We start from the raw sequence: 56695 nt of genomic DNA, 5'->3' as shown, positions 1-56695 counted from the left end.
CCCGTGTGGGCAGCTGGGCTTCGATCGAGGCCAGATCGACCCGATCGATCTGGGCGGCTTGCAGGTAGGTGTGGGCCAGTTGCTGCCACAGCCCGCTGCGCAGGAAATACCGGAACAACTCGGTGTCCAGGTGCTGTTCACGGCACATGCGGGCCATGATGTTCAGGGTTTCGCTCAGAGGCTTGGGCGTCTTGTAAGGGCGGTCGGCCGCTGTCAGGGCCTCGAACACGTCGGCCAGGGCCATCACCCGCTCGGGCAGGCCGAGTTGGTCGGCCTTCAGTCGGCGCGGGTAGCCCTGGCCATCGAGCCGTTCGTGGTGGGTTGCAGCCAGTTCGGGTACCCGGCTCAGGGCCTGGGGCCAGGGCAGGGCCTTGAGCATGGTGTAGGTCTGAACGATGTGCTCGTTGATGCGGAAGCGATCCTCTTCCGTCAGGGTCCCGCGGCGCACGGACAGGTTGTGTAGCTCCCCCATGTTTTGCTTGTACAGGGGCAGCGGCATGTCAAAGCCGTAAACATTGCCCGGGGCGCCTTTTTCCACCGGGGGGCGTCGCTCACCCCAGGGGATGCAGTGTTCGGGCCGATCGGCCAGCAAGGGTTCGGGGGTGGGCAAAGGCAGGGCCTGGGGGCGGGCTTTTTGCAGGCGGTCCAGCTCCTCAACCGACAAACCCAGGCGGTCGTCGAAGTGGCGCTGCCAGGTCTGGGCCCCCAGCGCCTGCAGGCGGGCCACGGCATCGTCGCTCAGGGCTTCGCTGCCCAGATTGCAGGCGGCGACAAAGGCAAAGTCTTCTTGCAGGCGCTGCTGGCGTGCGGCCAGGGTGGCATGGGCCATGTCCGTGTCCTGACCTTGGGCCAGGGCCTGCCAGCAGCTGATCTCGGCGTCGCGCCACAGCAGCTCGAAACGCAGCCGTACTTCATGGATCCGGTTGCCGATCAGCTCCAGCTTGGTGGCCTTGTCGACGATGTGCTCCGGGCTGGTGACCTTGCCGCAGTCGTGCAGCCAGGCCCCCAACTGGAAGGCATAGCGCTCTTGTTCGTTCAGGCCGTACCCGGCGTAGGGGCCGCGGGTGTCGGCCTGCAACTGGTCCATCATCTGGATGGCGAATTCGGGCACACGTTCACAGTGCCCACCGGTGTAGGGGCTTTTGGCATCGATGGCGTCGGCCATCAGCCGGATCACGGCGTCGAGCAGCTTTTTCTGGGCGTCGATCAGCTGACGGGTTTCGATGGAAACGGCCAGCATGCCCGACAGCTGTTGGGCAAAGTGCTGGAAAGCCCGGTCTTCGTGGCCGTCGTCACCTTGGTGCAGCAGCACCAGCAGGCCCTGGCGATCGCCTTGGCGCCCCTGCAGCAGCAACTCGCTGCGTTGCTCGCCGGCCGCGCCGGGGGCGGCTGTACCAGGCCCGGCCAGGCGGGGCTCGAAGCCGGCTGCGGCCGGGCCGTGGGTGGCCGCCCGTTGCATGCAGCCCGCGGCCTCGTCCCACAGGTACACCGCGCCGGCATGGCTGCGGGTGGCTTGCACCAGTTGCTGCAGCACCTGGTCAAGCATGTGTTCGACCTCGGGCTCGGTGGCCATCTGGTGGCTGAGTTTGAGAAAGCTCTCGATGGTCTGGCTCATGCCCTGCATCGCCACAGCGAGCTCGTTGACCTCCTTGATGGCCGACCGGCGCGGCGTGACCTGCGTGAAGTGAAAGCGTTCCACAGAGCGGGCCTTGTCGGTCAGGCCTTCAATGCCGCGACCGATTCGCGCCGCCATGGGCCAGCTCAGGGCCAGCATGGCAATCACCAGCAGCACCACCATGAACACGATGCGGCGGCGCTTGGCCGTCAGATCGCCCAGCAGTTCCTCCACCGGCAGGGTCACCAGCAGGCGCATGCCCTGGTCGGACCACATTTCAAAAGGCAGCACCACGCCCAGCAGCTCGTGGCCCTGAACCTTCAGCAAGCGGGCCTGGCCCAGGCCCGAGGGCGGGCTGGCTTGGGTGGCCTGTTCAAGCAGGGCGTTCAGCCCCGCCTCGCCCAGCTCCTGCACCCGCCGAAAACGTGGCGCGCCCTGGCTCGACTGGCTGGCGTGTGGGTGGTCCGGGTCGGCCAGCACCTCCTGGCGCGCGTTCACCAGGGCGATCCGCGCATGCGGCGTCACGCGCAGATCGGCCAGCGAGCGGCTCAACTGGTCCAGCACCACATCGAGGCCGATCACGGCCTGCCCCGAGTGGCTCAGCTGGCTCAGGGTGACCCCCAGCTCTTGGGTGGTGAAGTAGGCATACGGCTCGGACAAGGAGGGCTGACCGGTGGTCTGGGCCTCCTGGTACCAGGGGCGCGTGCGGGGGTCGAAACGGTAGTCGGGCATGGCCCTGCGCTCCAGTAGTTGGCGGGCCGTGTCGAAGAACAGGTATTCGCCTTGCCAGCGCCCCTGCCGGTCGCGGGCGCGTGACTGGGCCATGAAGTTCGATTTGGGCGGTGCGGCAAACAGCTTGCGCTGCGCCGGCTGATCCAGCGGGCGCACCAGCAGAAAGCCGCCATCCTCATAGCCCACGTAGACCGAAGACAGCAGCGGGTTGGCCACCAGTTCCTCCGACAGCACATGGATGCGCTCGAGCCGTGCCTCCAGCGTGCGGGCGGTGGTGATGGGGTCGAAGGTCAGTTGGCGCAGAGTGGACTTGGCCGGCTCCAGCAGGCCCTTGGCCCGCTCGCCCACCAGCTTGCCGGCGTCGGTGGCCATGCGGGTCGCGGTGTCGATGGCGTTGGCTCGGGCACCGGCCCACCCTGTGGCAATCACCACCACGGCCACCAGCAGCATGGAGAACACCACCACAGTGGCAATCGAGACCCGCAGCGACAAGCCCCGACCCGGTTCGGTCTGCCCCGACGGGCCGTGCTCGCTGGCGCTGGATGTCATGCCGTGTCCCTGTGCGTGGTGTGGGTCAATCGACGCGTATCGACACCAGTTGCCAGATCGAGCGGTCGCGGAACTGCTCCAGCAACGCGCCTTGCGCCACATCGAAGGGGTAGACCACGAACAGGGGGCCCTTGGTGCGCGCCGGAATGGCCTGGCCATTCATCTTCAGGGCCAGCACCACGTCCCAGTGCGCCAGATCCTCCGTCGGGATCTCCACCTTGTAGTCGTTCACGGCCACCAGGGTCAGGCGGGTGCCGCGGGCGTCGGCGGCTTGCAGCACCTCGCGCAGCAGCGGGCCTTCGAACGAGACCGGGCGCGGGTCCCAAGGCGTCTTGACGCTGAAGCGGCGCTGCGCCAGCGCCGTCAGCATGGCCAGGTCGAACACGGCCTGCGCGCCTTGATTGGGCAGGCCCACCCGGCCCGACAGGGTCAGCACCACCGGGGCCCGGCAGGCTCTGGCAGTTGGCCGGCGGCGGCACCGCGGCCCAGCAGGGCCGGCACCAGGGGCAAGGCGAGTCGAAGCAAGGTGCTGCGTCGGCCCTGGGGCCGCATGGACTTGGCTGCCATTTCAATCCCATTGGTCACAAATTGTTATTTCCGGACATTATGGCGGTCTGTTTGCCGATGCGTGTGGTGACCGGTCCCGGTGTCTGCCGCACGCGTCACTGGCCTTGCCGTGACGCGGCGCGGCCTGGTGGCGTGAGCCCGGCGCCGTGACCGAGTCTGGGTTTCCGGTTGTTCTTGACGGATGTCAGGAAAGCGGAGGGAGTCTTGTGACAAAGTGTCAGCAAAAGCAGGGATTCACCTGCAGCCTGTGACCCACCTTCACCCTCACCCTCGTCCCATCCGATCCAGCATGAGCTTTGTCAATTCCTCCCTGTGGCGGCCCGGTGCCGCTTTGATGCGCGGCCTGCGTTTCCCGGCCAAGATGACCCTCATTTCGGCCGCCTTCCTGCTGCCGGTGGCCTGGCTGCTGCTGGCCTATGGCAGCGCCAAGAACGCCGAACTTGAATTCGTGGCCACCGAGCGGGAGGGCGTGCATTACAGCCAGGCGCTGGCCCCCGTGGTGGATGCCGCCAGCGTGTGGCGCTACCGGGCCCGCAGCGCGGCAGCGGGGCAGGCCGGAGGCGAACTGGCCCAGGCCCAGGCGCAGTACCAGCAGGCCTTGCAGAAACTGGAGGCCCTGGACGCCGAGCTGGGTGTGCGACTGGGCAGCACGGCGGCCCTGCGCCAGGTGTTGCAGGCCAGCCAGGCGGCCAGCCAGGCCAACACCACGCCAGAAGACGTGTTTGCCGCCATGAACAAGTTGGCCGCCGCCCTCAGCCAATTGCAGGACCGTGTCACCGACGGCTCGGGGCTGGCGCTGGACTCCGACCTGGCCTCGTTCCACCTCGTGGGCGCCACGCTGATGCAGCCGCCGGGCCTGCTGCGTGACACGGCCGAGCTGCGTGGCCTGGGCCGGGCGGCCCTGGCTGGCGGCCAGCTCAAGCCCGACGTGGCCGCAAGGTTGTATGCCTTGCTGGGTGTGCTGGCCCACGAGCGCCAGTTGCTGACCGACAACCTTGACAAGGTGCGCGCCGCGGCCCCCGCCGCCGGCAGCCGCCTGAAGACCGATGCCGCGGCCCTGCTGCTGCGTCTGGAGGGCGCCGCGCACAGCAGCTTCCCACCCGGGCAGGTTGATGTGAAGGGCGATGCCGAGGCCTTTCGCGTACTGGCCACCGAGGCCTTGCAGGCCCAGTCGGACCAGGTGAAGCAGAACCTGGCGGTGCTTGACGACATGCTGGCCGAGCGCCAGGAGGCGCTGCGCCTGCACGTAGGCCTGACGGCAGCGTTGACGGTGCTGAGCCTGTTGGTGGCGCTTTACTTTTTCATGGGCTTTTACCGCTCGATGACCGGGGGCTTCAAGCTGCTGCGCAAGTTCCTGCTGAGCATTTCGATGGGCGATTTGCGCACCCGCGTCGACACCAAGGGGCATGACGAGGTGTCCGACCTCATGCGTGAACTGGGCAATATGCAGACCTCGCTCACCGACACCGTGCGCCAGGTGCAGGAGGCCAGCGACCAGGTGGTGCAGGCCAGCACCGAGATTGCCCAGGGCACGGCCGACCTGTCGGCCCGCACCGAGCAGGCGGCTGCCGCGCTGGAGCAGTCGTCGGCCGCCCTCGAACAGACCACCTCGACCATCCAGATGACGGCCGAATCTGTGCGCCGGGCCTCCGAGATCGCCCAGGAGAACGCCAGCACGGCCGAGCATGGTGGGCGGGTCATGGGCTCGGTGGTGCAGACCATGGAACGCATCCAGGCCTCGTCGCAAAAGATCAGCGACATCATCGGTGTGATTGATGGCATTGCCTTCCAGACCAACATCCTGGCGCTGAACGCGGCCGTGGAAGCGGCCCGTGCCGGCGAGCAGGGCCGTGGCTTTGCCGTGGTGGCGGGCGAGGTGCGCAGTCTGGCTCAGCGCAGTGCCGTGGCCGCCAAAGAGATCAAGACCCTGATCGCGGGCAGCACCGAAGAGGTCAGCTCGGGCTCGGCCGTGGTGCGCCAGGCCGGCCAGACCATGCAGGAGATCGTGGCGAGTGCCGAGAACGTGAAGTCGCTGCTCGACGAGGTGGCCAATGGCGCGCGTGAACAAAGCCTGGGCGTGAGCCAGATCGGCGCCGCCGTGCAGGAGCTGGACCGCAACACCCAGGCCAACGCCGCGCTGGTCGAGGAAACCGCCGCCGCCGCTGGTTCACAACGCCGGGTGGCCGTGACCATGGCTGCCACGGTGGATGAGTTCCGGCTGCCGGGGCATCGGGCCGCAGCATTGGTCGAAGGCGTGGATGTGGACGCCATCATCGACGCCCACCGCCAATGGAAGGTCAAGCTGCGCCAGGCCATTGAAGACCGCAGCCAGGTCGATACCGCCACGCTGTCGCGCGATGACTGTTGCGCGCTGGGCAAGTGGATTTATGGCGATGGCCAGCGCCTGGCCGAGCGCCCCACCTTCAGCACCCTGGTGGGGCGGCATGCCCACTTCCACCGCGTGGCAGGTCAGGTGGGCGACCTGATCAACCAGCGTCGCATGCGCGAGGCCGAAGATGCCCTGGCACCGGGCACCGCGTTTGCACAGGCGACCAGCGAAGTGGTCAGCACCCTCTCATCGGCCAAACGCCTGGGTTTCTGAGCGGGCAGGCTCTCAGCGTCTCAGCGTCTCAGCGTCTCAGCGCGCGCGGGTGAACAGCCGGGCCGTGCTGGCCACGGCGCCCAGCGCGGCCGTGCCGCAACCCACCGCCAGCGCTGTCTTGGCACCCTGCGTGCCCCCCAGGGCAAAGCACAGCGCCACGCCGGCCGCCCCGCTGGCCTGGCCGGTCAGGCGCGCCAGCGCGATCATGCCGCTGGCCCCACTGGCGCGCTCGGGCGGGGCACTCGACATCAGGGCGCGCAGATTGGGCGACTGGAAGAAGCCGAACCCGGCGCCACACAGGCACAGGCGAAGCACCAGGTCCAGCGTACCGGGCTGATCGGGCAACAGCGCCAGCGACAGCATGCCCGCACTCAACACGGCCAGCCCGATGCCTCCCAGCAACCCCGGCGGGTGGCGGTCTGACAGGCGCCCGGCCCAGGGGGCGGCCGCGGCCACCACCACCGGCCAGGCCGACATCAGAAAGCCGGTGTCCACCGGATTGCGGTGCAGCACCTGCTCCAGAAAGAAGGGCAGCGAGACAAAGGCCAGGCCCTGGGTGGCAAAGGCGCTCAGCGCCGTCAGCACCGACAGGGCAAACAGGGGCCGGCGCATCAGGTCCACCGGCAGCATGGGCGCCGGGTGCCCGGCCTGGCGCCACAGCAGCAACGCCCCGGCCACCACTGTCACGCTGGCCGGAATGGCCACCAGGGCCCAGGGCTCTTGCTGGGCCGCCGCGCCCAGGGCACCGATCAGGGTGGAGAAGGTGAGGGCGGTGAACACCGCCGTCAGCGGGTCGAAGCCATGGTCACGCGGCGGGCTGTGGGGCAGCGTGTGCCAGCCAAACCCCAGGGCCAGCAAGCCCAGCGGCACATTGATGGCGAACAGCCAGGGCCAGTCGGCCACGCTCAGCACCAGCGACGCCACTGTGGGCCCGACCGCAAAGAACACCCCCACCACCAGCGCGTTCATGCCCACGCCGCGCCCCAGGCGCGAGGCCGGGTACAGCAGCCGGATCAGCGCGATGTTGACGCTCATGATGGCTGCGGCCCCCATGCCCTGCAGGCCCCGGGCCAGCGCCAGCAGCGGCAGCGTGGGCGCCAGCGCACAGGCCAGCGAGGCCAGGGTGAAAAAGGCCAGCCCGCCCATGAACACGCGCCGGGGCCCGATCCGGTCGCCCAGCGCCGCAAACGGCAGCAGCAGGGCCACCGTGGCCAGTTGGTAGGCATTCACCACCCAGATCGAGGCCGCCGGCGGTGCATTCAGGTCGTGGGCAATCGCGGGCAGCGCGGTGTTGGCGATGGCGGTGTCCAGTGTGCCCAGCCCTACGCCCATGAGGATGGCCGCCAGGGCCAGCAGCGCGCTGCGGTCCAGCCCGTGGTCGGGGTCTTCAGGTGGGGTTGGTGAGTGGGCTTGCCCGGGGCGGGCGCTGGACGATGCTGGCGGTGCGGACATGTCGCCGACTATATCGGCGCAGGCCAAAACGTGCTGGCGAGGCCACGCCAGGTCGCCGACGCCGACTCAGCGCGCGAGCGAAGGCTGCTGCACCACCAACTCGCCGCTGCGCCCCGGGATGGTCCCCAGCCCCACGGGGCAGCGTGGCAGGCGGGCCGGCTGCAGGTAGGCGGCGCACTCGCCCAGGGTGGCAAAGCGGTAGCCCTGGTCGCGCCAGCCGCGCAACAGGCGTTCGAACACCGGGGCCAGTTTTTGGCCTTCGAGTTCGGCGTGCAGGGTGTAGACATGCAGCGGCGCCACCTCGCGGGTGCGCGCCAGCAGGGCCTCGTGCACGTTGTCCACGGTCCAGCCGTCCAGGCCCAGCAGCTCGTCGAGCGTGGGCAGGGTGGTGGGCAACTGCACCGGGCCGATCACCTCGCCCTGGGCATCGCAGGGCCAGTAGGGCTGGGTGCCGCGGCCGTCGGAGGCCACGCTGAAGCCCAGCTCTTTTTGCAGCCGGTAGGCCGCCTCGTTCATCTGCCAGCCGGCAGCCCCATGCACGCTGGGGCGGGCGCCGAAGATCTCGCTGTAACGCTCCACGGCCCGGGTGAGCTCGCGCCGTGTCCAGGCCTCGCTGGCGCCGGCCACGTGGTCTTGCCAGCGCACGTGGTCCCAGGTGTGCACGCCGGTCTCGAAGCCAGCGCGGGCGATGGCGCGCAGGCCTTCGGCCTCGCGTCGGCCGATGTCGGGGCCGGGCAGCAGCACCCCGTACATCAAAGTCTTGAGGCCGTAGTGCTCGATCACCGAGGTGCGCGCCACCTTGCCGAAAAAGCCCGGCCGGAACACGCGCTTGAGCGCGCGACCCGTGTGGTCGGGCCCCAGGCTGAACAAAAAGGTAGCCGGCGCGTCCAGCCGCTCCAGCAGCTTGGCCAGCGCCGGCACGCCCTCGCGCGTGCCGCGCCAAGTGTCCACATCGATCTTCAGTGCAATCACGCCCATGGCTTCAGCTCAGTCACTCAGCAGATTTCTCAAGGTAGAAGGTCGCATGCCGGCCTGCAAAAAGCCGGCGATGTCTGAACCCCCAAAGCACTCAACATTCAAAAGGCCGCGGAGCAGGCCAGGCCAGCGGACACCGTGGAGCGGGCGTTGCCCGGCCACGGGTGTCGTCCCCCGGTCGGGGGAAGGCGCGAAGCGACTCAGGGGGGGAGCCATCAATTGATCAAGCCGCGGGCGCTGTCCAACTGGTCTTTGTAATGTTCAAAAAGGCGGGCCAAGGCCTGCTGCATGGTCACCTCAGGCTTCCAGCCCAGGTCGGCCTGGGTGTTGGCGATCTTGGGCACGCGGCGTTCCACGTCCTGGTAGCCCTTGCCGTAGTACTCGGCCGAGGTGGTCTCCAGCACGGTGACCTGGGCCGCGTGGTCGCGGTACTCGGGGATGCTGGCGGCCAGGGCCATCATCTCGCCCACCAGCTCGCGCACCGACAGGTCGTTGCTCGGGTTGCCGATGTTGTAGATGTTGCGGGTGGCGCAGCCGTCCTGGTTGGCCAGGATCAGCATCAGCGCGCGGATGCCGTCGTCGATGTCAGTGAAGCAGCGGCGCTGGGCCCCGCCGTCCACCAGCTTGATCGGCTCGCCGCGCACGATGTGGCCCAGGAACTGGGTGATCACGCGGCTGGAGCCTTCCTTGGCGGTGTGCAGGTTGTCCAGGCCCGGGCCGATCCAGTTGAAGGGGCGGAACAGGGTGTAGTCCAGGCCGTGCTGCTGGCCGTAGGCGTGGATCACGCGGTCGAGCAGCTGCTTGGAGCAGGCGTAGATCCAGCGCGGCTTGTTGATCGGGCCGTAGACCAGGGGCGAGGCCTCGGGATCGAACTCGTCGTCGCCGCACATGCCGTACACCTCGCTGGTGCTCGGGAACACGATGCGTTTCTTGTACTTGACGCAGTGGCGCACGATCTCGAGGTTGGCCTCAAAGTCGAGCTCGAACACGCGCAGCGGGTCGCTCACATAGGTGGCCGGGGTGGCGATGGCCACCAGGGGCAGCACCACGTCGCACTTGCGCACGTGGTACTCGATCCACTCTTTGTTGATGGTGATGTCACCTTCAAAGAAGTGGAAGCGGGGGTGGTCCATCCAGGGCTGCACGCGCTCGGACTGCATGTCCATGCCGTAGATGTGCCAGTCGGTGGTTTCGATGATGTGGCGCGTCAGGTGGTGGCCGATGAAGCCGTTGACGCCAAGGATGAGGACGTTTTTCAAGATTTTTTCCTGTCAATGCCGGGATTTTCGCTCAGTCGCGAGGCGTCAGCGCCTGCCCGGGGTAAAGCGATTGAAAACGGGCTGCGTCCAGCGCGCTGCCATCGAGCCGCGCGGCCAGCACTGGCAGCAGCACGCCGTCGGCGCCGCGCAGCAGCAGGCGACCGTCCTGCACCAGCAGGGCCAGCCTGTTCTCTGCGGGGGGCGTGCACCCCTCTTGATCCGCCGGGCCCGGCGGACCGAGCCACAGGGTGCGGTCGATCTGGAGGCGCCCGCCTGCCGTGTCGAAGAAGGCGCCGGGGTAGTCGGGCGGGGCCACGCCGCGCACCCGGTTGTGCGCCTGCCAGGCCGTGGCTGTGGCCGGAATGCGCCCGTCTTCAGGCGTGCGGCGGCCGAAGTACTGGCCGGCGATGTGTTGCTGCGGCTGCAGCACGGCGGTGCCGGCCAACAAGCCGGGCAGGCAGCGGGCCAGCACCAGTTCGGCGGCCAGTGTGACCTTGTCGAACACCTCGCGGGCGGTGTCGTTGCTCAGGATGGGCACGGCCTGCTGGTCGACGATGGCCCCGTGGTCGGGCTTGGCGTTCATCACATGCAGGGTGGCGCCGATCTCGCGTTCGCCGCGCACCACGGCCCAGTTCACCGGGGCCCGGCCTCGGTAGCGCGGCAGCAGCGAACCGTGCAGGTTGTAGGCGCCGCGCCGGGGCACTTCGAGCAGCGCCTGAGGCAGCATGTAGCGGTAATAGAACGAGAACAGGTGGTCGGGAGCCAGGGCCTGCAACTGGCTGAGCAGCTCGGGGCTGTCGGCCGTCTCGGGCGTGATGCAGGGCAGGCCATGTTCGGCCGCCACCTGGGCCACGCTGCCAAACCAGATGGTTTCGTTCGGGTTGTCGGCATGGGTGACCACCAGCCGGATCTGCACCCCGGCGTCGATCAGCACCTTGAGCAGGCGCACGCCCACGTTGTGGTAGGCGAAGACGACGGCACTGGGTGCGCTCATCGCTTCTGCTCCAGGATGGCGCTAATCACGTAGCGCGGGCGTTGCCGCACCTCGCTGTAGATGCGGCCCACGTACTCGCCGATCAGGCCGATGCCGAACAGGGCCAGGCCGATCAGGAAGAAGGCGATCGCGAACAGGGTGAACAGGCCGCCTTCCTCGGGGCCGATCACGATGCGTCGCCCGATCAGCAGCAGCACCAGCAGCCCGGCGCCGGCCGAGATGGCCATGCCCATCAGCGAGAACCATTGCAGCGGCACCACCGAGAAGCTGGTCACCAGGTCGAAGTTGAGCCGGATCAGGCTGTACAGCGAGTATTTCGATTCACCGGCAAAGCGCTCCTCGTGGCCCACCACCACCTCGGCCGGGTTGCGTGAGAACTGGTAGGCCAGCGCCGGGATGAAGGTGTTCATCTCGCCGCACTGGTTGATCAGCGACACGATGTTGCGGCTGTAGGCGCGCAGCATGCAGCCCTGGTCGGTGATGTCGATGCGGGTGAGCTTGGCGCGCAGGCGGTTCATGGCCTTGCTGGCCCACTTGCGCCAGGCCACATCATGGCGCTGGCGGCGGATTGAGCCCACGTAGTCGTGGCCTTCATCCATCTTGGCCAGCAGGGTGGCGATGTCTTCGGGCGGGTTCTGCAGGTCGGCATCCAGGGTCACGATGCGCTCGCCGCGGCAGTGCGCAAAGCCGGCCAGGATGGCGCGGTGCTGGCCGAAATTGCCGTTGAACAGGATTACCCGGGTCACGTCGGGGCGCCGGTCGAACTGCTCGGCCAGGATGCCCGGCGAGCGGTCGCGGCTGCCGTCGTTGACGAACACCACCTCGTAGCGCACGCCCAGTTGATCGAGTGCGGGGTAGAGGCGCGCAAACAGCTGGGCCAGGCCGTCTTCTTCGTTGTAGACCGGAATGACCACGCTCAGCACCGGATCGTCCGGGTGGCGGTCGGCGTGCGGGGGGGAGGCAAGAGTGGTGTTCAAAAGCGGCTCACCAAAAAATCAGGACAAGGCCAGGCGCACGGCTGCGCACACGCGGTCGACATCGCTGTCGGCCATGGCCGGGAACAAGGGCAGGGTCACGGTGCGGCGGCCCACGTCTTCAGCGTGCGGGAACTGGCCTTCAAAGTGGCCCATTTTGCGGTACAGCGTGAACAGGTGCATGGCCGGGTAGTGCACCCCGATGCCGATGCCCTGCTCGCGCATGCGGGCGATGAAATCGGCCCGGGCCAGGCCCACGGGCAGCAGCGGCTGGAACATGTGCCAGTTGCTCTGCTTGAAATCGGCCAGCGGCAAATCAAAGCCCAGATCGCGCGGGAACAGCTCAAAGTAGCGCTGGGCCAGCGCGATGCGGCGCTGGTTGAAGCCGTCGAGTTGCTTGAGCTGGCCCAGCCCGATGGCCGCGGCCACGTCGGTCAGGTTGCATTTGCCCCCCAGCTCTTCCACATCGGCGCTGCCGTCGGGGAAGCGCACCACGCCTTGCAGGCGCAGGCGCTCGAAACGTCGGGCCTCGTCTTCGTTGTTCATCACCAGGCAGCCGCCTTCGGCCGTGGTCATGTTCTTGTTGGCATGGAAGCTGAACGACACCAGGTCGCCCTTCAGGCCGATCTCTTCGCCGGCCCAGTTCGCGCCCATGGACTGGGCCGCGTCCTCGATCACGCGCAGGCCATGGCGCTGGGCGATGTCATACAGGCGCTGTCGGTCTACCGGCAGGCCGGCCAGGTCCACCGGCAGCAGGGCTTTGGTCCGCGGGGTGATGGCGGCTTCCACCAGGTCCAGGTCGAAGTTGCGGGTGGCGGGGTCGATGTCCACCAGCACGGGGCGGGCCCCCACCTGCAGGATCACGTTGCCGGTGGCCACCCAGGTCAGGGCGGTGGTGATCACCTCGTCGCCGGGGCCCACGCCGGCCAGCCGCAGGCCCAGCTCCAGGGTGGCGGTGGCCGAGCTGGCCAGGCGCACCGGGCGGCCACCAAAGCGGGCCGACAGCGCGGCCTCCAGGGCCTGGCAGCGCGGGCCGGTGGTCAGCCAACCTGAGCGCAGCACGGCGCCCACATCTTCAATGGTGGCTTCGTCGATCGAGGGGCGGGTGAAAGGCAGAAAGGCTTGCAAGAGGGGCTCCAAGAGGCGGGTTCAGCTGCGGGCGATGATAGCGACGCCCAACAAGATGATGGCCATGCCGCCCCAGCGCTGGGCCGAGATCACCTCGCCCAGCAGGGCCGAGGCCAGCAGCGCATTGACCACATAGCCGATCGACAGCATGGGGTAGGCCATGCTCACATCGACGCGCGACAGGGCCACGATCCACAGCACCACGCTCAGCACATAGCAGAACAGGCCGCCGATCACCCCGGGGTGGAAGGCCAAGGTGAGTGCCACGTTGCGCAGGCCCTCGAAGCCCTGGATCGGCCCGACCGCGCTGGCGCCCGATTTGAGCAGCAGCTGGGCGCCCGCGTTCAGCAGCACGCCGGCCAGGACAAACAGGAAGTCGGTGATTTTCATGGGGGTGTGGGGCAGCAAAAGGGGGATGTGAGGGCTCAGGGCTTGGCCAGCAGCACGCGGCGGTCGTCACGCAGCACCACCCGGGCCTGCAGGCCCAGGGCGGTGAGTTCTTTCAGCGTATCGCCTTCGAGGTAGGCCACGCCACGCGGCTCGGCCTGCCAGCGGGCCACGAACTCGGGCAGGCTGGCGATCCAGCGCTGGGGCTCGTGCTGCTCGCCAAAGCTGAACTCGTCGCGGTAGTCCACCAGGGTGACCGGGCGGCGCAGGTAAAAGGGCAGGGTCTGGTCGTAGCTGCGCACGGCGTACACCGGCACGGCGGGGTCGAAGGCCTCGGGCACCGCCTGCACCAGCTCCGCGCTGCTTTTCTGCAAACCGTAGCCGTTGTGCGCCTGCAGGCCGATCAGCACGCAGGCACAGTGGCTGATGGCCACCACCCCCACGGCCAGCAGTCGGCGGTGGCGGCGCAGCAGCCACCAGGCCAGGCCACAGGCGCTCAGAAACAGGGCGCTGGCCAGGCCGATGCCGTTGAGCAGGGTGTGCGCCACGATCGGGTCGCTGTCGCTGCCCGCGATGCGCTCGGCCAGCAGCCAGGCCAGGCCGCCGCCCAGCCACAGCAGGGCCGGCAGCCCCAGGTGCCAGGCCAGGGCCCGCTGGCTGGCGCGCTCGATGGCCGGGGCCAGCAGCAGCACCAGGGCCGGGAACATGGGCAGGATGTACGAGGGCAGCTTGGAGCTGGAGATGCTGAAGAACAGCAGCACAAAGCCCGCCCACAAGAGCAGAAAGCTCGGCGCAAAGTCGCTGCGGCGCACCCGGGTCAGCCAGGGCAGGGCGCTGGTCCAGGGCAGAAAACCCAGCAGCAGAAAGGGCAAAAAGTACCAGACCGGGCCCGAGCGGTTGTGGTCGGGCTTGAGGTAGCGGTCAAAGTGCTCGTGCACAAAAAAGAACCAGGCAAAGTCGGGGTTGCGCGCCGACACCGCCCAGAACCAGGGCACGGTGATCAGGGCGAACAGCAGCAGGCCCGGGCCCCAGCGCATGGCCCGCCAGATGCGGAAATCGAGCCGCCACAGGCTGTGCAACACCAGCACCGCGCCCGGGATCAGCAGGCCCACCAGGCCCTTGCTGAGCACCGCCAGCGCCAGGCCGGCCCAGGCCGCCAGCATCCAGCCGCTGCGCGGCCGCCCCTCGGCCTGCGCCTGCTGGCCCAGCAGAAAGCCGCACAGCGCCAACGTCAGGGCCGCACACAGGCCGGCATCAAGCGACAAAAAATGGCTGTTCAGCACCAGCCAGGTGGTGCCCGCGCCGGTCAGCAGCGCAATGCGGCCGGTGCGCTCGCCCCACAGCCGGCTGGCGGTGTGGCCCACCAGGCCCAGGGTCAGCAGCCCGGCCAGGCCGGACCACAGCCGGGCGCTGAAGTCGCTCACCCCCAGCACGGCCATGGCCAGCGCCCCACCCCAGTACTGCAGGGGCGGCTTTTCAAAATACAGCAGGCCGTTCAGGCGCGGGGTGATCCAGTCGCCGCTGTGCAGCATGCCCAGCGACAGGGTGGCGTAGCGGCCCTCGTCGGGGGTGATCAGGGCCCGGGTGCCCAGGGGCAGCAGCCACAACAGGGCCAGCGCGAACAGGCCCAGCCAGGTCCAGAGCCCGGCGCGGCCGCGCTGCAGCCCGGAGCCGGGGGAGGGCCTGCCGGCCGGGGCTTGAGGTTTCAAAGGGGGCATGGGCCGGCGTGTGGACGGGTGGCCAGCGCGCAGGCGACCGATGGCTGTGGGGTCATCGCAACCGACTTCACGCGCACGCTGGTGTGTATTGGGGGTTAAGAAGCCAGGGCCGGCCCAGAGGGCCGGTCGGGCCACGCCTTGGGGTAGTCCCAAGGCGGCTGATTATAGGAGGCCCTGCCCAGGCCTCAGGGGCTGCCCGTGGCCGCCAACAGCGGCGCCGGTGTCACAGCCGTGGGCTGCTGGAAGGGGTTGCCCTGGATCAGCACGATGGTGGCCGTGGGGGCCGCCGCCAGGGCAAACAGCACGGTGGCCGTGGCCACCACCCGGGGCCGGTCGATGTGCACCACCGCCACCGACAACAGCGTGACAAAGCCCAGAAACGCCATGCCCAGCCATTTCAGCGGGTTGATGTGGGTCTGGCTGAGGGCAATGCGCAGGTCACGCTGGCCCGCCAGCAGCCGCGCCTCGCGCAGCATCTGGGCCTGCACGCCGGCGCCGGCGGCTTGCTCCACCGCCCGGCTGGCCAGCAGGTGCAGCAAGGCCTCGCCCTGGGCCTGCACGGCCGGGCTCTGCTCGCGCCGAGCCAGCTCAGGCCACTCGGCCGCGCTGGCACGGGCATAGGCCAGCACCGTTTCGTCGAGCGCCTGGTGCAGCGGCGCAGGCAGGTCGTGGCCCAGCACGCGCAAGGTGCGCAGGGCGTCAGCCTCCTGGTAGACGGCCGACATGGCCTTGTCGTGGGCGCTCCAGGTGTCGTTGGCCAAAAAGGCCAGCGTCAGGCCGAACAGCACGCCAATGATGTTGATGAACGGCGGCGCCACCCCCTGCAGACCCTGCAGCCAGCCGGCCCAGCGCGAGCGCAGCAGCGCCCATTGAATGAACAGCACCGCCGCCAGCGTGCCCAGCACGGCAAAGGCAGCGTAGGCATAGTGGTCGTAGGCCAGCCAGGAGGTCGGGTTCATCGTGGGCTCAGGGGTGGGGGAAAATTCACCCATGGTGCCACGCCCCGTGCGGCGCGCCAGGGGGCTGGATCAAGAAGCCGTGAGGTCAGGCCTGGGCGGCTGCCAGCCGCGCCAGGAAGGCCTCGGGCACCAGGGTCACCTTCTTGTCGACCCGGCCCACAAACACCACCCCGATCTTGCCGCGGGCCACCTCGCGGCCCGAGTCGCGCTCGGTCATGCGGAACACCAGGTCGAAGCCATAGCGGTTGAAGTCTTCGGGCAGCATCTCGACCTGCATGGTTTCGCCGTGAAAACCCTCGGATTTGTACTGGGCCACGATGTCGCCCACCACGATGCTCAGCCCCTCCACCCCCGACTCGCGGTAGCCCAGCCATTTGAAAAAGCGCACGCGTGCCTCGGACACCAGGGTCAGCAACTGTGCGTTGTCGAGGTGACCGCCCTGATTGACGTGGCTGATGTAGATTTGGATGTCGGTCGAGAAAAGGAAGCGCTCGGGCAGCGTGAACTGGATGCGGGGCATGTCGGGGGGCAGGGGGTGTATGGATTCGGGTTGATATTGTGCCCTTGGGCTGCTGTCACCTGGGCGAGCAGCCAGTCCCCTCGGGCTGGCTATAGTTTGCGCACCGCTGTCTCAAACCCTCATTGACTGCCAGGAGATTCCCCATGCCCTTCCGTCTTTCCCAACCCGCCCGCTGGCTGAGCGCTCTTTGTTTGGCTGCTGGCTCCATCGGGGCGCTTGCCGCCCCTGATGCGACCCTGAAGGCGGCGGCCGAAAAAGCCCAGCCGGCCGTGATCGAGAGCCTCCGTGAGATGGTGATGATCGAATCGGGCAGCTCGGATGTGGCGGGCCTGGCCCGCATGGCGGCGTTCACCGAGCAGCGGCTGCAGGCCCTGGGCTTCAAGACCGAGCGCCGCAAGACCACGGCGGGCGCTGGGGCCGACATCGTGATCGGCACCCTGCAGGGCACGGGGCGCAAGCACCTGATGCTGCAGGCGCACATGGACACGGTTTACCAGCCCGGCATCCTCAAGACCCAGGCCTACAAGGTGGAGGGTGGCCGCATCTATGGCCCGGGCATTGCCGATGACAAGGGCGGCATCGCGGTCATCCTGCATTCACTGGCTTTGCTGCGTGAGCGGGGCTGGACCGACTACGCCACCCTGACCGTGCTGTTCAACCCCGACGAAGAGGTGGGCTCGATCGGTTCGGGCGAGACCATTGCCACCCTGGGTGCGCAGCAGGATGTGGTGCTGTCCTTCGAGCCCACGGCCGCCAAGGCCGTGGCGCGCCAGGAGGGGCTGCTGCTGGGGGCGGCCGGCACGGCCACCGTGACCCTGCAGGTCAAGGGCAAAGCTTCGCACGCCGGTGCGGCCCCCGAGCTGGGCCGCAACGCCTTGATCGAACTGTCGAACCAACTGGTGCAGACCCGCGACATCGCCAAGAGCGTGCCCGGCGCCCAACTGAACTGGACCACTTCGCAGTCGGGCACGGTGCGCAACCAGATTCCCGAACTGGCCACCGCGGGCGCCGATGTGCGCACCACCCAGCCTGGTGCGGCAGAAGCCTTGAACGAAAAGCTGCAGGCGGCCGTGCAACGCAACAAGGTGGTGCCCGACACCGAGACCACCGTCACCATGACCATCGGGCGCCCGCCCTACCTGGCTTCTGCCACAGGTCGGGCCGTGGCCCAGCGTGCCCAAGGCATCTACGCTGAGCTGGATGGCCGCCCTTTGGCCCTGGTTGACATGGTGGGTGCGGCCACCGATGCCGGCTTTGCCAGCCGCTCGGGCAAGGCGGCCGTGGTCGAGAGTTTTGGCCTGGCCGGTTTCGGCTACCACGCCCGGGACGAGTACATCGAGGTCGATTCCATCGTGCCCCGCCTGTACCTGACCACCCGGCTGCTGATGGACCTGGGCCAGCCTTGAGGTCTCTACATCAATGGGATCCGATGTGCCTCATGGCTCATGGCTAGGGGCAGTGGGCTGAGGCTGGATGAGCGGCGGTCTTTGCACTGTTCTGGCCCGTACAGATCACAGGCGGACCGCTAAAATGGCTTCCTACAATCCCCTCGCGGTGTCATTTGGTTGACTCAGGCTTGGGGCGAAAAGGCCACCGCAAGGTGGCTTTTTCATGGGTGGATTCCCAAGTGTCTCGAACAACGATCTACGTCGACGGCTTCAACCTGTATTACTCGCGACTCAAAGGCACACCTTACAAATGGCTCGATGTGGCCGCTCTGTTCAGAGATCGCATCGTCCAGATTCAGGACCCCTCTGCGGTCGTCGACACGATCAAATTTTTCACTGCGCCCATCAAAGCATCCTATGCCCGGCATGGTGAGGCGTCGGCTCAAGCGCAAACCCAATACCACCGCGCATTGCGAGCCCGCCATCCGCAGTTGCTGGAAATCATCCAGGGGTTTCATGTCTTTGAGCCCACGGCATTGCCCCGGTACGAACCGGGGCAGGCACCCGACAAGAACGATGTGTTGCCAGTCTGGATGATTGAGGAGAAGCAGACGGATGTGAACATGGCCCTGCACATCTATCGCGATGCGGTGCTGGGGCAGAGTGAGCAATTGGTGATTTGTTCGAACGACAGCGATCTGGAGCCCGCATTGCGCAGGGTGCGCGCAGATGTTCCTGCGGTCAAAATTGGGTTGGTGATGCCATTGCGTGAGCCGAGTGCAGGCACGGGCAAGGTGCCCAACAAAAGATTGACGGACTTGGCTCACTGGGTTCGCCGATACATCCGGGACGATGAATTGGCGCAAGCGCAAATGCCGATCAACGTGCCTACACGCAAGAAGCCCGCCAGCAAGCCTGCGCATTGGTGATTCGATCAGGGTCACGCGGGCTTCACCCGCACGCCAGAATCCATGCCTGCTTTGACATCTGTGAGCTACCTGCCATCGCTGTCAACCGCCAACCCCACCAGCCGGGCCGCCGCCCGGGCCGCCACCCATTCCTCGTTGGCCGGCTCGACGGCCACCCGCACCGCGCTGTCGGGCGCCGAGATGCAGGCCTGGTGGGCCTGGTTGGCGGCGTTGTCCAGGCGCAGACCCAAAAAGCCCAGTTGCTGGCAGATGCGCGAACGGATCTCGGCGTTGTGTTCCCCCACGCCGGCGGTGAAGACCAGCAGGTCCAGCCCGCCCTGCACGGCCACCAGGGCACCGATCTCGCGCACGATGCGCCGCACATAGAGGTCAAGCGCGGCGCGGGCACGCTCATTGCCGGCCTCGTGGGCCAGCAGCACACGCGGATCGGAGGACAGGCCCGACACCCCCAGCAGGCCCGACTCGTGGTACAGCACATGGGCGACCTGCTGCAGGCTCAGTTTCTCGATTTCCATCAGGTAGATCACCGCGCCAGGGTCGAGCGCGCCACAGCGCGTGCCCATCATCAGGCCATCCAGGGCCGAGAAGCCCATGGTGGTGGCCACGCTTTTCAGATCGTTCAGAGCGCACAGGCTGGCGCCGGAGCCCAGGTGGGCCACCACGGTGCGGCCATGGGCCACAGCGCCGTGGCGCTCGGGCAGCACCAGGGCCTGGTAGGCGTACGACAGGCCATGAAAGCCGTAGCGGCGCAGCCCCCGCTCCCAGGCCGCATAGGGCAGGGGCAACATCTGCTCGACCTGGGGCAGGGTATGGTGAAAGGCCGTGTCAAAGCAGGCCACCTGCAGCAACTGGGGCTGGCGCTCCAGCAGGGCCTCGATGGCCTCCAGGGCAAAGGGCTGGTGCAGTGGTGCCAGCGGAATGTACTCGCGCAGGTCGGCCAGCACCTGGGTGTTCACCGCCACCGGCTCGAAGTACTTGGACCCGCCATGCACCACCCGGTGCGCCACCGCCGCCAGGTGTTGCGCGCCGGGCTGGGCCAGCACGCGGCGCTCAATGTGTTCGAGGGCTGCGTGGTAGGGCTGGGTCGGGTCCAGGCTCAGGCCCACCGGGGGCTGACCGGTTTCACCGTGGGTGGCCTGGGGGCCGCCAATGCCTTCGATCTTGCCGCCCCAGACCGGACTGCGCGGCAGAGGCGGCCGGCTGGCGTCGAAGAGGGCGAACTTGATGCTCGACGAGCCGCAGTTCAGGACCAGGATGTGCGTGTTCATGGCGCTCCTCAAGGGGGGGTGGCACGGTAGCGGTGGGCCAGCAGCACGGCAATCGCGCACGAGCTGATGCGGCTTTCGCGCGAGTCGGCCCGGCTGGTCAGCACGATGGGCACGCGCGCGCCCAGCACGATGCCGGCACTGGCGGCGCCGCCCAGGTACTCCAGCTGCTTGGCCAGCATGTTGCCGCTTTCGAGGTCGGGCACCACCAGCACATCGGCACGTCCGGCCACCTCGGACTGGATGCCCTTGATGTGGGCCGCCGCGGCCGAGACCGCGTTGTCAAAGGCCAGCGGGCCATCAAGCAGGGCGCCGCTGATCTGGCCTCGGTCGGCCATCTTGCACAGGGCGGCGGCGTCCAGCGTGGCCGGCATGGCGGGGTTGACCGTTTCCACCGCGGCCAGGATGGCCACCCGCGGCTGGGCCACACCGATGGCGTGGGCCAGTTCGATGGCATTGCGCACGATGTCGGCCTTGGCGTCCAGGCCGGGGGCGATGTTGATGGCCGCGTCGGTGATGATGAAGGGTCGCGGGTAGGCCGGGGTCTGCATTAGAAAGCAGTGGCTGATGCGGCGCTTGGTGCGCAGGCCGTGCTCGGCCGACACCACGGCGGCCATGAGTTCGTCGGTGTGCAGGCTGCCCTTCATCAGGGCTTCGGCCTGACCCTGCCGAACCAGCTCGACCGCGCGGTCGGCCGCGGCATGGCTGTGCGGCACGTCTTCGATGAGCAGGCCGTCCAGGCTCAGGCCGGCTTCGGCGGCCACTGACGCCAGGCGTGCACGGGGCGCCACCAGCACGGGGGTGATCAGGCCGGCGGCCTGCGCATCGAGGGCGGCGGACAGGCTCAGGGCGTCGCAGGGGTGGACCACGGCCATGCGGATCGGGCCCAGCGGGCGGGCTTCGGCCAGCAGGCGGCGTGGGCCGTCGTTGCCGGCGCTCAGGTGCACCTCGGGCAGGGTGCTGCGCGGGCGCGATACCGATTCGGTGGGGGCGATCACCTGCGCTTCGCCACGGATCACGGTCACCCCGTCCTGATTGACGCAACTGCAGGCCAGCTTGAGGCGGCGCTTGGTTTCCTCGCGCTCGGTCACCGTGACCTGCACGTCCAGCGTGTCGCCGATGCGCACCGGGGCCATGAACTGCAGGGTCTGGCCGAGGTAGATGGTGCCTGGCCCGGGCAGTCGCGTGCCCAGCACGGCCGAGATCAGCGCGCCGCCCAGCATGCCGTGGGCGATCACGCCATGAAAGCGCGACGCGGCGGCGTAATCGGCGTCCAGGTGCTGCGGGTTCACGTCGCCCGATAGGATGGCGAAGAGCTGGATGTCCTCGGCCGTGAGCTGGCGACGGATCGATTCGGAGTCGCCCACGGCGATCTCGTCAAAGGTGCGGTTGCGCACCGTCTGCAGCGCCTCCAAGGGCGCGGGCGAAAGGGTCTCTGGCGGCATGGATCGTTCCTCTTTGAAGGCGTTTCGACAGGATAGGTCAGCGTCGGGGGCTGAGGCTCAGCGGGTATCGGTGGGCTGCATGACCGGGTTGTGACAGGGTCTCCGACGGCATCAGAGCCTCAGGCGTTCATGCCATCTGGCTGATGGTGTTGCGAAAGCGGGCCAGCGCGGCGCTGAACAGCACACTGCCGATCACCGCAATGGCCAGCAGTGCCGGCCACACCACATCGAGGCCGGCGCCCCGGTACAGGATGGCCTGGGCCACGGTCACGAAGTGGGTGGTGGGGGCCGCCTGCATCAGGTCCTGCACCAGGCGGGGCATGCTTTCGCGTGGCGTCATGCCGCCCGACAGCAGTTCCAGGGGCAGCAGCACCAGCACCAGCAGCATGCCGAACTGAGGCATCGAGCGGGCCACCGTGGCCAGGAAGATGCCCATCGAGGTGGTGGCGAACAAGTGCAGCGCCACCGCCAGCATGAACAACGCCAGCGAGCCTTGGATGGGCACGTGCAAAGCCCCTTGCACCACGAAGATCAGCGCGATCAGCGCCGCACTCCACACCACCAGGCCCATGGCCCAGACCTTGGCCAGCATGATCTCCAGCGGGCGCACGGGCATCACCAGCAGATGCTCGATGGTGCCGTGCTCGCGCTCGCGGATCAGGGCTGCACCGGTCAGGATGATGGACAGCATGGTGACGTTGTTGATGATCTCCATCAGCGAGCCGAACCACGACTGCTCCAGGTTGGGGTTGAAGCGGGTGTGCACATTCAATTCCACCGGCAGCCGGGTCGGGGCGCGGTAACGGCGCACGAACTCGGTCACCTCGTCGGACACCATCTGCTGGATGTAGCTGCTGCCCGTGAAGGCCTGGCTCATGCGCGTGGCGTCCACATTGAGCTGCACCCGCGGCGCCTTGCCGGCCAGCACATCGGCCTGGAAGTCCGGTGGGATGTCCAGCACAAAGGTGTAGTCGCCGCTGTCCATGCCCGCATCCATCTCGGTCAGGGTCAGCAGGCGCGGCGTGTTGAAGTGTGGCGGGTAGAAGGCCTGCGCAATGCGCCCCGACAGTGGCGAGCCGTCTTCGTCGACGATCGCGATGGCGGCGTTGTGCAGCGTCTCGGGCATGGCCGTGGCGGCCACGTAGATCGACAGCGTGAAGGTGTAGGCGATCAGCACCAGCATCATCGGGTCGCGGATCAGGCTCCACAGCTCTTTCACGCCCAGGCGATAGATGTTCTTGAGTCGACTCATGGCTCAGTTCTCCTGCTTTCTCAGCAGCGCCACGGCCAGGCCCAGGATCACCGGGATCGAGGCCGCCAGCGGCCAGAATGAACCGGTCAGCGCCCCCAGGTCCAGCGCCTTGCTGAACACACCGCGGCTGATGGTCAGAAAGTGGGTGGCCGGGTACACCGCCCCGATCAGGGCGCCTGTGCCCTCCAGCGAGGACACCGGGTTGAGCAGGCCGGCAAACTGCACGCAGGGGATCAGGGTGCCGATCATGGTCACGAACATGGCCGCGATCTGGCTGCGCGTGAAGGTCGAGGCCAGCAGACCGAAGCCCGTGGCGCTGATCACGAACAGCAAGGCAGCCAGCGTGAGTGTGGCCACACTGCCCTTCACCGGCACCCCGAACACGGTGGCGGCCAGCACGGTCATGAGGGCGAAATTGAACATCGCCAGCACCACATAGGGCAGTTGTTTGCCCAGCAGAAACTCCATGCGCGTGACGGGCGTGACGTACAGGTTGATGATCGAGCCCAGCTCTTTCTCGCGCACCACCGACAGGGCCGTCAGCATGGCCGGGATCATCATCAGCAGCATCGGGATCACCGCCGGCACCATGGCGGGCAGGCTTTTCACATCGGGGTTGTAGCGGTAGCGGGTTTCGATCTGGCTGGCGGCGGCCAGGCGCACGCCCAGGCGCTGTTCGGCCTGCTCGGCGATCCAGCCCATGTGCAGGGCCTGCACATAGCCGCGCACGGTCTCGGCGCGGGTGGGCATGGCGCCGTCCACCCAGGCCCCCACGCTCACGGTCTGGCCGCGCTCCAGGTCGCGGGCAAAGCCGGGCGGGATCTCGATGGCCACGGCCAGCTCGCCGCTGCGCAGGCGGCGGTCCAATTCGGCATCGCTGGTGATGGGGGGGCGTTCGATGAAGTAGCGCGAGCCCGACAGGTTGAGGGCGTAGTTCTGGCTCAGCACCGTCTGGTCGCGGTCCAGCACCGCGTAAGACAGGTCTTCCACGTCCAGGCTGATGCCATAGCCGATGATGAACATCAGGATGGCCGTGCCCAGCAAGGCCAGGGTGGCGCGCACGGGGTCGCGCTGCAGTTCCAGGGCCTCGCGCAGCGAATAGCTCAGGGCCCGGGCCAGGCTGAAGCGCTTGCGCCGTGCCGGTGTGCCGGAATGGGGGGGCACCGCTGTTTCAGGGGCGGTCGCTGCGGGTGCAGTGGCCTGGGGGGCGGCCTCGTCGCCGGTGGCCTCGCGCAGGTGACTGATGAAAGCGGCCTCCAGGGTGGCCGCACCGCGCTGGCGCACGATGGCCGCCGGCGTGTCGCTGACCAGCACACGGCCCGCATGCATCAGCGAGATGCGGTCGCAGCGCTCGGCCTCGTTCATGAAATGGGTCGAAATGAAGATGGTGACCCCGTCCTGGCGGGCCAGGTCGATCATCAGCTGCCAGAACAGGTCGCGGGCCACCGGGTCCACGCCCGAGGTGGGCTCGTCCAGGATCAGCAGCTCGGGCTGGTGCACCATGGCCACTGCCAGCGACAGGCGCTGGCGCATGCCCAGGGGCAGGTTCTCGGGCAGGCTGCCCACCACCTCGCTGAGGCTGAAGCGCTGCACCATGTGTGCCACACGTCCGGCCACCTCGGACTCGGGCACACCGAACAGGCGTGCATGCAGCACCAGGTTCTGTTCGACCGTGAGCTCGCTGTACAGCGAGAAGGCCTGCGACATATAGCCCACGCGCCGACGAATCGCCAGGTCGTTGGGGTTGACGGTCTGGCCGAACAGCAAGGCCTGCCCCTCGGTGGCACTGAGCAGCCCAGTCAGCATCTTCATGGTGGTCGACTTGCCGCAGCCGTTCGAGCCCAGAAAGCCGAAGATCTCACCGCGCCGGATGCGGAAGTCCACATGGTCCACCGCCACAAAATCGCCAAAGCGCATGGTCAGGCCCTGGGCTTCGATGGCGATGTTGTGATCGGCCGCCGCGTCCAGCGGCGGCACCTGCACGGCCTGGTGACCGCGGCGGCGCTCTTCGGGCAGCAGGGCAATGAAGGCGGCCTCCAGGGTGTCGGCGCCGGCCTGCTGGCGCAGTTCGGGGGCACTGCCCGTGGCCAGCACTTTGCCTGCATCCATGGCCACCAGCCAGTCGAAGCGCTCGGCCTCTTCCATGTAGGCGGTGGCCACGATCACGCTCATGCTCGGGCGTTCGGTGCGGATGCGGTCGATCAGGTCCCAGAACTGGCTGCGCGACAGCGGGTCCACGCCCGTGGTGGGTTCATCCAGGATCAGCAGGTCGGGGTCGTGGATCAGCGCGCAGCACAGGCCCAGCTTCTGCTTCATGCCGCCCGACAGCTTGCCGGCCGGTCGGCTCAGGAAGGGCGACAGCCCGGTGCTGGCGGTGAGGCTGTCGATGCGGCGGCGGCGCTCGGCCGGGCTGTGGCCGAACAGGCGGCCGAAGAACTGCAGGTTTTCCTCCACCGACAAGGTGGGGTAGAGGTTCTTGCCCAGGCCCTGCGGCATGTAGGCGATGCGCGGGCACACGGCATCGCGGTGGGCGCTGCTGGCCATGTCGCCGCCCAGGGTCTCGACCCGACCTTGCTGCACCGCGCGGGCGCCGGCCAGCAGCGACAGCAGGCTGGACTTGCCCACGCCGTCGGGGCCGATCAGGCCCACGCGGCAGCCCGCGGGCAGGCTCAGCGTGATGTTGTCCAGGGCCAGGGTGGCCCCGTGGCGCAGGCTCACCGCGTGGAGGCTGGCGCAGGCTTCACTCACTGGGGCACCTTCACGGCCAGTTCAGCGGGCCATTCGGCCTGGGGGTCGAGCTTGAGCCAGGCCACACCGGGCAGGCCGGTCTTGACCTGCTGCAGATGGCGGCGCAGCAGCTCGCGGTCGATCTGGGCCTTCACCTTGAACATCAGCTTCTGGCGCTCGCTGGCGGTCTCGACCGTCTTGGGCGTGAACTGGGCGGTGGCCGCCACATACGACACCTTGGCCGGGATCACGTACTGCGGCGCGGCATCCAGTACCAGGTGCACCTCGCTGCCCACGGCCAGGCGACCGGCCACGGTCTCGGGCACGAAAAAGCCCATGTTCACCTCGGACAGGTCCACCAGGTTCAGCACCTTGCCACCCGCGCCCAGCACCTCGCCGGGCTGGGCCACGCGGTACTGCACGCGGCCGGCGCGCGGGGCCACCAGGGTGCCGTCGTCGATCTCGGTCTGGATGCGGGCCACGGTGGCGTCACCGGCCACGACGGCGGCATGGGCGCTGCCCACCTGCGAGCGGGCGGCGGCGATGGCGCTCTGGGCCGCGGCCAGTTGGGCGCGGGCGGCGGCCACGGCGGCCGTGGCGCTGCGGGCGCGGGCCCGGTCGTCGTCCAGTTCCTGCTGCGAGGCGGCGCCGTCGCGGCTCAGGTCGGTGGAGCGCGCCAGACGGCGCTGGGCATTGTCCAGGTCAGCTTCGCGGGCGGCCACGGCCGCTTGGGCGGCGGCGGCATCGCTTTCGCGCATGGCCACCTGGGCTTCGGCGCTGGCCACACCGGTCACGGCCTGGCGCTGGCGCGCCCGGGCTTCGTCGCGCTGGGCCTCCAGGCTCTGCATCTGCATGTGGGCCAGCGGCTGGTTGGCGCTGACCAGATCGCCTTCGCCGACCAGGATGTCGAGCACCCGGCCCGGGGTCTTGGTGGCAATGTCGATCTCGGTGGCCTCGATGCGCCCATTGCCGCTCACAAAGCCCGGCCCGGGGCCGGTGGCGCGCAGGTGGGTCCAGCCATAGGCCCCGGCGGCCAGGGCCAGGGCCAGAACAGCAGCGATGGGGAGAAGGGAAGAAGGCTTTTTCATGGTGTGGCTCGGCTCCGGCAGGCGGGTGCTCAGGGTTGTGCGGTGGCGGTCTTGGCGGGGCTGGCGGTCGTGCTTGGGCTGGCGTCTGCCGCCGCCAGCGTGCCGCCGCCCAGGGCGGCGTACAGCAGCACGCGGCTGGCCATGGCGGCCCGGCGGGCCTGCACCAGTTGCTGCCCGGCTGCCAGCAGATCGCGCTGGGCGTCCAGGACCTCGAGAAAGGCTGCCGACCCGGCGTCAAAGCGGCGCTCGGACAGGCGGGCGCGCTCGGTCTGGGCCTGCAGAGCGGCCTCGGCGATGCGCACCTGCTGGGCCAGCGCATGGCTGGCAGACAGGGCGTCGTTCACCTCGCGGAAGGCGTTCTGGATGCTTTTCTCGTACTGCGCCACGGCCTCGATCTGGCGCGCCTGCTGCAGGCTCAGGTTGTTTTCGCGCCGGCCTCCGTCAAACAGCGGTAGGTTCAGGCTGGGGGCAAACAGCCAAGCCTTGCTGGCGCCCCGGAACAGGCCATCGAAATCCGTGCTGGTGGTGCCCAGGGCGGTGGTCAGGGTCAGGCTGGGGTAGAAGGCGGCGCGGGCTGCGCCCACCTGGGCATGGGCGGCGCGCAGTTGGTGTTCGGCGGCCACGATGTCGGGCCGGGCCTGCAGCAGTTCGGAGGGCAGGCCGCTGCGCAGTTGGGCCACCGGGCTTTGTCGGCTCAGGGCGTCGGCGCGCTCGGGCAGGTCCAGGGGGGTGCCCACCAGGGCGATCAGGGTCTGGGCCTGGGCGGCACGGGCCTGCTCCAACTGCACCACCAGGGCCTGCGCCTGCGTCAGCAGGGTCTGCACCTGGGTCAGTTGCAGGCGCGAGCTTGCCCCCATGGCCACGCGGCGCGTGAAGATGCGCAGGCTCTCGGCGCGGCTGGCCTCGGCCTGGCGTGCCAGGGCCAGGCGTTCGTCCAGTTCACCCAGGGCCAGATGGGCCTGGGCCACCTGGGCCATCAGGCTGAGCTCGGCGCCCCGTCGGGCCTGCTCGGCTGCTTCGGCGTTCTGGGCCGCGGCATCCTGCAACTGGCCCAGGCGGTTCCACAGATCCACCTCCCAGCTCACGAAGCCCAGGCCCAGGCTGGCCCCGCTGGCTTGCACGGTGCTGCCCAGCGGGTTGATGCCGGCCGGCAGGTGCACCCGGCTGTTGCCGGCCATGCCCACCACCGAGGGCAGGCTGGCCGCATGTTGCAAGCCCCAGGCGGCCTGGGCCTGTTGCACCCGGGCAGCCGCGATGCGCAGATCGCGGTTGTTCGCCAGGGCCTGGGTGATCAGGGCCTGCAGCGCCGGGTCGGTGAAGAAGCTGTGCCAGGCCAGGGTGGGGGCGGCCGGGCCTTCAGGGGCACTGGCCTCGGCGTAAACACCGGCCACCGGGGCCGTGGGCAAAGCCAGTGGGGCGGGCGTGTGGGCGCAGGCGCCCAGCAACAGGCTGCCGGCCAGTGCAATGGACCCAGTGCTCAGCCGGGGCCGGGTGCTGCAAGCGGGGTTGGAAAGTGATCGCATCGGAAGCTCAGCCCATGATGTGGACGCCAGCGTCGACGTACAGCGTGTCGCCGGTGATGGCGCGGCCGCCGTCGCTGGCCAGAAAGGTGCACAGGGCGCCGACTTCATCGAGGCCCACCAGGCGGCGCAGCGGTGAGCGTGCCGTGGCCTGGCTCATCAGCTGGTCGAAATGGGCGATGCCCGAGGCGGCGCGGGTGGCCAAGGGGCCGGGCGAGACCGCGTTCACGCGGATGCCTCGCGGGCCGAGTTCGGTGGCCAGGTAGCGCACGCTGGATTCGAGGGCGGCCTTGACCGGGCCCATCAGGCCGTAGTTGGCCACCACCTCGTCGGCGCCCAGGTAGCTCATGGTCAGCAGCGTGCCGCCCTGGTGCATCAGGGGCTCGGCCAGGCGCGCCATGCGGATGAAGGAGTGGCAAGAGATGTCCATGGCACGTGCAAAGCCCTCGCGTGAGCAATCGACCACCCGGCCGTGCAGGTCGGCCATGGGGGCGAAGGCGATTGAGTGCAGCACGAAATCGAGCTGCCCCCACTCTCGCCCCAGGGTGTCGAACAGGGCTTCCAGCTGACCGGGCTGCTCCACATCGAGTGGCGCGCGGATCGCTGCCTGAAGCTGGTCGGCCAGCGGCTCGACATGGGGGCGGGCCTTGTCGTTGAGCCAGGTCACGGCGACCTCGGCCCCGGCGTCGCGGAAAGCCCGGGCGCAACCCCAGGCGATGCTGTGTTCATTGGCGATGCCGACCACCAGGCCGCGCTTGCCTTGCAGAGGGGGCGTCATTCACTTCTCCATCACGTAGTGGCCGGGGGCGGCGTACAGCACCGGGTGTTCGGGGGCGCCGAGGGCGGGTGGCGCGACCGGGGCGCCTGAATGGGCTCCCAGCCAGTCACGCCAGGCCGGCCACCACGAGCCCTCGACCTGGGGCGCCTGGGCGAGCCAGGTGTCGGCACTCAGGGCGGCGCCGTCGGCGCTGCGGGTCAGGCACTGGTAATGGCGGTGGGCGTGGCCCGGCGGGCTGACGATGCCGGCGTTGTGGCCGCCATTGGTCAGCACGAAGCTGATCTCTGCCGGGCTCAGGTGGTGCAGCTTGTAGACCGAGCGCCAGGGGGCCACGTGGTCGGTCACGGTGCCCACCATGAACACGGGCAGGCGCAGGCTGGTCAACGACACGGGGTGGCCTTGGACCTGGTAGCGACCGGCGGCCAGGTCGTTGTTCAGGAACAGTTGGCGCAGGTACTGCGAGTGCATGCGTGCGGGCATGCGGGTGGCGTCGGCGTTCCAGGCCATCAGGTCGTTCATGGCGGGGCGTTCACCCAGCATGTACTCGTTGATCAGGCGCGACCACAGCAGGTCGTTCGAGCGCAGCATCTGGAAGGCGCCGGCCATCTGGCCTGCGCTCAAGGTGCCGGTCTGCGCCATCTGGGCCTCCAGCAGGCTGAGTTGGCTTTCGTCGATGAACAGACCCAGCTCGCCGGGCTCGCTGAAATCGGTCTGGGCCGCAAACAGCGTCATCGAGGCCAGCTCATCGCGGCCGTCGCGCGCCAGGGCTGCGGCCGCGATGGCCAGCAGGGTGCCGCCCAGGCAGTAACCGGTCGCATGCACCTTCTGCGCCGGGCAGATGGCTTGCACGGCTTTCAGGGCGGCCTCGAAGCCCAGCTCGATGTAGTCGTCCATGGCCAGGTCGCGCTCGGCCTCGGTCGGGTTCTTCCAGGAGATGCAGAACACGGTGTGACCTTGGTCCAGCAGGTAGCGGATCAAGGAGTTGTCGGGCGACAGGTCCAGGATGTAGTACTTCATGATCCAGGCCGGCACGATCAGCACCGGCTCGGGATGCACCTGGGCCGTGGTGGGGCGGTACTGGATCAGCTCGATCAGGCGGTTTTGCAACACCACCTCGCCCGGGGTGCAGGCCAGGTCGCGTCCCACCTCGAAGGCCTCGGTGCCGGCCGCCGGCTCATGCGTGCTGGCCCGCTTCAGGTCGTCCTGGGCGAACGAAGCGCCGCGCAGCAGGTTCAGCCCATGCTCCTGCAGGGTGCGCTGCAACACCACCGGGTTGGCCGGCAGCAGGTTGCCGGGCGAGAACATGTCCAGCCATTGCCGGGTGCCGAAGGCCACCAGATCGGCGTGGTGCTTTTCCACGCCCCAGACCTCGTTGGTGGCCTGTTGCCACCATTGCTCGTTCAGCAGAAAACCCTGGTGCAGCAGGTTGAAGGGAAAGCGCAACCATTCCGGGTCGGCAAAACGGCGGTCACGTGCCGGCGGCTCGATGCATTGGCGGGCCGGACCGGGGCCGGCCATCAGGCACTCGGTGGCATAGCGGGCGAACTGCTCACCCTGCTGCCAGGCCAACTGGGCCAGGGCCAGGCGCTTGCCGGGCGACAGTGCCAGGTGCATGGCCCAGTCCAGACCGGCCAGCCAGGGCGCGGCCAGCGACATCGAACCACTGTGGCGTGCCAGGGCGGCATGAAAAGCCGCATCCAGTGCGGCGGCAGCCTGGTCGGTGGCGGGGGCTGCTGGGGCGGTGGAATCGGGTGTGCTCATGGTGAACGGGCTCTTCCGTTGGTTGGATGGGATTGACTCTAGGCAAGTCTCATCTGATCGGTCATGACCTGGATCAAACTAACGACCGACTGGTCGGTATCTAATAAATGATCAACAAGACACTGCCATGACCACGACGGAGACATCGCCATGACCGTTCTCGCCCCGGAGCGCCTGCCCACGGCGCCGCGCCTGCGCCTGCCGCCCGAGGTGCGCATGCGCCAGATCCTGGATGCGGCCCAGCAGGAGTTCGCCGAGCGGGGCTTTGCCGCCACGCGCATGGATGACATCGCGCGCCGTTGTGGCCTGTCCAAGGGCGGGCTGTACGCGCATTTCGCCAGCAAGGACGAGGTGTTCGAGGCCCTGCTGTCGCGCTCGCTGACGCTGCCGGATCTGGAGGATCTGCCCAGCCTGGGCGGGGCCAACACCGCCCGTGGGGTGGCTGAGTGGCTGGTGGGGCAGGTCGAGGCCTGTCTGCAGCGGCCCGGCACGGTGGCTACTTTCCGGTTGCTGGTGGCCGAGAGCGAGCGGGTGCCCCACCTGGTGCAGCAGTGGCAGCAGCAGGTGGTGGAGCCTCATCAACGGCAGTTGGCTGAATCGCTGGCCCGGGTGGCTGCCCATCTGGGGTGTGCCGACAGCCTGCTGGTACGCCACCCTTGGCTGGCCATGGCACCGGCCTTGCACACCATGGTGACCCACTTGCTGTTTGGCAAAGCCCCCCAGGGCGCGGCCATGCCTCCGGCTGACATGGTGCACGATGGCTATGTGGAAATGCTCACCGTACTGCTTGCTACTCCGGCCAATCCTGAACGCATGTGACCGAGTTCACTGCTCAGGTGTCATTTTGATGGGACGAGTGGAAAAAAGTTGAGAAGGCGGTGCTATCGTTGAGCGGCCATTCAGTGCTTTCGCCCCTACTTTTTTCTGGAGCTCATTCATGTCCAAACTCATCGTTGTTCTGATTTCCGGTTTGCTGGCCGCCACTTGCGGTCTGGCCCAGGCCTCCGATTGCGAAGCCAAGGCGGTGGGCAAGAACGGCAAGCCGCTGGCCGGTGCCGCCAAGACCTCGTTCATGAAGAAATGCGAGGCCGATGCCGGCGGCGCGGCCGCCGCCGCACCGAGCTGCGAAAGCAAGGCCGTCAGCAAGGACGGCAAGCCGCTGTCGGGTGCGGCCAAGGCGTCGTCCATCAAGAAGTGCGAAGCCGACGCCAAGAAGTAAGCCCTCAGCGGGGCAGCCTTCAACGGCCCAGTGACGAGGCGCTGAACGCCTGCCATTGGGCCTGGGTCACGTTCACCATCTGCAGCGCGGCCTCCAGCACGGCTTCGGTCCAGTGCGCTTGCTGGGCGAAGGCGATCAGGTTGTCGGCTGATGCCGCGCCGCTGCGGCCGCTGGCGCGCAACTGGTCCCAGGCCAACACACGGCCCAGGGTCTGGGCTGTGGCCAGCAGGCCTTCGGGATTGGCCTTGCCCTGCGCCATGTCCACCCGGTCTTCACTGGGTTGCAGGCCCCTGAGCACCCAGGGCTGGCCGTCGAACTCCACCGGTGCCAGAAAGGCGTGATCCACGGCCTGCATGCGGTGTTGCGCACCGACGATGCGTTGCGCTTCATCGGCCCCGCCGGGCTGCTTCACGCCCAGGGCGTTCAAGGCCGGGATCAGCGACGAGGGCTGGGCCGTCTTGAGATCGAGCAGCACGTTCGCATCCGGCGAGCCCTTGCCCTCGATCAGCACCGCGTAGCGGGGCAGGCCCAGGCTGCCCGTGCCCGCAATGCGGCGCGCCACATCCAGCACCTCGAAAAAGCCCGGGTGGGCCTGTTGCGAGGCGTAGCGCTGCACAAAGGCTGTCACCCGCTGGCGCTCGTCGTCCGTCACGGGCAGGGCTTTCTGACCATCGATCTTGAGCCGGCGCCGGCCGCTTTTGTGCAGCACGGATCGCGAGTTCAGGAAATCAACCCGTCGGCGCTCTTTCAGGCGCTCGAACAGTTCGGCCACCACGCCGCTGGCCGTTTCGCCCTCCACCCACAGGGCCTTGCCGCGCAGCAGCGCCTGTTGGTAGGCGCTGACACAGGCCTGGCTCAACGCCTGGGCCTGGGCCGCACTGGCCTTGAGGTCGGCCGCACCACACTGCAGGCTGGTCAGCAGGCGCAGCAGGTCCCAGGTGCAGGGGGCCAGGGCGGCCTCATCGAAATCATTGATGTCGAAATACACCAGCCGGTTGTCGCCCTTGTAGCTGCCGAAGTTCTCGAAATGCAGATCGCCACAGGCCCAGGCCAGTGGCGCCCGCGTCAGGGCCTCGACCTGGGGCAGGGCGTTGTAGAACAGGTGGCAGGCCCCGCGCAGGAAGATGAAGGGGCTTTGCCGCATCTTGGCGTACTTGAGGGCCAGGCGCTCCGGGTCTCGCCCCTGGTTGTAGGCGGCCAGGGCGGCGGCGATGTCCTGCGGGGCGGGCGGGGTGAATGTGGCGATCGGCTTCATGGTGGATCGGGGTGGCGACGATGCGGCCAGTTTAAGAGGCCACCCGCGTGGCGGCATACTGCGGGCTGTTCAGTTTTTGTGGATCAGGAGCTCTGTCATGCCTTTGGTGCCGGTTTCGTGGGCCCGCCCCGTGTGTCACGGTTTGGTCGCCGGCCTGGTCTGGGCCAGCCTGGCGGGCTGTTCCTCTGCGCCCAGCGCACCCAGTGCACCCACTGCGCCGCAGGCCCATTTGCCGCTGCAGCAGGCCTGGTTCGAAGATCAGGCCGTGCTGTATGTGACCACCGACGTCTCAGACCCGCAGGTGGCGCGTGCCAAGGGCGCCAACTTTGCCCCGCTGCTGGCGCAGGCCTTGCAGGATCCTGCGGGCCGCGCGGGCGGTCGAACCGGGGCCACGGCACGGGTCTATGGTTTTGTGAATGCCGGTCAGCCCAGTGTGTTTGCCTCAGCCCCCGGGCCGGTGGGGGCGGACAACGGCAGTCGCTCGTACAGCCCGCTGTGGCAATTGGCCGAGGTGCGCTGGCGGCAGGCCGATCAAGCCCGGGAGCTGCGCTCTGAAGAGGCGGTGCTGGCCGCTGCCGAGCAGGGGCTGCTGACGGTGACCCTGACCCGCGTGGTGCTGAACTGCCCGATCGTGGCGATCCCGGGGCAGGGCGCCCTGCCCGGCGTGTCGGTCGACCCGCGTTGAGGCCTTGCCGCTGCGGTGCGGCTCGCCTCAGGCCAGGTTGACCCAGCCGCTGTGTTCGGTGGCCGCCACGACGCGTGGCAGCCACAGCGTGATCACGCTGCCCACGCCGTACTCGCTGTCGATCTGCAGGCGGCCACCTTGCAGCTCCATGATCTCTTTGACCACGCTCATGCCCAGGCCCGTGCCCGGGATGGTGCCCGAGCTGTCGGCGCGGTAGAAGCGCTCGCAGACCCGCTTGAGCTGCTCGGGGGTCATGCCGATCCCGTGGTCGCGCACCTCCAGCCCTACCACCGGCGCCCCCTCGTGCTCGGTGCAGACCAGGCGCACGCTTACCTCCCCGCCGTGGGGGGAGTATTTGTAGGCATTGGACAGCACGTTGCCGATGGCTTGTGCCATCTTCTTGCGGTCCACCTGCACCAGCACGGGTTCGGGGCCGGCGTCGAATTCGGGCGTGGGGCGGTGCTGGGGCGGGTTGAAGTCGTGGATCAGTTGCAGTGTCAGGTGGGCCAGGTCCAGGCTTTCGATCTTGAAGTCCTTGCCACGACGGGCCTCGATGCGGGCCAGGTCCAGCAACTCATTGATGATGGAAATCATCAGCTCGGACTGGCGGTGGATGGTCTTGATCAGGTCGTCACGCTGCTCGGGCTTGATCTGCGGGAACTGCAGCAACTCGGCAAAACCGTAAATGCTGGTCATGGGGGTGCGCAGCTCGTGAGCGGCGGTCGACAGGAACTCGCTCTTCATCTGGTCGACTTCGGTTTCATGCGTCACGTCGCGCAACAGCAGCACCTGGGAGATCAGGCCCGAGCGGCTTTCGCGCAGGCCCAGTTGCAGCACGCGCTTGGCCGGGCGCAGCAGCTCGATCACGCTGCGTGAGTCGTCAGCGACCGCGTCGGGCTCGCGCAACTGCCGGCGCAGCGATTCGAAGCTGTGCCAGCGCGCCTCGGGGTTGGCCTGGCGCTGCAGCAGGAACTCCACCACGGTTTCGGGTTGCCCCACCAGTTGTTCAACCGTCAGACCGGTCAGGCGGCAGAAGGCCGGGCTGACGTAGCTGGCGCGCCGTTCCGCGTCGAAGGACACGAAGCCGTCGGGGCTGAGTTCGAAGATGGCGCGCAACTGTTCGCCGCGTACCTGCAGGCGTTGCACCAGGGTGGAGATCATGGCCGAGATGGCTTCGATGTCGTCGCTGCTGGCGCTGCGAGCCAGGGCCTGTTCCTCCTGGGTGAGTTCCTCCAGCACCTGGCGCAGCGACACCAGGGCGCTGGCGCGTGACTTGAGCTCGCTGCGCAGGCGCAGGTCGAGCGCGTGCTGCTCGCTCATGTCACGGCAGGCCAGCACGTAGCCCTGGGTGCTGCCATCAGGGGCCACGATGGTCGACAGGGTGGTGTCGATCACCAGTTCCTGATCCTGCCGGTTGCGCAGGCTGCGGCGGCGGCCCCGCCAAGGTTCGAGTCGGCTGGCCCGCGGTACCACCTGGGGCATCAGCGTGGACGCCGGCTGGCCCAGCACGCGGTCGAGCGGGCTGCCCAGCAACTGGCAGGCTGCGGGGTTGGCCAAGGTGATCAGCCCCTCGGCATCCAGCGTGAACACGGCATCGGCGATCGAGCCCAGGGTCACTTCGGCCTGGTGGCGCTGGGATTGCAGGCTGGCCGCGGCACGGCCCAGCACTTCGAAGGTCTGGCGGAATTCGCTGGGTGCCTGCTCACCGCCTTGCAGCATCTCGACCGGCAGGGCGCCGCTGTTCATGGCCCGTTCATAGTCCTGCACCCGGTTGAGTTTGCCGAGCCAGCGCACCAGCGGAAAGCGGATCAGCAGCAGCCCACCCACCACGGCCAGACCGCCCAGCAGCAGGGCCAGCCGGATCTGGCTCCACATGCGCCCGGCGATGTCGCGGGCATCGAAGCTCAGTCGCAGCACGCCGTAGTCGGTGCCGCCCACGTTGATGGGCAGGTTCACGTCGTACAGCCGGGCAACCACCAGGCCCACCAGCCAAGCCGGTGGCTCGATGTTCAGGAGGGAGGGCGAGGGTTCGTCGATGCGCCCGGTGCTGCGATCGATGTAACTGGCGGTGGACAGCACCGAGTGTGTGACGGTGCGGCGCAGCACTTGACGGATGGTGTCGTAGTCGCCGATGACGGCGCTGTCGGCAATCACCGGCGCAATGATCGAGCCCAGGGCCTCGCCCCGCAGCTGCTCGTCTTCCAGCACTTCGCTGATCTGATAGCGGAAGAACAGGCCCAGGCCGGCCAGCACGAAGCCCAGCAGCGTGACCGTGTAGAGGGTGAAGACGCGCCCGACCAGTGAGCCGGGTGTCAGGCGTTGGAGCAGTTGGTGCAGCAAGGTCGGACTCAGCGCAGCGTGGGCGGTGCAGTGCGGTAGAAATCGCGGTAGGCGCCGTATTCGCTGCCGTCCGAGGGCGTGAAATAGGCCTCGGCCGACAGGCCCACCTGCTCGGAGGCCTTTTGCAGGATCTCGCGCCCCCGCGGGTCCTGGTGCATGCCCAGGAAGGCCTGTGCCACTGCCTTCTGTACCTTGTCGGGCACATTGGCGGCCGACATCAGGGCCAGGTCGTACAGCGGCGGCGATGACCACAGCACGCGCAGCTTGCGGCCTTCACGGCGTGCATAGCCCTCGGCCAGTTGCGAGTTGGTACCGACGGCCGCCACTTTGCCGCTCACGAGTTGGGCGAAGGCCGCGTCCATGTTGCCGCCGAACAGCAGCTTGGCCTCGATCTTGCGGCCGGCCAACTGGGCCGCCGGGAACTTGTAGGCCACCAGGGCTTCGGGGCCTGGAAAAGCCATGTCCTTGCCCTGCAACTGGGCCAGGTCGGTGATGGGGGAATCCTGCAGCACCACGATCTGGGCGTGCAGCGGTGGGGTGAGCCGGCGCCCGAACACCTTCCAGCCCAGTTTTTCTCGCTCGGGGCTGAACATGTGGTTGGAGAAGATGAACTCGACCTCCTGGGCCAGCACGTAGGCGGTGGTGTCAGCCGAGGTGCGCCCGATCTTGAGCTGCAGCTTGATGCCGCTTTTCTCGGACACGTAGGCGATGATGGGGTTCCAGTAGGCGGCGGTCAGGTTGATGCCGTACTGGTTGACGGGCGAGAAACGGTAGGTGCCCGCTTCGGGCGTCTGGGCCTGGGCGCTGGCGCCCGCCCCGGCGCCCAGCAGGGCCAGCCCGGTTGCGAGGCTCAGTCGGCGGCGGGAAATTCGAGGATAGGCCATCGGGATGCTCCAGCAAGTCGCGCCAGGGGTCGCGAACCGTTGATGTATCCCAATGTTACTGGCATATCCGGCCGGGCCATGAGCCCCGCCCGCTGAGCGTGTGGATTACTTTTGCCCGCGCAGCTTGGCCAGTTCGGCCTGGGTGTCACGCCACAGGTCCATGCCGACCTGGGTGGCGATGGCCGCGTTGACCTTGGTCAGCTTGTCACGCATGCGCGACGACTCGGCCGGCGGCAGTTCGTTGATCTGCATGCCCTTGGCCTTCAGGTCGGCCAGCGCGCGGGTGGCTTCCTCGCGGGTGTCCTTGCGCTCGAAGTCGCGGCTGAGGCGCGCGGCATCCTGCAGCACCTTCTTCTCGGCGGCCGACAACCCGTCCCACCATTTCTTGCTCACCAGCAGCACCCAGGGGCTGTAGACGTGGTTGGTCACGCTGAGGAACTTCTGCACCTCGTAGAACTTGCTCGACAGGATGGTGTTGAAGGGGTTCTCCTGGCCATCGACGGTGTTGGTTTCCATGGCGCTGAACAGTTCCGAGAACGGCAGCGGCACGGCATTCGCGCCGAGCATCTTGAAGCTGTCGAGGTAGACATTGTTTTGCATCACGCGCAGCTTGATGCCGCTCAGGTCTTCCAGGCGCGCCACGGGGCGCTTGCTGTTGGTCAGGTTGCGGAAGCCGTTCTCCCAGTAGGCCAGGCCCACCAGCCCCTTTTCCTGCAGCTTGTCCAGCACCTTCTGGCCGATCGGGCCGTCCAGCACGGCATCGGCTTCGCGCACGTTGTTGAACAGGAAGGGGGTGTCCCACAGGGCCATTTCGGCGGTGATGCCGACCAGGGTGGCGGTCGAACCCACCATCATTTCCTGCGCACCGCCGATCAGGGCCTGCTGCATCTGCGTGTCCGGGCCCAGGGCGGCGGCGCCGATGGCGCGGACCTTCATCTTGCCCCCTGAGGCCTTTTCGACCGCCTCGGCAAACACCTTGGCCGCGCGGCCCTGGTTGCTTTGCTCATTGAGGCCGTAGCCGAAGCGGATCATGCGGGGCTTGAAGTCCTGCGCCAGTGCGCTGAAGGAGGTGCTGGCGAGGCTGGCGGCGGCCAGGGCGGCGAGCAGGGTGCGACGGACAGTTTTCATGGTGGTCTCCTGAGTAAAGCGGTGTGTGAGAGGTTCTAGAGAATGTGGGAGGACTGGCTCAGCGCAGCCAAGCCACGGGGGCGGTCACGATCTGCGGGAAGATCACCATCAAGGTGAGCAGGGCCACGTAGGTCAGCAAGAAGGGGTTGACCCCTTTGATCACGCTGTGCATCGAAATGCGCCCCACGCCGGCCACCACGTTGAGCACCGTGCCCACGGGCGGAGTGATCAGGCCGATCGCGCCGTTGAGCACGAACATCAGGCCGAAGTAAACAGGGTCGATGCCGGCCTTGACCGCGATCGGCAGCATCACCGGGGCAAAGATCAGGATCGTTGGCGTCAAGTCCAGCGCAGTGCCGATCAGCACCAGCACGACCATCATGACGGCCATCAGCAGGCGCGGGCTCTGGACCAGCGGGCCCAGCCATTGGGTGAGGACGCTGGGCAGGTCGGCCAGGGTGATCATGTAGCTGGCCACCTGGGCGCCGGCGCACAGGAACATCACGATGGCCGTGGTCTTGGCGGCGCGCAGCAGCACGCCGTGGATCTCACGCAGTTTCATTTCCCGGTGCACGAACAGTGCCACCACCAGGGCGTAGAAGGCGGCCACCACGGCGGCTTCGGTCGGTGTGAAAACACCCGATTTCATGCCGCCGATGATGATGATGGGCATCAGCAGGGCCCAGAAGGCGCGGGCGGTGATGCGCAGTCGCTGTGCCATCGGCAGGGCCTGACCCTGCGGCAACTCGATGCCGCGCAGCACATGGCGCCAGGCGAAGATCAGGCCTGTCCCCATCAGCAGGCCGGGCACGATGCCGGACACGAACAGGGCCGAGATCGAGGTGTTGGTGGTGACGCCGTAGATCACGAAGGGCATGGACGGCGGAATGATCGGGGCGATGATGCCGCCCGAGGCGATCAGCCCGGCCGAGGTGTTCATGGGGTAGCCCTGCTGGCGCATCATGGGCAGCAGGATGGTGGCCAGGGCGGCCGTGTCGGCCAGGGCCGAGCCGCTCATGCTGGCCATCAGCACGGCGGCACCGATCGCCACATAGCCCAGGCCGCCGCGGATGTGGCCCACCCAGGCCTGGGCCATGTCGATGATGCGGCGGCTGATGCCGCCGGAGTTCATCAACTCGCCGGCCAGGATGAAGAAGGGCACGGCCAGCAGCGGAAAGCTGTCCACGCCGGCGACCAGGTTCTGGGCCAGCAACTGGGTGTCCCAGAAATCGAGCACCCAGGCCATGCCGGCGCCGGTCAGTACCAGGGCCAGGGCCATGTTCATGCCACTGCCCATGAGCACCAGCATGCCGACCGAGAAAAACACGAAAGCGAGCGCTTCAGGGCTCATGGCAATCACTCCACTTCTGCGCCGTGACCAAGGTCCAGCGGGGTACGACGGATCAGCTCGACCAGGGCCATCAGACCAATGGCCAGCGAGCAAAGAAAGGCTGGCAGCGGCAGCAGCGCAGACGAATAGCCCAGCACCACCGAATGGCTGTCCAGGCCCACCACCACCTGCTGCCAGGCGCCCCAGGCCAGCATGGCGCTGGCGCACACGGTGAGCAGCCGGATCAAGGCCGTGAGCGCTGCAAACGCGCGGGGCTTCGAGGTCAGCAGGCCGGCCAGGCTGGTGAAGGCCATGTGCTCGCCGCCTGGGTAGGCGGCGGCCGCCCCGATGAACACCATCCAGACGAACAACAGGCGAGAAAGCTCTTCGCTGGCGGCCACACCGCTGCCGAAGCCATAGCGCAGCACGACGTTGATGAACACGGCGATGGCCATCACGCCCAGGCAGGCGGCCATCAGGTGGTGCGACAGGCGCTGGAAGCGGCTGAGGCCGGCGGGATCCGAGGTCTGGGTCATGCGCAATCCTTGGGGTTGAGGGCGGTCTGGGTCGCCACATCATTCAGCCACGCCGAGGCCTGGTGCTGCAATGAGGGCAAAGCCTGCAGGGCGTCCAGGCGCAGCACGCCGGCTTCGCCCACCGGGCTTTCGAGGGTGGCGAACTGGCTGTCCACCAGCGAGCTCGAAAAGAAATGGCTGGCCCGCGCCGACACCCGCTGCAGGGATTGTTCGCGCCCGATGTCCAGAAAGGCGAAAAGCAGACCGGGGCAGGCTGCGCGCAACTGGTCGCGGTAGGCCTTCTTGAGGGCGGAGCAGGTCAGCACCACGCCGTCGGGGTGCTGGGCCAGCAGGCGGCCCAGGGTCTGCAGCCAGCCCTGGCGGTCGGCATCGGTCAGGGCGATGCCCTGGCTCATCTTGTCGCGGCTGGCGGGGCTGTGGTGGTCGTCACCTTCGATCAGGGGCAGGTGCTCGGCCGCTGCCAGGGCCGCGCCCAGGCTGGACTTGCCGCAGCCCGCAACGCCCATGACAACAATGGATGGTTTCATATGGATAGCGCTATCCCGTTGGGTTGCAAAAAAGGGCCCGCACTGAGCGCCGGCCCGTCCTGCAAAGTTTATGTATGATGACCCAAACACCCTTGAAGGGTGCATGGGTTGGATAGCGCTATCCTACTCAGGTCGGCTTTTTTTCAATTAAGTACAAACCCTAGGATCATGCCCCGCTCTCCTGTCCGTCAACGGTCCACGGGCCGCGTCACCCTGGCCGATGTGGCCCTGGCCGCCGGGGTCAGCCCCATCACCGTGTCGCGGGCCTTGCGGGGCGAGCGGGCGGTGGACCCGGTGCTGGTTGAGCGCGTGCAGGCGGCCGCCCAGAAGCTGGGCTACGTGCCTGATCCCGCGGCTCGCGCGCTGGCCTCCAAGCGCAGCACCCATGTGGCGGTGTTGATTCCGATGCTGTCCAACGAGCTCTTTGTGGGCTTGCTCGAAGCCGCGCAGGCCCGCTTGCGCGCGGCGGGCTACCAGACCCTGATCGGCATCACCCATTACGACCCGAGCGAAGAGGAGCAGTTGCTGCGCGAGCAACTGATGCACCGCCCGGCCGGCCTGCTGGTGACCGGTTTCGACCGCACCGAGGCCACACGCCGCCTGATCACGCAAAGCGGCGTGCCGGTGGTGCACATGATGGAGAACAGCCGGGTCGAGGGCATCCACAGCGTGGGCTTTTCCCAGACCGAGGCGGCCATCACGATGACCCGTCACCTGCTGGACCGGGGCTACCGGCGCATCGCCTTTGCCGCCGCCCAACTGGACCCCCGCACGCTGCAGCGCCAGCAGGGTTGGCGCCAGGCGCTGGAGGCCGCTGGCCTGTACGACCCCGCGCTCGAGTGGATGAACCCGGCGCCCTCGTCGATGGCGCTCGGGGGGCGGCTGTTTCAGCAGATCATGGGCCAGTCACCCGCGGTGGATGCGGTGTTCTTCTGCAACGACGACCTGGCTCAGGGCGCCTTGCTGGCGGCCAACCGGCTGCAGCTGCCGGTGCCGGCGCGGGTGGCCATTGCCGGCTTCAACGACCTCACCGGCAGCGACCTGATGCTCCCCACGCTGACCACCGTGCACACGCCCCTGGCCACCATCGGTGACGAGGCCGCCGGCATGCTGCTCAAGCTGATGCGCGGCGAGCCGGTCGAGCAGCCCTGCGTGGTGCTGGATTACCGGCTGGTGGTGCGCATGAGCACCTGAGGCCGGTGTCATGCCGGCTGCCCTGGTGGGGCCGGCTCCTCAGGCCGATTGGGGTGTGCGCAACTGCACCGGGCCGGTCTCGGCCTCAATGGCCTGGCGCAGCGGCCGGCACAGGCCCAGCGCAAACAGCAGCTCGGTGCTCACGAACAAAGGCCCCACCAGCAGGCCCACCAGATCGTCCACGAAGGCGGGCTTGCGGCCTTCGTAGTAGTGGCCCACGAACTGGATCACCCAGCCCACGCCGAACAGGCCCAGCCCCCAGGCCAGCCAGGTGACGGTGGTGCCAGCGGCCAGCGGGTGGGCCAGCACCATCAGGCCGGCGATGGCCGCGCTCACGGTGACGCCGGCGCCCAGGTGACCGCGGCTCAAGTACCACGCGGTGCTGGCCGCCCAGGCCAGCCAGGCGGCCGAGATCGTCCAGCCGGCCAGGTCGATCGAGGCCCGCGCCAGCAACACCCCCACGGCCAGAACAATCATGGGCACGCCCACGAAATGGGTGGCGATGTTGCGCGGGTCTCGGTGGTAGCGGGCGTATTGCGTCAGCAGGTCTTGGGTGTTTCTCATGGGTGTGTCTCCTGGTTCTGGGGCCCGCGTCGCCGGGGGGGCGCACGGGTCTGCGTCGCATGCTAGGCCGCTGTGGGGCGAAGGACTGTCAAAATCAATACATTCCAGACCGCCATGCCGCCGAATCCGGAGGCCCAGTTTTCCGATGAAACCGTCGACCACCTCTGCCCAGACCCTGGCTGCCGCCTTGTGCAGCGAGCTTTGGTATGCCCAGTGCGAGCCCGAGTTCCAGTCTGCTTTGCTGACCCTGGGCCGGCTCTGGGTGCTGAGCGATGGCGAGCGCCTGTTCCACCGCGGGGCCGTGGAAGGGGCGCTGTGCTGTGTCACCGCAGGGGCTTTGCGCGTGGGTGGCCTGCAGGACAGCGGGCAGGAAACCCTGCTGGCCTTCATTGAGCCCTACCAGTGGCTGGGCGAGATCTCGCTGATCGACGGTCAGCCGCGCAGCCACGATGTGGTGGCCGATGGCGACACCACGGTGCTGCTGGTGCCCCGTGATGAGCTGCTGGACTGGCTGGCGCAGCACCCCGAGCACTGGCGCAGTGTGGCCCGGCTGGCCAGCAGCAAGCTGCGATTGATGTTCTCGGCCCTGGAAGATATTGCCCAGTTGCCGCTGGACCTGCGTCTGGCCAAACGCCTGTGGCTGGTGGCCCAGGGCTATGGCGGGCGCACCGGCGCACCACGCCGGCTGATCCGCCTGCCGCAGGAGCAACTGGCCCTGATGCTGGGGGTGAGCCGCCAGACCATCAACAAGGCCTTGCATGGCCTGGAGCAGCGCGGCTGGCTGCACCTGCGTTACGGCACGATCGAACTGCTGGACCTGGAGGCCTTGCGTGCCATCTCCGAGGGATCCGAGGGCGCCGTGGGATCCGCGTCGCCTGACGCATCGTCCAGGTAAGGCCTCAGCACCTCGGCCAGCCAATCCATGAACACCTGCACCCGGCGCGCCAATTGGCGCCGGTGCGGGTACAGCAGCGACACCGGCAGCGGGGGGGCGCGGAAAGCCGGCAACACCTCGACCAGCAAGCCTTGCTCCAGCAGGCTGCGCAACCCGGCGGTGGGGGCCTGGATCAGGCCCAGCCCTGCCAGGCAGGCGCCCTGGTAGGCCTCGGTGCTGTTCACGCTCAGCGAACCGGGCATGGCCAGGGTGCGGGTCTGGCCTTTTTCGTCCACCCATTCCCAGCCGGTCTGGCGCCCCCCCAACTGCGGCTGGTAATGCACCAGCTGGTGGTGGCGCAGGTCGTCCAGGCCGCCCGGTGTGCCGGCTGCGGCCAGGTAGCCCGGGCTGGCGCAGTTGCTCTGTGACAGCAGGCCCAGCGGGCGCGCGATCAGGCCGGAGTCGTCCAGCGGACCCACCCGAAGCACACAGTCGAAGCCCTCGCGCACCAGGTCCACCCGTCGGTCGGTGCAACTCAGCTCCAGGTGCACGCCAGGGTGGGCGCGCAAAAAGTCGGGCAGCGTGGGCAAGACCAATTGGCGTGCTGTGCCCACCGGCATGTCCACGCGCAGGCGACCGCTCAGTTGAGTGGGGTGTTGCCGGAACAGGCCCTGCAATTCGTCCAGATCGGCCAGCACGTCCTTGCAACGTTCGTAGAAGACCTGCCCGTCAGGGGTCAGTTGCACGCGGCGGGTGGTGCGCAGCAACAGCCGGGTGCCCAGTTGGGCTTCCAGCTGCTGCACCGCCAGCGACACGCTGGCCTTGGGCAGGCCCAACTGGGCCGCGGCTTGGGTGAAGCTGGCCAATTCGGCCACCCGGGCGAAGGTGTGCAGGGCATCGATCGGATTCATGGTGTTGATTGTTATTTGAAATCGAACAGTGAAGTATGAATATCGTTATTTATTGGTTTTATATAGATCAATAGACTGGCGGGCATCCCCTCACCGCGCCAGCCACTGGCGCACCTACCAGGATCCACCATGACCATGACCTTGACCAATTCACCCCAGCCCACGCCCAGCAACGCTGAGGGCTCCGCCGCCCCCGTCGTCTTGATCACCGGCGGCAGCCGGGGGCTGGGCCGCAGCATGGCGCTGGCCCTCGCCGCTCAGGGCATGGACGTGGTCTTCACCTACCGCAGCCAGCAGGCCGAGGCCCAGAGCGTGGTACGGCAGATCGAGGCCCTGGGGCGGCGTGCCCTGGCCATCGAGCTGGAACTGGGCCAGGGGCAGGGCATGGCGGCCCGCTTCGCCGTCTTCGCCGACACCGTGCGTGAGGCCCTGGCCGAGCGCTGGCAGGTGAGCCGCATCGACGCCCTGGTGAACAACGCCGGGGTGGGCGTGCACGCCAGCGTGGCCGACACCACCGAAGAGCAATTCGACCTGTTGTTCAACCTGCACCTGAAGGGGGTGTTCTTCCTGACCCAGGCGCTGTTGCCGCTGCTGCGAGATGGCGGGCGGATTCTCAATCTGTCCAGTGGATTGACCCGTTTTGCCTTGCCCGGCTATGCGGCCTACGCCAGCATGAAAGGTGGCATCGAGGTGCTCACCCGCTACCTCGCCAAGGAGCTTGGGCCCCGCGGGATCGCCGTCAACACCCTGGCGCCCGGGGCGATCGAAACGGACTTTGGCGGCGGCGCCGTGCGCGACAACCCCGAACTGAACCGCTTTGTGGCCAGCCAGACCGCCCTGGGCCGGGTTGGCCTGCCTGAGGACATTGGCCAGGTCGTGGCGGCCTTGCTGTCGCCGGCCAGCGCTTGGGTGAACGCCCAGCGCATCGAGGCCTCGGGCGGCATGTTCATCTGAGACCGTCCCAGTGTCGCTGCTGACGCTGGCGTCGGTGGGTCGGCTCAGGCGGGGGGATGGGGTTCCGACAGGTTGCTGCGCAGGCGCTTGAGCAGGCCCAGCAACTGGCCCAACTCCCCCGCGTCCAGCCCGGTCAGGCTGCGGGCCAAGGCCTGGCGGCGGGCCTGGTGCAATTGCTTGTGCAATGCCAGGCCACTGGGCGTGGGGCTCAGGCGTTGGCTGCGGCGATCCTCCGGGTCGGGGCAGGCCTGCAGGTGGCCGCTGTCCAGCAGCGACTTGATCAGCCGCGCGATCTGCGCCTTGTCGCGCCCGCTGTGCTGCACCAGATCACGCTGGCTGGCCTCCGGGTGGCGCACAAAGAACTGCAAGGCCCGCAACTCCATGGGCGCCAGCGCCAGGGGCTGCTCGCCCAGGCTGTGACGCAGCTGGCCCTTGAGGCTGAACACCAGCGCCTGAAGGCTTTCCAGCACCTCGTCGTGCAGATCGCCTGCTGTTGTCGTGGTTTTTTCTGATTTGGTTGACATTATCAACTTGATGTTGGATTATTGGTTGATCATATCAACCAAATAAACCGCTGTCTCTGCCATGACTTCTGAACTTTCTCTCCTTTCCTCTTCCTCAACCAAGGCGCCAGCCCATCTGCTGCCCCAGCGCGTGCGCCACGCCAACCCGGTGCGCCGCGTGCAGGTGCTGCGTGTCGGGCGACCCACCCCGGGTGTGGTCAGCGTGACCCTCGGCGGTGAGGCGCTGCGCGGCTTTGTGTCGGCCAGCTTCGACGACCACCTCAAGCTGATGTTGCCGCCCGCCCCGGGCCGGCCGCTGGTGCTGCCCACGCTGCAGGATGGGCGGGTCAGCTGGCCAGCCGACCTGAACGAGGCCGATCGCCCCGTCATGCGTGACTACACGCCGCTGCACTTCGATGCCCAGGCCCTGGAGCTGGACCTGGAATTTGCCCTGCATGGTGAAGGCCCCGCCGCCACCTGGGCCGCCCAGGCCCGGCCGGGTGATGAAGTGGGGCTGGGCGGCCCGCGGGGATCGACGGTGTTGCCTGGCGGGCACGATGCCTATGTGCTGGCGGGTGATGAAAGTGCGCTGCCGGCCATCGTGCGCCGACTGGCCGAGCTGCCGGCCGGCGCCCGGGCCACGGTCCTGATCGAGGTGGCTGCCGCCGAAGAGCAACGGGTGCTGGCCAGCGCGGCCCAGGTCCATCTGCGCTGGCTGGTGCGGGGAGCGGCTGCCCCAGGCCAGCGCCTGCTGCAGGCCGTTCGGGAGATGGCTTGGCCCGAGGGCACCGTCTTTGCCTGGGCCGCTGGCGAGGCCCTGACCATGGCCGAGTTGCGCGCCCACTGGCTGGGCCTGGGCCAGCCCGCTGCCCTGATGCGTGTCTCGGCTTATTGGCGCCAGGGCCGCCCTGGACACCACGAAAACCTGGGTTGACGCCGGGCGGGGCCGGCCTGCGCCAAGACCGCGATCGAGCGCGGGTCCCTGTTTCTGAGCCGAACCGAGTCGAAACCAAGGGTAAACCCTGGTGATCGGTCGGCAATTTCCTTCAAATTCTTTGGGGTATTCAAAGGGCTGTCACAAAAATTACTGCAAAATAGCACGACCGTTCGTTTTATTTTGTGAGCCGCCCATCCATGTCCACCATTCGTTCGTCAGCCATCTCGCCAGGCACTGCACGCCCGGCGGCGGCAGCGCCTGCCCGCCGTGGCCGCGCGCTGCAAAAGGGGCTGCAGACCAAGGCTGTCATCGTCGAGGCGGCCCTGGGCCTGGCCACCCAGATCGGCCTGGAAGGCCTGTCGATCGGTGCCCTGGCTGAGGTCACCCAGATGAGCAAGTCGGGCGTGTTTGCCCACTTCGGCTCGCGCGAAGAGCTGCAGATTTCCGTCATCCGCGAATACCACGTGCGTTTCGAGGAAGAGGTGTTCTTCCCTGCGCTGTCGGCACCGCGCGGCCTGCCTCGCCTGCGCGCCATGTTTGCCAACTGGATGAAGCGCACCTCGGTCGAAATCGACTCGGGCTGCCTGTACATCAGCGGCGCCGTCGAGTTTGACGACCGCCCTGGCCCGGTGCGCGATGCGCTGGCCAGCTCCGTCATGACCTGGCACGCCGCGATGAAGCGTGCCATCACCCTCGCCAAGCACGACGGCCAGCTCGGCCCCGATGTGGACGAGGACCAGATGCTGTTCGAGATCCACGGACTGATCCTCGCACTGCACTACGAGGCCCGCTTTCTGAAGCACCCGGGCTCGATCCAGAAGGCCACCCAGGGCTTCGACAACATCCTGGCCCGGTGCGGCGCCACCGACCTCGCACCGGCCAAAACCCTTTCTTCCAAAACCCCGATCCGCACCAAGGAGTGATCCCATGCCTGCTTACACCCCCCCTCTGCGTGACATGCAATTCGTGTTGCATGAAGTGCTCAAGGTCAGCGATGAATTCAAGGCCCTGCCCAAGCACGCCGACATCGATGCCGACACCATCAACGCCGTGCTCGAAGAAGGCGGCAAGTTCGCGGCCGAGGTCACCTTCCCGCTGAACATCAGCGGCGACACCGAGGGTTGCGTGCTGGACAAGAGCACCCATGAAGTCAAGACCCCCACCGGCTTCAAGGCGGCCTACGAAAAGTTCGTCGAAGGCGGCTGGGCCGCACTGTCGTGCGACCCCGACTACGGCGGCCAGGGCCTGCCCTTCGTGGTCAACCAGTGCTTCTACGAGATGATGAACTCGGCCAACCAGGCCTGGACCATGTACCCGGGCCTGAGCCACGGCGCCTACGAGGCCCTGCATGCCCACGGCACCGACGAACAGAAGCGCCTGTACCTGCCCAAGCTCACCAGCGGTGAGTGGACCGGCACCATGTGCCTGACCGAGCCGCATTGCGGCACCGACCTGGGCCTGCTGCGCACCAAGGCCGAACCCCAGGCCGACGGCACCTACAAGATCACCGGCAACAAGATCTTCATCAGCGCCGGTGAGCACGACATGACCTCCAACATCGTGCACCTGGTGCTGGCCCGCCTGCCGGATGCGCCGCAGGGCAGCAAGGGCATCAGCCTGTTCGTGGTGCCCAAGTTCAAGGTGAATGCCGATGGCAGCGTGGGCGAGCGCAACCCGATCTACTGCGGTGGCCTGGAACACAAGATGGGCATCCATGGCAATGCCACGGCACAGATCGTCATCGATGGTGCGGTGGGCACGATGGTGGGCCAGCCCAACAAGGGCCTGGCCGCCATGTTCGTGATGATGAACGCCGCCCGCCTGGGCGTGGGCAACCAGTCGCTGGGCCTGACCGAAGTGGCCTACCAGAATGCCCTGGCCTACGCCAAGGACCGCATCCAGATGCGCTCGCTGACCGGCACCAAGGCCAAGGACAAGCCAGCCGATCCGATCATCGTGCACCCCGATGTGCGCAAGATGCTGCTGACGGCCCGTGCCTATGCCGAAGGTGGCCGCGCCATGGCCTGCTTCTGTGCCGTGCTGCTCGACAAGGAACTGAACCACCCCGATGAAAAGGTGCGCAAGGATTCGGCCGAGCTGGTTGCGCTGCTGACCCCCATCGTCAAGGCCTTCATCACCGACAACGCCTGGACCTCCACCACCGCCTGCCAGCAGGTGTTTGGCGGCCACGGCTACATCAAGGAATGGGGCATGGAGCAGTACGTGCGCGATGCCCGCATCAACATGATCTATGAAGGCACCAACACCATCCAGTCGCTGGACCTGCTGGGCCGCAAGATCCTGGGCAACAACGGGGCCTCGCTGAAGAAGTTCGGCAAGCTGGTGGCCCAACTGGTCGAGGCCGAAGGCGTCAACGAGAAGATGGCCGAGTTCATCAACCCGCTGGCCTACCTGGGCGACCAGATGACCAAGTTCACCACCGAGATCGGCTTCAAGGGCTTCCAGAACCCCGACGAAGTGGGCGCCGCCGCGGTCGACTACCTGCGCGTGGCCGGCCACCTGGTGTTTGCCTACTTCTTTGCCCGCATGGCCTCCGTGGCACTCAAGGAGATCGCGGCCGGCAACACCGACCCGTTCTACCAGGCCAAGCTGCAGACCGCGCGCTTCTACTTTGCCAAGCTGTTCCCTGAAACCGCTTCGCTGATGCGCACCGCCCGTGCCGGCTCCAAGGTGTTGATGGACACCGAGGCCGTGTTCGCCTGAGCCTGAACCGCCGCCCCAGCAGGAGACCGCGATGAAGATCAAGAACGTTCTGGCCACGGCGCTGATGGCGCTGGCCTGGCCCGTGCTGGCGCAGACCACCCCGGTGGGCCTGTGGCGCAGCGTGGATGATGCCTCGGGCGAGGCCAAGGCCGAGATCCGCATCGCGGCCGATGCCGCGGGTGTGCTCAGTGGCCGCATCGAGAAGGCCATCACCCGCTCGGCCGAGCCGCTGTGCACCCAGTGCAGCGACGATCGCAAGGGCAAGCCCAAGCTCGGCATGGAGATCATCCGCGGGGTGCGCCAGGCCGAGGGCAAGCCCGAGTGGGAAGGCGGCAAGATCCTCGACCCCGAAAACGGCAAGGAATACACCGTGCGCCTGGTGCCGCTGGAGGGCGGCAAGCAGTTGCAGGTGCGGGGCTACATCGGCCCCTTCTACCGCACCCAGGTCTGGCAACGCATTGAATAAGGTCCGGGGCGCCCCTTCAGGTGCCCCGTGCGAACAGGAAATCAAATGAACCGATTCCAAGTGAAAAAAGTCGCCGTGCTCGGCGCAGGCGTGATGGGCGCGCAGATTGCCGCCCACCTCGTCAACGTCAAGGTGCCCGTGGTGCTGTTCGATCTGCCGGCCAAGGAAGGCCCCAAGAACGGCATCGTCACGCGCGCCATCGATGGCCTGAAAAAGCTCAAGCCCGCGCCCCTGGGCGTGGCCGACGACGCGGCCCTGATCGGCCAGGCCAACTACGAAGAGCATCTGGAACAGCTGCGCGACTGCGACCTCATCATCGAGGCCATCGCCGAGCGCATGGACTGGAAGCTTGACCTCTACAAGAAGATCGCGCCCTTCGTGGCCCCGCACGCCATCGTGGCGTCCAACACCTCGGGACTGTCGATCACCCAGCTCAGCGAGGCCTTGCCCGAAGCCATCAAGCCGCGCTTTTGCGGCATCCACTTCTTCAACCCGCCGCGTTACATGTACCTGGTGGAGCTGATCGCCACCCCCACCACTCAGCCGGTGATCCTCGACCAGCTCGAGAGCTTCGTCACCAGCGGCCTGGGCAAGGGCGTGGTACGTGCCAAGGACACCCCCAACTTCATCGCCAACCGCGTCGGCATCGCCGGCATGCTGGCCACCATGAAGGAAGTCGAGAACTTTGGCCTGAGCTACGACGTGGTCGATGACCTGACCGGCAAGAAGCTGGGCCGGGCCAGTTCAGGCACCTTCCGCACCGCCGACGTGGTGGGCCTGGACACCATGGCCCACGTCATCAAGACGCTGCAGGACAACCTCACCCTCGAGACCGACCCCTTCTACGGCAGCTTTGGCACCCCGGCGGTGCTCAAGAAGCTGCTTGAGCTCGGCCACCTGGGCCAGAAGACCAAGGCGGGCTTCTACAAGAAGGTGGGCCGCGAGGTGCTGCGCTTCGAGCTGGAAAGTGAAGACTATGTGCCCGGTGGCCAGAAGGCCGACGAGGTGTACGGCCGCATGCTCAAGAAGCCCGCGGCCCAGCGACTGGCGTTGCTGCGCAACGCCGAAGGCCCGCAAGGTCAGTTCCTGTGGGCCATCCTGCGCAACAGCTTCCATTACGCCGCCGTGCACCTGGCCAGCATCGCCGACAACGCCCGCGACGTGGACCAGGCCATGCGCTGGGGCTTCGGCATGAAGCAGGGCCCCTTTGAGCTGTGGCAAGAGGCCGGTTGGCTGCAGGTGGCGCAGTGGATCAATGAAGACATCGCCGCTGGCAAGACGCTGTGCAATGCGCCGCTGCCCGAGTGGGTGTTCAAGGGCCCGGTGGCCGAGGCCGGCGGCGTTCACACGCCCCAGGGATCGTACAACCCGAGCACCCATGCCTTCGAGCCGCGCCGCCAGTTGCCGGTGTACCAGCGTCAGCATTTCCCTGAGGCGCTGCTGGGCGACGGCTCGGTCCGATTCGAGACCGCAGGCAAGACCCTGCATGAAGACGAAGCCATCCGCCTGTGGACGCTGGATGACGAGGTGCTGATCGCCAGCATCAAGAGCAAGATGCACGCGATCGGCCCGGGCGTGGTCGAAGGCCTGCAACAAGGCATCGAGCTGGCCGAGCAGCAGTACAAGGGCCTGGTGATCTGGTCGGGCGACGAGCCTTTCAGCGCCGGTGCCGACCTGCAGTCCATGCTGCCGGCCTTCATGATTGCCGGGGTGGATGCCATCGAAGGCGCCGAGCACGAGCTGCAGCAACTGATGCTGCGCCTGCGCTATGCCGGCGTGCCGGTGGTGTCGGCCGTGCGCGGTCTGGCCCTGGGCGGTGGCTGCGAGCTGGCCGTGCACTCGGCTCGCCGCGTGGTGGCCATGGAAAGCTACATCGGCCTGGTCGAAGTGGGCGTGGGTCTGGTGCCGGGCGCCGGCGGCCTGACCTACATCGCGCGCCGCGCCGCCGAGAACGCGGCGGCCTCCACCGGCAAGGATCTGCTGCCCTTCCTGACCGAAGGCTTCACCGCCGCCGCCATGGCCAAGGTGGGCACCAGTGCGCTCGAATCGCGCAAGCTGGGCTACCTGCTGGACAGCGACCTCATCGTGCCCAACAAGGATGAGCTGCTGTTCGTGGCCCTGAATGAGGCCAAGGCCCTGTTCAATGGCGGCTGGCGCGCCCCGATCAAGCGCCTGTTCCCGGTGGCCGGGCGCAGCGGGCTGGCCACCATCAAGGGACAGCTGGTCAACATGCGCGACGGTGGCTTCATCAGCCAGCACGACTTTCACATCGGCAGCCTGATCGCCAACGTGGTCTGCGGCGGTGATGTGGATGCGGGCACGCTGGTCAGCGAGGACTACCTGATGGCGCTGGAGCGCAAGGCTTTCTGCTCGCTGATCGTGCATCCCAAGACGCAGGAACGCATCATGGGCATGTTGTCCACCGGCAAGCCGGTGCGCAATTGAGCGGCCCGACGAGCGTGCCTTTGAGCCCCCAAGCCTTGACCGCCATGGACCGCCCCCCCAACAAGCTGCAGCGCTCGCTGATGCGCCTGGACGAGGCCCCCGGCTTCATGCGGGGCTGGGTGCAGAGCATCATCCTGCGCCGCGCCGTGCCCTTCACCGGCACGGTCGGTGTGCGCTTTGCGGGCCTCAGCACCGAGCGTGCCGAGGTGCGCCTGGCCACGGCCCCACGCCTGCACAACCAGAGCGGTGACGTGCACACCTCGGCCATCCACCTGCTGGCGGAAAGCGCGACCGGCCTGGTCATTGGCATGAACGTGCGCGATGACTGCACCCCGGTGTTGCAGCGTGCCGCCATGCACGTGGTGCAGCGGGCCAAGGGCGGACTCAAGGCTGTGGCCGTTCTGACCCCCGAGCAGGCGGCCTATATGCAGGCCAACGAGCAGGGCGAGCTGAGCGTGTCCGTCACGGTCACCGACGACACCGGCGCTGCGCCGGTGCAATGCGAATTTGTCTGGGCCTGGGTTCCCGCCAGCCGCCCGAAAAAGAACTGAAGGAGTTTCACCATGGCCCACCCCATCCAGGACGCCTACATCGTTGCTGCCACGCGCACCCCCATCGGGCGTTCGCACCGCGGCTTCTTCCGCAACACCCGGCCCGATGACCTGCTGGCCACCACCTTGAAGGCTGCTCTGGCCCAGGTGCCTGATCTGGACCCGGCCAGCATCGAAGACATCATCTGCGGCTGCGCCATCCCCGAGGCCCAGCAGGGCCTGAACGTGGCCCGCGTCGCAGCCGTGCTGGCGGGCCTGCCCACCAGCGTGGGCGGCATCACCGTGAACCGCTTCTGTGCCTCCGGCCTGTCGGCGGTGCAGATGGCGGCCGACCGCATCCGCGTGGGTGAGGCCGAGGTGATGATCGCGGCCGGCGTCGAAAGCATGAGCATGGTGCCCATGATGGGCAACTCGCCATCGCTGTCGCCCAGCATTTTCGAGCGCGACGGCGACGTGGGCATTGCCTACGGCATGGGCCTGACCGCCGAGAAAGTGGCCCAGCAATGGAAGGTCAGCCGTGAGGCGCAGGACGAATTCGCCCTGCAGTCGCACCTGAAGGCCCTCAAGGCGCAGCAGGCCGGTGAGTTCACGGCCGAGATCACGCCCATCGAGGTGACCGAGCGCCGCCCCGACCTGGCCACCGGCGAGGTCAGCCAGAAGACCCGCATCGTCAGCCTTGACGAGGGCGCCCGCCCGGACACCACCCTGGAAGGCCTGGGCAAGCTCAAGACCGTGTTCGCAGCCCGCGGCTCGGTCACTGCCGGCAACAGCTCGCAGACCTCGGACGGTGCCGGTGCGCTGATCCTGGCCAGCGAATCGGCCGTCAAACGCTTCGGCCTCAAGCCGCTGGCGCGCTTCGTGAGCTTTGCCAGCAAGGGCGTGCCGCCCCACATCATGGGCATCGGCCCGATCGAGGCGATCCCAGCGGCCCTGCGCTACGCCGGCCTGAAGCAGGACGACATCGACTGGTTCGAGCTCAACGAAGCCTTTGCGGCCCAGTCGCTGGCAGTGATGAACACCCTGGGCCTGGACCCGGCCAAGGTCAACCGCATGGGCGGCGCGATCGCGTTGGGCCACCCGTTGGGGGCCACGGGCGCCATCCGCTCGGCCACCGTGGTGCACGCGCTGCAACGCCACCAGCTCAAGTACGGCATGGTCACCATGTGCGTGGGCATGGGGCAGGGCGCGGCCGGTATTTTCGAACGCTGCTGAGCGTTCGTTCACCCCGGTGTGGCCGCCACCGTACGGGCTGCCCGCCGAAAGGAGCTGAGCCAGCGCAGACTGGCCTGCTTTCAACAGGAGACATGCTGTGATGCAGACCTCGGTTCTGGCCGTCGATTCGGCCTCGCTGGCCATTCGCACCTATGCGCCCGCCACCCCCCCTTTGGCCAACCTGGTCCTGGGGGCCGCCATGGGCGTGCGCCAGGCTTACTACGAGCCTTTTGCGCGCTGGCTGGCCGAGCAGGGCTACCGCGTCACCACCTTCGACTACCGCGGCGTGGGTGATTCGCGGGGGCCAGCCTGGCGCGGTTCGCTGCGCGGCTTTCAGGCCGACCTGCGTGACTGGGTGCGCGACTACGAGGCTGTGGTGGCCCAGGCCCGCGCCGCCTGCCCGGGCACCCCCTTGATCCTGGTGGGCCACAGCCTGGGTGCCCAGCTGCCCGGTCTGTTCCAGCACCCCGAGCAGGTGGATGGCTTGTTGAGCCTGGCCTCGGGCAGTGGCTACTGGCGCGACAACGCGCCCAAGTTGCGGCGCAGCGTGCCGTATTTCTGGTGGGTGCTGGTGCCCTTGGCCACGCGCCTGTTCGGCTACTTTCCGGGCCGCCGCCTGGGCAAGGTGGGCGACCTGCCGGCGGGCGTGATCCTGCAGTGGCGGCGCTGGTGCCTGAACCCGCGCTACAGCCTGGGAGCCGAGGGCCCGACGGCCGAGCAGAGCTACGCCCGGGTGCGCTACCCGGTGCTGGCCCTGTCGGTGCAGGACGACGAGATGATGACCCTGCGCGGCACGCAAAGCCTGATCGACTTCTATGCCAATGCGCCCCGGCGCATCGAGGTGGTGCGCCCGGTCGATGCCCTGGCGCGCCGCATCGGGCATTTCGGCTGGTTCCGCGAGTCGTTCCGGGCCACGTTGTGGCCGCGTACCATTGCCAGCCTGAACGCGCTGGCCCTGCTGCGCCAGGGCCAGCCCCCCGTCACGCATTCGACTGTCGGAACCTTCTGATTGCCGCACACTTCTGCCCCATGAGCACCCTTCACCCGCTTGATGCCGCGCTGCAACTGGATCTTCAGTCGCAGTCCCCGACCGAACCCGGCGCCACCAGCCCGCTGCAGCGCAGCCAGGGCCACACCAGCCCGGCCTACTGGAACATGGTGGGGCCGTTTGGTGGCACCACCGCCGCCACCTGCCTGCAGGCCGTGTTGCAGCACCCGGCCTTGCTGGGCGAGCCGTTGTCGCTCACCGTGAACTACGCCGGCGCCCTGACGGAGGGCGAGTTCGAGGTGCAGGCCCAGCCAGTGCGCACCAACCGGTCCACCCAGCACTGGACGATCTCCATCGTGCAGCGCGATGCCGAGGGCCAGCCAGTGGTGACCACCACGGCCACCGCGGTGACCGCAGCACGGCGCGAAACCTGGAGCGTGTCCGACACGCCCATGCCCGAGGTGCCTGCCCCTGAATCGCTGCAGCGCATGCACCCGCCCAAGGGTGTGGCCTGGATCGAACGCTACGAGATGCGCCCCGTGGTGGGCGTGATCCCGCACACCTGGGACGGGCGTGGCGACAACAGCCTGTCGCAGCTGTGGATGCGCGATGACCCGCCGCGGCCGCTTGACTTCCCGGCCCTGGCTGCCCTGTCCGACATCTTCTTCCCGCGGGTCTGGTTGCGCCGCGCCTCGCGCGTGCCGGCCGGCACGGTCTCCATCACCACGTATTTCCATGTAGGCCAGGCCGAACTGGCCGCCACCGGCAGCGGCCACGTGCTGGGCCAGGCCCGGGCCCAGGAGTTCCGCAACGGCTTCTTCGACCAGACCGCCCAGCTATGGAACCAGGCCGGCCGCCTGCTGGTCAGCACCCACCAGATCGTCTATTTCAAGGAATAGGCGGAGCCACAAGCCCCGCTTTCGCCTGCCTTTCCGCCCACCCCCAAGGAGCCCATTCTCATGAGCCAAGACATCCTGATCCACACCGAAGCCGGTGTGTGCACCATCACCCTGAACCGCGTCGACAAGAAGAACTCGATCACCGCCGACATGTACGCCGCCATGGCCGACGCCCTGGCGGCGGCCGAGGCCGACAGCGCCGTGCGCGTGGTGGTGTTCCAGGGCGATATCGCGATCTTCAGCGCCGGCAATGACATCGGCGATTTCCTGAACAAGCCGCCAGCCGGCATGAACTCGCCGGTGTTCCGCTTTCTGCACAACCTGGCCGCCTTTCCCAAGCCCTTGGTGGCCGCGGTCTGCGGCCCGGCCGTGGGCATCGGCACCACGATGCTGTTCCATTGCGATCTGGTCTATGCCGGCGACAACGCCGCCTTCTCGATGCCTTTCGTGAACCTGGGCCTGTGCCCCGAGGCCGCATCAAGCCTGCTGGTGCCGCAGATGCTGGGCTACCACCGCGCTGCCGAGGCCCTGTTGCTGGGCGAGCCTTTCATGGCCGAAGCGGCCCTCGAGGTGGGCCTGGTGAACCGCGTGGTGCCCCCCACCGAATGCAATGGCGTGGCCCAGACCGTGGCCCGCAAGCTGGCCGCCAAGCCCCTGAGCTCGCTGGTCGAGACCAAGCGCCTCATGAAGGGCGGGCAGTCGGCCCTGGTGGCCCAGCGCATGGCTGAAGAGGGCGCCAGCTTTGGGCGCATGCTCGGTGAGCCGGCGGCCAAGGAGGCGTTCACGGCGTTTCTGGAGAAACGGCGGCCGGATTTCAGCCAAGTTTGAGGGGAGGGGCCCTGAAGGGGGCGTGCCTTGTCCATTTGTTGTGGGCTCTTTGTTGCCGCTGCGCTCTGTTCCTTCTGTCATTTGTTTCAGGTCGGAGGCCGGGGTTGCGGCCCGGCGGCCGCCTCACTTTCTTTGCTTCGCCAAAGAAAGTAAGCAA

The 56695-nt window shown here is 67.6% G+C and carries 50 protein-coding genes (1 of these 50 cut by a window edge); 19 read left to right on the top strand and 31 right to left on the bottom strand.

Going from position 1 to position 56695, the window contains the following annotated elements:
• The 3 genes in view from AC07PT_RS23235 to AC07PT_RS23225 are tightly spaced (at most 25 nt apart) and all read right to left on the bottom strand, a layout consistent with a single transcriptional unit that may run on beyond the window.
• Positions 1-2896, bottom strand: the 5' portion of a protein-coding gene (locus AC07PT_RS23235; protein ID WP_494658270.1) for an HD domain-containing phosphohydrolase. Its footprint begins 5 nt before the window's first position; only the first 2896 of its 2901 coding nucleotides appear in the window; the start codon lies at positions 2894-2896; its stop codon lies off the left edge, out of view.
• 25 nt (positions 2897-2921) lie between these two features.
• Entirely contained in the window at positions 2922-3332 is a 411-nt protein-coding gene (locus tag AC07PT_RS23230) for a putative pterin-binding protein (protein WP_494658269.1), read from the bottom strand.
• Positions 3326-3463 carry a hypothetical protein gene (locus tag AC07PT_RS23225; RefSeq protein WP_494658268.1) on the bottom strand — a complete coding sequence of 46 codons (138 nt, stop codon included), beginning with the start codon at positions 3461-3463 and terminating at the stop codon, positions 3326-3328. Before AC07PT_RS23225 ends, AC07PT_RS23230 begins: the two co-directional genes overlap by 7 nt.
• 289 nt (positions 3464-3752) lie before the next feature.
• On the opposite strand from AC07PT_RS23225, the gene AC07PT_RS23220 reads away from it, so the two are divergent.
• A complete protein-coding gene (locus AC07PT_RS23220; protein WP_494658267.1) occupies positions 3753-6065 on the top strand; it encodes a methyl-accepting chemotaxis protein in 2313 nt (770 codons plus the stop codon).
• 36 nt (positions 6066-6101) lie between these two features.
• Here AC07PT_RS23220 and AC07PT_RS23215 read toward each other — a convergent pair whose 3' ends face one another.
• From AC07PT_RS23215 to AC07PT_RS23170, 10 genes are all read right to left on the bottom strand, one after another.
• Entirely contained in the window at positions 6102-7517 is a 1416-nt protein-coding gene (locus AC07PT_RS23215) for an MFS transporter (RefSeq protein ID WP_494658266.1), read from the bottom strand.
• Positions 7518-7583: 66 nt separating this feature from the next.
• Complete coding sequence (locus AC07PT_RS23210) at positions 7584-8495, bottom strand: polysaccharide deacetylase family protein (protein ID WP_494658265.1); 912 nt, start codon at positions 8493-8495, stop codon at positions 7584-7586.
• Between the two features lie 212 nt (positions 8496-8707).
• Complete coding sequence (locus tag AC07PT_RS23205; protein ID WP_494658264.1) at positions 8708-9751, bottom strand: bifunctional UDP-4-keto-pentose/UDP-xylose synthase; 1044 nt, start codon at positions 9749-9751, stop codon at positions 8708-8710.
• 31 nt (positions 9752-9782) lie between these two features.
• Positions 9783-10745 (bottom strand): formyltransferase, encoded by a 963-nt coding sequence (locus tag AC07PT_RS23200; protein WP_494658263.1) that lies wholly within the window; start codon positions 10743-10745, stop codon positions 9783-9785.
• Positions 10742-11722 carry a glycosyltransferase gene (locus AC07PT_RS23195; RefSeq protein ID WP_494658262.1) on the bottom strand — a complete coding sequence of 327 codons (981 nt, stop codon included), beginning with the start codon at positions 11720-11722 and terminating at the stop codon, positions 10742-10744. Before AC07PT_RS23195 ends, AC07PT_RS23200 begins: the two co-directional genes overlap by 4 nt.
• Before the next feature lie 18 nt (positions 11723-11740).
• Positions 11741-12847, bottom strand: a complete 1107-nt coding sequence (locus tag AC07PT_RS23190; RefSeq protein WP_494658261.1) for a DegT/DnrJ/EryC1/StrS family aminotransferase — start codon at positions 12845-12847, stop codon at positions 11741-11743.
• A 21-nt stretch (positions 12848-12868) separates the two neighbouring features.
• On the bottom strand, positions 12869-13237 hold the full coding sequence (locus AC07PT_RS23185) for an EamA family transporter (RefSeq protein ID WP_492348962.1): 369 nt from the start codon (positions 13235-13237) through the stop codon (positions 12869-12871).
• 35 nt (positions 13238-13272) lie between these two features.
• Positions 13273-14952 carry a glycosyltransferase family 39 protein gene (locus tag AC07PT_RS23180; RefSeq protein ID WP_494658260.1) on the bottom strand — a complete coding sequence of 560 codons (1680 nt, stop codon included), beginning with the start codon at positions 14950-14952 and terminating at the stop codon, positions 13273-13275.
• A 185-nt stretch (positions 14953-15137) separates the two neighbouring features.
• The gene (locus AC07PT_RS23175; RefSeq protein ID WP_494658259.1) at positions 15138-15911 is read right to left on the bottom strand and encodes a bestrophin-like domain; all 774 of its coding nucleotides are present in this window, start codon (positions 15909-15911) and stop codon (positions 15138-15140) included.
• An 85-nt stretch (positions 15912-15996) separates the two neighbouring features.
• Positions 15997-16431: an acyl-CoA thioesterase gene (locus tag AC07PT_RS23170; RefSeq protein ID WP_492348965.1), complete on the bottom strand. Its 435-nt coding sequence runs from the start codon at positions 16429-16431 to the stop codon at positions 15997-15999.
• Positions 16432-16574: 143 nt separating this feature from the next.
• On the opposite strand from AC07PT_RS23170, the gene AC07PT_RS23165 reads away from it, so the two are divergent.
• Together AC07PT_RS23165 and AC07PT_RS23160 are read left to right on the top strand one after the other, a co-directional pair.
• On the top strand, positions 16575-17837 hold the full coding sequence (locus AC07PT_RS23165; RefSeq protein ID WP_492348966.1) for a M20/M25/M40 family metallo-hydrolase: 1263 nt from the start codon (positions 16575-16577) through the stop codon (positions 17835-17837).
• Positions 17838-18058: 221 nt separating this feature from the next.
• Positions 18059-18748, top strand: a complete 690-nt coding sequence (locus AC07PT_RS23160) for an NYN domain-containing protein (RefSeq protein WP_494658258.1) — start codon at positions 18059-18061, stop codon at positions 18746-18748.
• A gap of 65 nt (positions 18749-18813) precedes the next feature.
• Here the strand turns inward: AC07PT_RS23160 and AC07PT_RS23155 are convergent, their stop codons facing one another.
• From AC07PT_RS23155 to AC07PT_RS23120, 8 genes are all read right to left on the bottom strand, one after another.
• Positions 18814-20016, bottom strand: coding sequence for an acetate/propionate family kinase (locus tag AC07PT_RS23155; protein WP_494658257.1), 1203 nt, complete (start codon positions 20014-20016; stop codon positions 18814-18816).
• Positions 20017-20024: 8 nt separating this feature from the next.
• Positions 20025-21458, bottom strand: a complete 1434-nt coding sequence (locus AC07PT_RS23150) for a bifunctional enoyl-CoA hydratase/phosphate acetyltransferase (RefSeq protein ID WP_492348969.1) — start codon at positions 21456-21458, stop codon at positions 20025-20027.
• A gap of 127 nt (positions 21459-21585) precedes the next feature.
• A complete protein-coding gene (locus AC07PT_RS23145) occupies positions 21586-22710 on the bottom strand; it encodes an ABC transporter permease (RefSeq protein WP_494658256.1) in 1125 nt (374 codons plus the stop codon).
• A gap of 3 nt (positions 22711-22713) precedes the next feature.
• On the bottom strand, positions 22714-25458 hold the full coding sequence (gene rbbA, locus AC07PT_RS23140) for a ribosome-associated ATPase/putative transporter RbbA (RefSeq protein ID WP_494658255.1): 2745 nt from the start codon (positions 25456-25458) through the stop codon (positions 22714-22716).
• On the bottom strand, positions 25455-26525 hold the full coding sequence (locus AC07PT_RS23135; RefSeq protein ID WP_492348972.1) for an HlyD family secretion protein: 1071 nt from the start codon (positions 26523-26525) through the stop codon (positions 25455-25457). The genes rbbA and AC07PT_RS23135 overlap by 4 nt, the downstream gene beginning before the upstream one ends.
• Positions 26526-26554: 29 nt before the next feature.
• A complete protein-coding gene (locus AC07PT_RS23130; protein ID WP_494658254.1) occupies positions 26555-28048 on the bottom strand; it encodes an efflux transporter outer membrane subunit in 1494 nt (497 codons plus the stop codon).
• Between the two features lie 7 nt (positions 28049-28055).
• On the bottom strand, positions 28056-28823 hold the full coding sequence (gene fabI, locus AC07PT_RS23125) for an enoyl-ACP reductase FabI (protein ID WP_492348974.1): 768 nt from the start codon (positions 28821-28823) through the stop codon (positions 28056-28058).
• Positions 28824-30584 carry a PHA/PHB synthase family protein gene (locus tag AC07PT_RS23120; protein WP_494658253.1) on the bottom strand — a complete coding sequence of 587 codons (1761 nt, stop codon included), beginning with the start codon at positions 30582-30584 and terminating at the stop codon, positions 28824-28826.
• A 150-nt stretch (positions 30585-30734) separates the two neighbouring features.
• Here AC07PT_RS23120 and AC07PT_RS23115 point away from each other — a divergent pair, with 150 nt between their 5' ends.
• Together AC07PT_RS23115 and AC07PT_RS23110 are read left to right on the top strand one after the other, a co-directional pair.
• The gene (locus AC07PT_RS23115; protein WP_492348976.1) at positions 30735-31403 is read left to right on the top strand and encodes a TetR/AcrR family transcriptional regulator; all 669 of its coding nucleotides are present in this window, start codon (positions 30735-30737) and stop codon (positions 31401-31403) included.
• A 118-nt stretch (positions 31404-31521) separates the two neighbouring features.
• Positions 31522-31803 carry a hypothetical protein gene (locus tag AC07PT_RS23110; protein WP_492348977.1) on the top strand — a complete coding sequence of 94 codons (282 nt, stop codon included), beginning with the start codon at positions 31522-31524 and terminating at the stop codon, positions 31801-31803.
• Positions 31804-31822: 19 nt separating this feature from the next.
• On the opposite strand, the gene AC07PT_RS23105 is transcribed toward AC07PT_RS23110, so the two are convergent.
• The gene (locus AC07PT_RS23105; protein ID WP_492348978.1) at positions 31823-33058 is read right to left on the bottom strand and encodes a DUF2252 domain-containing protein; all 1236 of its coding nucleotides are present in this window, start codon (positions 33056-33058) and stop codon (positions 31823-31825) included.
• Positions 33059-33155: 97 nt separating this feature from the next.
• Between AC07PT_RS23105 and AC07PT_RS23100 the strand changes: the two genes are divergently transcribed.
• Entirely contained in the window at positions 33156-33743 is a 588-nt protein-coding gene (locus AC07PT_RS23100; protein ID WP_492348979.1) for a DUF7482 domain-containing protein, read from the top strand.
• Between the two features lie 27 nt (positions 33744-33770).
• Here AC07PT_RS23100 and AC07PT_RS23095 read toward each other — a convergent pair whose 3' ends face one another.
• From AC07PT_RS23095 to AC07PT_RS23070, 6 genes are all read right to left on the bottom strand, one after another.
• Complete coding sequence (locus tag AC07PT_RS23095) at positions 33771-36083, bottom strand: PAS domain-containing sensor histidine kinase (protein WP_492348980.1); 2313 nt, start codon at positions 36081-36083, stop codon at positions 33771-33773.
• 8 nt (positions 36084-36091) lie between these two features.
• Positions 36092-36967: a phosphate/phosphite/phosphonate ABC transporter substrate-binding protein gene (locus tag AC07PT_RS23090; protein WP_492348981.1), complete on the bottom strand. Its 876-nt coding sequence runs from the start codon at positions 36965-36967 to the stop codon at positions 36092-36094.
• A gap of 105 nt (positions 36968-37072) precedes the next feature.
• The gene (locus AC07PT_RS23085; RefSeq protein WP_494658252.1) at positions 37073-38095 is read right to left on the bottom strand and encodes a TRAP transporter substrate-binding protein; all 1023 of its coding nucleotides are present in this window, start codon (positions 38093-38095) and stop codon (positions 37073-37075) included.
• A 58-nt stretch (positions 38096-38153) separates the two neighbouring features.
• Positions 38154-39446, bottom strand: coding sequence for a TRAP transporter large permease (locus tag AC07PT_RS23080; protein ID WP_494658251.1), 1293 nt, complete (start codon positions 39444-39446; stop codon positions 38154-38156).
• Positions 39447-39451: 5 nt separating this feature from the next.
• Positions 39452-39961, bottom strand: coding sequence for a TRAP transporter small permease (locus AC07PT_RS23075; protein WP_494658250.1), 510 nt, complete (start codon positions 39959-39961; stop codon positions 39452-39454).
• The gene (locus tag AC07PT_RS23070) at positions 39958-40488 is read right to left on the bottom strand and encodes a gluconokinase (RefSeq protein WP_492348985.1); all 531 of its coding nucleotides are present in this window, start codon (positions 40486-40488) and stop codon (positions 39958-39960) included. Before AC07PT_RS23070 ends, AC07PT_RS23075 begins: the two co-directional genes overlap by 4 nt.
• A gap of 168 nt (positions 40489-40656) precedes the next feature.
• On the opposite strand from AC07PT_RS23070, the gene gntR reads away from it, so the two are divergent.
• The gene (gntR, locus tag AC07PT_RS23065) at positions 40657-41682 is read left to right on the top strand and encodes an HTH-type transcriptional regulator GntR (protein ID WP_492348986.1); all 1026 of its coding nucleotides are present in this window, start codon (positions 40657-40659) and stop codon (positions 41680-41682) included.
• A 39-nt stretch (positions 41683-41721) separates the two neighbouring features.
• Here gntR and AC07PT_RS23060 read toward each other — a convergent pair whose 3' ends face one another.
• On the bottom strand, positions 41722-42246 hold the full coding sequence (locus AC07PT_RS23060) for an Mpo1 family 2-hydroxy fatty acid dioxygenase (RefSeq protein ID WP_494658249.1): 525 nt from the start codon (positions 42244-42246) through the stop codon (positions 41722-41724).
• A gap of 145 nt (positions 42247-42391) precedes the next feature.
• Here AC07PT_RS23060 and AC07PT_RS23055 point away from each other — a divergent pair, with 145 nt between their 5' ends.
• The gene (locus tag AC07PT_RS23055; protein ID WP_494658248.1) at positions 42392-43141 is read left to right on the top strand and encodes a Crp/Fnr family transcriptional regulator; all 750 of its coding nucleotides are present in this window, start codon (positions 42392-42394) and stop codon (positions 43139-43141) included.
• Here AC07PT_RS23055 and AC07PT_RS23050 read toward each other — a convergent pair.
• On the bottom strand, positions 43039-44031 hold the full coding sequence (locus AC07PT_RS23050; RefSeq protein ID WP_494658247.1) for a LysR family transcriptional regulator: 993 nt from the start codon (positions 44029-44031) through the stop codon (positions 43039-43041). The two genes, AC07PT_RS23055 and AC07PT_RS23050, sit on opposite strands and share 103 nt — an antisense overlap.
• A 135-nt stretch (positions 44032-44166) precedes the next feature.
• Between AC07PT_RS23050 and AC07PT_RS23045 the strand changes: the two genes are divergently transcribed.
• The gene (locus AC07PT_RS23045; protein WP_494658285.1) at positions 44167-44985 is read left to right on the top strand and encodes an SDR family NAD(P)-dependent oxidoreductase; all 819 of its coding nucleotides are present in this window, start codon (positions 44167-44169) and stop codon (positions 44983-44985) included.
• Between the two features lie 44 nt (positions 44986-45029).
• Here AC07PT_RS23045 and AC07PT_RS23040 read toward each other — a convergent pair whose 3' ends face one another.
• The gene (locus tag AC07PT_RS23040; RefSeq protein WP_494658246.1) at positions 45030-45509 is read right to left on the bottom strand and encodes a MarR family winged helix-turn-helix transcriptional regulator; all 480 of its coding nucleotides are present in this window, start codon (positions 45507-45509) and stop codon (positions 45030-45032) included.
• A gap of 61 nt (positions 45510-45570) precedes the next feature.
• Here AC07PT_RS23040 and AC07PT_RS23035 point away from each other — a divergent pair, with 61 nt between their 5' ends.
• The 10 genes from AC07PT_RS23035 to AC07PT_RS22990 all read left to right on the top strand — a co-directional run bounded on the left by AC07PT_RS23035 (position 45571) and on the right by AC07PT_RS22990 (position 56538).
• Complete coding sequence (locus AC07PT_RS23035) at positions 45571-46422, top strand: siderophore-interacting protein (RefSeq protein ID WP_494658245.1); 852 nt, start codon at positions 45571-45573, stop codon at positions 46420-46422.
• A gap of 200 nt (positions 46423-46622) precedes the next feature.
• Positions 46623-47348, top strand: a complete 726-nt coding sequence (locus AC07PT_RS23030; protein ID WP_492348992.1) for a TetR/AcrR family transcriptional regulator — start codon at positions 46623-46625, stop codon at positions 47346-47348.
• Positions 47349-47352: 4 nt separating this feature from the next.
• Complete coding sequence (locus tag AC07PT_RS23025) at positions 47353-49149, top strand: acyl-CoA dehydrogenase C-terminal domain-containing protein (RefSeq protein WP_492348993.1); 1797 nt, start codon at positions 47353-47355, stop codon at positions 49147-49149.
• A 31-nt stretch (positions 49150-49180) separates the two neighbouring features.
• Entirely contained in the window at positions 49181-49615 is a 435-nt protein-coding gene (locus AC07PT_RS23020; RefSeq protein WP_492348994.1) for a DUF2147 domain-containing protein, read from the top strand.
• Between the two features lie 45 nt (positions 49616-49660).
• Positions 49661-52060, top strand: coding sequence for a 3-hydroxyacyl-CoA dehydrogenase/enoyl-CoA hydratase family protein (locus tag AC07PT_RS23015; RefSeq protein ID WP_492348995.1), 2400 nt, complete (start codon positions 49661-49663; stop codon positions 52058-52060).
• Between the two features lie 44 nt (positions 52061-52104).
• Positions 52105-52611 (top strand): DUF4442 domain-containing protein, encoded by a 507-nt coding sequence (locus AC07PT_RS23010; protein WP_492349009.1) that lies wholly within the window; start codon positions 52105-52107, stop codon positions 52609-52611.
• Positions 52612-52623: 12 nt separating this feature from the next.
• Complete coding sequence (locus AC07PT_RS23005) at positions 52624-53823, top strand: acetyl-CoA C-acyltransferase (protein ID WP_492348996.1); 1200 nt, start codon at positions 52624-52626, stop codon at positions 53821-53823.
• A 100-nt stretch (positions 53824-53923) separates the two neighbouring features.
• Entirely contained in the window at positions 53924-54832 is a 909-nt protein-coding gene (locus AC07PT_RS23000) for an alpha/beta hydrolase family protein (protein WP_494658244.1), read from the top strand.
• A 20-nt stretch (positions 54833-54852) separates the two neighbouring features.
• A complete protein-coding gene (locus AC07PT_RS22995) occupies positions 54853-55710 on the top strand; it encodes an acyl-CoA thioesterase (RefSeq protein ID WP_492348998.1) in 858 nt (285 codons plus the stop codon).
• Positions 55711-55770: 60 nt separating this feature from the next.
• Positions 55771-56538, top strand: coding sequence for an enoyl-CoA hydratase (locus tag AC07PT_RS22990; protein WP_492348999.1), 768 nt, complete (start codon positions 55771-55773; stop codon positions 56536-56538).
• The last annotated feature ends 157 nt before the right edge of the window (positions 56539-56695 follow it).

The organism is Curvibacter sp. GW821-FHT09D12 (assembly GCF_059416245.1).
Note: the sequence above shows the minus strand (reverse complement) of the source record. Positions and strands in the feature narration are given on the sequence as shown.

Bases quoted from the DNA above. Each gene is read 5' to 3' on its own strand.
- AC07PT_RS23115 (WP_492348976.1), top strand. From the start codon at position 30,735: ATGACCGTTCTCGCCCCGGAGCGCCTGCCCACGGCGCCGCGCCTGCGC.
- AC07PT_RS23005 (WP_492348996.1), top strand. From the start codon at position 52,624: ATGGCCCACCCCATCCAGGACGCCTACATCGTTGCTGCCACGCGCACC.
- AC07PT_RS23000 (WP_494658244.1), top strand. From the start codon at position 53,924: ATGCAGACCTCGGTTCTGGCCGTCGATTCGGCCTCGCTGGCCATTCGC.
- AC07PT_RS23150 (WP_492348969.1), bottom strand. From the start codon at position 21,458: ATGCCGCCAGAGACCCTTTCGCCCGCGCCCTTGGAGGCGCTGCAGACG.
- AC07PT_RS23200 (WP_494658263.1), bottom strand. From the start codon at position 10,745: ATGAGCGCACCCAGTGCCGTCGTCTTCGCCTACCACAACGTGGGCGTG.
- AC07PT_RS23080 (WP_494658251.1), bottom strand. From the start codon at position 39,446: ATGAGCCCTGAAGCGCTCGCTTTCGTGTTTTTCTCGGTCGGCATGCTG.
- AC07PT_RS23040 (WP_494658246.1), bottom strand. From the start codon at position 45,509: ATGTCAACCAAATCAGAAAAAACCACGACAACAGCAGGCGATCTGCAC.
- fabI (WP_492348974.1), bottom strand. From the start codon at position 28,823: ATGACGCCCCCTCTGCAAGGCAAGCGCGGCCTGGTGGTCGGCATCGCC.
- AC07PT_RS23145 (WP_494658256.1), bottom strand. From the start codon at position 22,710: ATGAGTCGACTCAAGAACATCTATCGCCTGGGCGTGAAAGAGCTGTGG.
- AC07PT_RS23185 (WP_492348962.1), bottom strand. From the start codon at position 13,237: ATGAAAATCACCGACTTCCTGTTTGTCCTGGCCGGCGTGCTGCTGAAC.
- AC07PT_RS23025 (WP_492348993.1), top strand. From the start codon at position 47,353: ATGCCTGCTTACACCCCCCCTCTGCGTGACATGCAATTCGTGTTGCAT.
- AC07PT_RS22995 (WP_492348998.1), top strand. From the start codon at position 54,853: ATGAGCACCCTTCACCCGCTTGATGCCGCGCTGCAACTGGATCTTCAG.
- AC07PT_RS23050 (WP_494658247.1), bottom strand. From the start codon at position 44,031: ATGAATCCGATCGATGCCCTGCACACCTTCGCCCGGGTGGCCGAATTG.
- AC07PT_RS23120 (WP_494658253.1), bottom strand. From the start codon at position 30,584: ATGAGCACACCCGATTCCACCGCCCCAGCAGCCCCCGCCACCGACCAG.
- AC07PT_RS23090 (WP_492348981.1), bottom strand. From the start codon at position 36,967: ATGGCCTATCCTCGAATTTCCCGCCGCCGACTGAGCCTCGCAACCGGG.
- AC07PT_RS23170 (WP_492348965.1), bottom strand. From the start codon at position 16,431: ATGCCCCGCATCCAGTTCACGCTGCCCGAGCGCTTCCTTTTCTCGACC.
- AC07PT_RS23010 (WP_492349009.1), top strand. From the start codon at position 52,105: ATGGACCGCCCCCCCAACAAGCTGCAGCGCTCGCTGATGCGCCTGGAC.
- gntR (WP_492348986.1), top strand. From the start codon at position 40,657: ATGCCCCGCTCTCCTGTCCGTCAACGGTCCACGGGCCGCGTCACCCTG.
- AC07PT_RS23210 (WP_494658265.1), bottom strand. From the start codon at position 8,495: ATGGGCGTGATTGCACTGAAGATCGATGTGGACACTTGGCGCGGCACG.
- AC07PT_RS23045 (WP_494658285.1), top strand. From the start codon at position 44,167: ATGACCTTGACCAATTCACCCCAGCCCACGCCCAGCAACGCTGAGGGC.
- AC07PT_RS23180 (WP_494658260.1), bottom strand. From the start codon at position 14,952: ATGCCCCCTTTGAAACCTCAAGCCCCGGCCGGCAGGCCCTCCCCCGGC.
- AC07PT_RS23220 (WP_494658267.1), top strand. From the start codon at position 3,753: ATGAGCTTTGTCAATTCCTCCCTGTGGCGGCCCGGTGCCGCTTTGATG.
- AC07PT_RS23110 (WP_492348977.1), top strand. From the start codon at position 31,522: ATGTCCAAACTCATCGTTGTTCTGATTTCCGGTTTGCTGGCCGCCACT.
- AC07PT_RS23175 (WP_494658259.1), bottom strand. From the start codon at position 15,911: ATGAACCCGACCTCCTGGCTGGCCTACGACCACTATGCCTACGCTGCC.
- AC07PT_RS23020 (WP_492348994.1), top strand. From the start codon at position 49,181: ATGAAGATCAAGAACGTTCTGGCCACGGCGCTGATGGCGCTGGCCTGG.
- AC07PT_RS23215 (WP_494658266.1), bottom strand. From the start codon at position 7,517: ATGTCCGCACCGCCAGCATCGTCCAGCGCCCGCCCCGGGCAAGCCCAC.
- AC07PT_RS23085 (WP_494658252.1), bottom strand. From the start codon at position 38,095: ATGAAAACTGTCCGTCGCACCCTGCTCGCCGCCCTGGCCGCCGCCAGC.
- AC07PT_RS23155 (WP_494658257.1), bottom strand. From the start codon at position 20,016: ATGAACACGCACATCCTGGTCCTGAACTGCGGCTCGTCGAGCATCAAG.
- AC07PT_RS23015 (WP_492348995.1), top strand. From the start codon at position 49,661: ATGAACCGATTCCAAGTGAAAAAAGTCGCCGTGCTCGGCGCAGGCGTG.
- AC07PT_RS23100 (WP_492348979.1), top strand. From the start codon at position 33,156: ATGCCTTTGGTGCCGGTTTCGTGGGCCCGCCCCGTGTGTCACGGTTTG.
- AC07PT_RS23105 (WP_492348978.1), bottom strand. From the start codon at position 33,058: ATGAAGCCGATCGCCACATTCACCCCGCCCGCCCCGCAGGACATCGCC.
- AC07PT_RS23055 (WP_494658248.1), top strand. From the start codon at position 42,392: ATGAAACCGTCGACCACCTCTGCCCAGACCCTGGCTGCCGCCTTGTGC.
- AC07PT_RS23035 (WP_494658245.1), top strand. From the start codon at position 45,571: ATGACTTCTGAACTTTCTCTCCTTTCCTCTTCCTCAACCAAGGCGCCA.
- AC07PT_RS23030 (WP_492348992.1), top strand. From the start codon at position 46,623: ATGTCCACCATTCGTTCGTCAGCCATCTCGCCAGGCACTGCACGCCCG.
- AC07PT_RS23070 (WP_492348985.1), bottom strand. From the start codon at position 40,488: ATGAAACCATCCATTGTTGTCATGGGCGTTGCGGGCTGCGGCAAGTCC.
- AC07PT_RS23130 (WP_494658254.1), bottom strand. From the start codon at position 28,048: ATGCGATCACTTTCCAACCCCGCTTGCAGCACCCGGCCCCGGCTGAGC.
- AC07PT_RS23165 (WP_492348966.1), top strand. From the start codon at position 16,575: ATGCCCTTCCGTCTTTCCCAACCCGCCCGCTGGCTGAGCGCTCTTTGT.
- AC07PT_RS23135 (WP_492348972.1), bottom strand. From the start codon at position 26,525: ATGAAAAAGCCTTCTTCCCTTCTCCCCATCGCTGCTGTTCTGGCCCTG.
- AC07PT_RS23075 (WP_494658250.1), bottom strand. From the start codon at position 39,961: ATGACCCAGACCTCGGATCCCGCCGGCCTCAGCCGCTTCCAGCGCCTG.
- AC07PT_RS23060 (WP_494658249.1), bottom strand. From the start codon at position 42,246: ATGAGAAACACCCAAGACCTGCTGACGCAATACGCCCGCTACCACCGA.
- AC07PT_RS23225 (WP_494658268.1), bottom strand. From the start codon at position 3,463: ATGGCAGCCAAGTCCATGCGGCCCCAGGGCCGACGCAGCACCTTGCTT.
- AC07PT_RS22990 (WP_492348999.1), top strand. From the start codon at position 55,771: ATGAGCCAAGACATCCTGATCCACACCGAAGCCGGTGTGTGCACCATC.